This is a genomic window from Hymenobacter sp. GOD-10R (assembly GCF_035609205.1).
In the GTDB taxonomy this organism is placed as follows: Bacteria; Bacteroidota; Bacteroidia; order Cytophagales; family Hymenobacteraceae; genus Hymenobacter.
In genome coordinates, this window is the sequence record NZ_CP141184.1 from 3,777,587 (window position 1) to 3,834,395 (window position 56,809).

Annotated in this window: 53 protein-coding genes (2 of these 53 cut by a window edge); 25 read left to right on the forward strand and 28 right to left on the reverse strand. The window is 55.0% G+C overall.

Annotated elements, in window-relative coordinates:
- From SD425_RS15025 to SD425_RS15045, 5 genes are all read left to right on the forward strand, one after another.
- A protein-coding gene (locus SD425_RS15025; RefSeq protein ID WP_324670759.1) for a T9SS type A sorting domain-containing protein crosses the window boundary here: on the forward strand, positions 1–1,269 show its final stretch. Its footprint begins 2,919 nt before the window's first position; 1,269 of the gene's 4,188 nt are visible here — the last part of the coding sequence; the start codon falls outside the window, past its left edge; it ends in the stop codon at positions 1,267–1,269.
- Positions 1,270–1,531: 262 nt separating this feature from the next.
- Entirely contained in the window at positions 1,532–2,407 is an 876-nt protein-coding gene (locus SD425_RS15030; protein WP_324670760.1) for an aldo/keto reductase, read from the forward strand.
- A gap of 464 nt (positions 2,408–2,871) precedes the next feature.
- The gene (locus tag SD425_RS15035; protein WP_324670761.1) at positions 2,872–3,975 is read left to right on the forward strand and encodes an OmpA family protein; all 1,104 of its coding nucleotides are present in this window, start codon (positions 2,872–2,874) and stop codon (positions 3,973–3,975) included.
- Positions 3,976–4,059: 84 nt separating this feature from the next.
- Entirely contained in the window at positions 4,060–4,512 is a 453-nt protein-coding gene (locus SD425_RS15040) for a DUF1572 family protein (protein ID WP_324670762.1), read from the forward strand.
- A gap of 67 nt (positions 4,513–4,579) precedes the next feature.
- Entirely contained in the window at positions 4,580–5,137 is a 558-nt protein-coding gene (locus tag SD425_RS15045) for an NADAR family protein (RefSeq protein WP_324670763.1), read from the forward strand.
- Positions 5,138–5,161: 24 nt separating this feature from the next.
- On the opposite strand, the gene SD425_RS15050 is transcribed toward SD425_RS15045, so the two are convergent.
- From SD425_RS15050 to SD425_RS15060, 3 genes are all read right to left on the reverse strand, one after another.
- Positions 5,162–6,016, reverse strand: a complete 855-nt coding sequence (locus tag SD425_RS15050; protein ID WP_324670764.1) for an alpha/beta hydrolase — start codon at positions 6,014–6,016, stop codon at positions 5,162–5,164.
- A 116-nt stretch (positions 6,017–6,132) separates the two neighbouring features.
- Positions 6,133–6,939, reverse strand: a complete 807-nt coding sequence (locus tag SD425_RS15055; protein ID WP_324670765.1) for an AraC family transcriptional regulator — start codon at positions 6,937–6,939, stop codon at positions 6,133–6,135.
- A 153-nt stretch (positions 6,940–7,092) separates the two neighbouring features.
- On the reverse strand, positions 7,093–7,971 hold the full coding sequence (locus SD425_RS15060; RefSeq protein ID WP_324670766.1) for an oxidoreductase: 879 nt from the start codon (positions 7,969–7,971) through the stop codon (positions 7,093–7,095).
- A gap of 304 nt (positions 7,972–8,275) precedes the next feature.
- Between SD425_RS15060 and SD425_RS15065 the strand changes: the two genes are divergently transcribed.
- From SD425_RS15065 to SD425_RS15075, 3 genes are all read left to right on the forward strand, one after another.
- Positions 8,276–9,109, forward strand: coding sequence for a rhomboid family intramembrane serine protease (locus SD425_RS15065; RefSeq protein ID WP_324670767.1), 834 nt, complete (start codon positions 8,276–8,278; stop codon positions 9,107–9,109).
- 205 nt (positions 9,110–9,314) lie between these two features.
- Positions 9,315–10,133, forward strand: coding sequence for a polysaccharide deacetylase family protein (locus SD425_RS15070; protein WP_324670768.1), 819 nt, complete (start codon positions 9,315–9,317; stop codon positions 10,131–10,133).
- Positions 10,134–10,314: 181 nt separating this feature from the next.
- Complete coding sequence (locus tag SD425_RS15075; protein ID WP_324670769.1) at positions 10,315–10,800, forward strand: hypothetical protein; 486 nt, start codon at positions 10,315–10,317, stop codon at positions 10,798–10,800.
- A gap of 104 nt (positions 10,801–10,904) precedes the next feature.
- Here SD425_RS15075 and SD425_RS15080 read toward each other — a convergent pair whose 3' ends face one another.
- Both SD425_RS15080 and SD425_RS15085 read right to left on the reverse strand, forming a co-directional pair.
- Positions 10,905–11,168, reverse strand: coding sequence for a hypothetical protein (locus tag SD425_RS15080; protein ID WP_324670770.1), 264 nt, complete (start codon positions 11,166–11,168; stop codon positions 10,905–10,907).
- 14 nt (positions 11,169–11,182) lie between these two features.
- Positions 11,183–11,473, reverse strand: coding sequence for a hypothetical protein (locus SD425_RS15085; protein WP_324670771.1), 291 nt, complete (start codon positions 11,471–11,473; stop codon positions 11,183–11,185).
- Positions 11,474–12,236: 763 nt separating this feature from the next.
- Between SD425_RS15085 and SD425_RS15090 the strand changes: the two genes are divergently transcribed.
- The 3 genes from SD425_RS15090 (at position 12,237) to SD425_RS15100 (ending at position 15,530) form a co-directional block, all read left to right on the forward strand.
- The gene (locus tag SD425_RS15090) at positions 12,237–12,860 is read left to right on the forward strand and encodes an FKBP-type peptidyl-prolyl cis-trans isomerase (RefSeq protein WP_324670772.1); all 624 of its coding nucleotides are present in this window, start codon (positions 12,237–12,239) and stop codon (positions 12,858–12,860) included.
- A gap of 105 nt (positions 12,861–12,965) precedes the next feature.
- Positions 12,966–13,505, forward strand: a complete 540-nt coding sequence (locus tag SD425_RS15095; RefSeq protein ID WP_324670773.1) for a hypothetical protein — start codon at positions 12,966–12,968, stop codon at positions 13,503–13,505.
- Positions 13,506–13,580: 75 nt separating this feature from the next.
- Positions 13,581–15,530 carry a KUP/HAK/KT family potassium transporter gene (locus SD425_RS15100; RefSeq protein ID WP_324670774.1) on the forward strand — a complete coding sequence of 650 codons (1,950 nt, stop codon included), beginning with the start codon at positions 13,581–13,583 and terminating at the stop codon, positions 15,528–15,530.
- A gap of 95 nt (positions 15,531–15,625) precedes the next feature.
- Here SD425_RS15100 and SD425_RS15105 read toward each other — a convergent pair whose 3' ends face one another.
- Positions 15,626–17,464, reverse strand: coding sequence for a PDZ domain-containing protein (locus SD425_RS15105; protein WP_324670775.1), 1,839 nt, complete (start codon positions 17,462–17,464; stop codon positions 15,626–15,628).
- A gap of 222 nt (positions 17,465–17,686) precedes the next feature.
- Between SD425_RS15105 and SD425_RS15110 the strand changes: the two genes are divergently transcribed.
- Positions 17,687–18,499, forward strand: a complete 813-nt coding sequence (locus tag SD425_RS15110) for a C40 family peptidase (protein WP_324670776.1) — start codon at positions 17,687–17,689, stop codon at positions 18,497–18,499.
- 656 nt (positions 18,500–19,155) lie between these two features.
- Positions 19,156–19,596, forward strand: coding sequence for a DUF2147 domain-containing protein (locus SD425_RS15115; protein WP_324670777.1), 441 nt, complete (start codon positions 19,156–19,158; stop codon positions 19,594–19,596).
- 133 nt (positions 19,597–19,729) lie between these two features.
- On the opposite strand, the gene SD425_RS15120 is transcribed toward SD425_RS15115, so the two are convergent.
- Complete coding sequence (locus tag SD425_RS15120; RefSeq protein WP_324670778.1) at positions 19,730–20,197, reverse strand: hypothetical protein; 468 nt, start codon at positions 20,195–20,197, stop codon at positions 19,730–19,732.
- Positions 20,198–20,318: 121 nt separating this feature from the next.
- Between SD425_RS15120 and SD425_RS15125 the strand changes: the two genes are divergently transcribed.
- Positions 20,319–20,954: a hypothetical protein gene (locus SD425_RS15125; protein WP_324670779.1), complete on the forward strand. Its 636-nt coding sequence runs from the start codon at positions 20,319–20,321 to the stop codon at positions 20,952–20,954.
- Positions 20,955–20,979: 25 nt separating this feature from the next.
- Here the strand turns inward: SD425_RS15125 and SD425_RS15130 are convergent, their stop codons facing one another.
- Positions 20,980–22,989, reverse strand: a complete 2,010-nt coding sequence (locus tag SD425_RS15130) for a M1 family aminopeptidase (protein ID WP_324670780.1) — start codon at positions 22,987–22,989, stop codon at positions 20,980–20,982.
- A 145-nt stretch (positions 22,990–23,134) separates the two neighbouring features.
- Here SD425_RS15130 and SD425_RS15135 point away from each other — a divergent pair, with 145 nt between their 5' ends.
- Complete coding sequence (locus SD425_RS15135; RefSeq protein ID WP_324670781.1) at positions 23,135–25,375, forward strand: gliding motility-associated C-terminal domain-containing protein; 2,241 nt, start codon at positions 23,135–23,137, stop codon at positions 25,373–25,375.
- A gap of 97 nt (positions 25,376–25,472) precedes the next feature.
- Here the strand turns inward: SD425_RS15135 and SD425_RS15140 are convergent, their stop codons facing one another.
- From SD425_RS15140 to SD425_RS15150, 3 genes are all read right to left on the reverse strand, one after another.
- Positions 25,473–26,123 carry a cytochrome c oxidase subunit 3 gene (locus tag SD425_RS15140; protein ID WP_324670782.1) on the reverse strand — a complete coding sequence of 217 codons (651 nt, stop codon included), beginning with the start codon at positions 26,121–26,123 and terminating at the stop codon, positions 25,473–25,475.
- Between the two features lie 177 nt (positions 26,124–26,300).
- Positions 26,301–26,642 (reverse strand): hypothetical protein, encoded by a 342-nt coding sequence (locus SD425_RS15145; protein WP_324670783.1) that lies wholly within the window; start codon positions 26,640–26,642, stop codon positions 26,301–26,303.
- Complete coding sequence (locus SD425_RS15150) at positions 26,635–26,898, reverse strand: hypothetical protein (RefSeq protein ID WP_324670784.1); 264 nt, start codon at positions 26,896–26,898, stop codon at positions 26,635–26,637. Before SD425_RS15150 ends, SD425_RS15145 begins: the two co-directional genes overlap by 8 nt.
- A gap of 230 nt (positions 26,899–27,128) precedes the next feature.
- Between SD425_RS15150 and SD425_RS15155 the strand changes: the two genes are divergently transcribed.
- The 3 genes from SD425_RS15155 (at position 27,129) to SD425_RS15165 (ending at position 30,843) form a co-directional block, all read left to right on the forward strand.
- A complete protein-coding gene (locus tag SD425_RS15155) occupies positions 27,129–27,959 on the forward strand; it encodes a hypothetical protein (protein ID WP_324670785.1) in 831 nt (276 codons plus the stop codon).
- Between the two features lie 160 nt (positions 27,960–28,119).
- Positions 28,120–30,186 (forward strand): NAD-dependent DNA ligase LigA, encoded by a 2,067-nt coding sequence (gene ligA / locus SD425_RS15160; protein WP_324670786.1) that lies wholly within the window; start codon positions 28,120–28,122, stop codon positions 30,184–30,186.
- Between the two features lie 276 nt (positions 30,187–30,462).
- Positions 30,463–30,843, forward strand: coding sequence for a rhodanese-like domain-containing protein (locus SD425_RS15165; RefSeq protein WP_324670787.1), 381 nt, complete (start codon positions 30,463–30,465; stop codon positions 30,841–30,843).
- Between the two features lie 117 nt (positions 30,844–30,960).
- Here SD425_RS15165 and SD425_RS15170 read toward each other — a convergent pair whose 3' ends face one another.
- On the reverse strand, positions 30,961–31,857 hold the full coding sequence (locus SD425_RS15170; RefSeq protein WP_324670788.1) for a polysaccharide deacetylase family protein: 897 nt from the start codon (positions 31,855–31,857) through the stop codon (positions 30,961–30,963).
- A 135-nt stretch (positions 31,858–31,992) separates the two neighbouring features.
- On the opposite strand from SD425_RS15170, the gene dapA reads away from it, so the two are divergent.
- Positions 31,993–32,862, forward strand: coding sequence for a 4-hydroxy-tetrahydrodipicolinate synthase (dapA, locus tag SD425_RS15175; protein ID WP_324670789.1), 870 nt, complete (start codon positions 31,993–31,995; stop codon positions 32,860–32,862).
- A 116-nt stretch (positions 32,863–32,978) separates the two neighbouring features.
- Here dapA and SD425_RS15180 read toward each other — a convergent pair whose 3' ends face one another.
- From SD425_RS15180 to SD425_RS15190, 3 genes are all read right to left on the reverse strand, one after another.
- Positions 32,979–33,878 carry a cupin-like domain-containing protein gene (locus SD425_RS15180; RefSeq protein ID WP_324670790.1) on the reverse strand — a complete coding sequence of 300 codons (900 nt, stop codon included), beginning with the start codon at positions 33,876–33,878 and terminating at the stop codon, positions 32,979–32,981.
- Positions 33,879–34,006: 128 nt separating this feature from the next.
- Complete coding sequence (locus SD425_RS15185; protein ID WP_324670791.1) at positions 34,007–34,738, reverse strand: (Fe-S)-binding protein; 732 nt, start codon at positions 34,736–34,738, stop codon at positions 34,007–34,009.
- A gap of 55 nt (positions 34,739–34,793) precedes the next feature.
- Positions 34,794–35,654, reverse strand: coding sequence for a hydroxymethylglutaryl-CoA lyase (locus SD425_RS15190; RefSeq protein ID WP_324670792.1), 861 nt, complete (start codon positions 35,652–35,654; stop codon positions 34,794–34,796).
- 221 nt (positions 35,655–35,875) lie between these two features.
- Here SD425_RS15190 and SD425_RS15195 point away from each other — a divergent pair, with 221 nt between their 5' ends.
- Positions 35,876–37,228, forward strand: a complete 1,353-nt coding sequence (locus SD425_RS15195) for a M23 family metallopeptidase (protein WP_324670793.1) — start codon at positions 35,876–35,878, stop codon at positions 37,226–37,228.
- A gap of 230 nt (positions 37,229–37,458) precedes the next feature.
- Here SD425_RS15195 and SD425_RS15200 read toward each other — a convergent pair whose 3' ends face one another.
- The 3 genes from SD425_RS15200 to SD425_RS15210 form a co-directional block, all read right to left on the reverse strand.
- Entirely contained in the window at positions 37,459–38,049 is a 591-nt protein-coding gene (locus SD425_RS15200; protein ID WP_324670794.1) for a hypothetical protein, read from the reverse strand.
- A 160-nt stretch (positions 38,050–38,209) separates the two neighbouring features.
- Positions 38,210–38,929, reverse strand: coding sequence for a hypothetical protein (locus SD425_RS15205; RefSeq protein WP_324670795.1), 720 nt, complete (start codon positions 38,927–38,929; stop codon positions 38,210–38,212).
- Positions 38,926–40,713 (reverse strand): S8 family serine peptidase, encoded by a 1,788-nt coding sequence (locus SD425_RS15210; RefSeq protein ID WP_324670796.1) that lies wholly within the window; start codon positions 40,711–40,713, stop codon positions 38,926–38,928. Before SD425_RS15210 ends, SD425_RS15205 begins: the two co-directional genes overlap by 4 nt.
- Positions 40,714–41,010: 297 nt before the next feature.
- On the opposite strand from SD425_RS15210, the gene SD425_RS15215 reads away from it, so the two are divergent.
- From SD425_RS15215 to SD425_RS15225, 3 genes are all read left to right on the forward strand, one after another.
- Complete coding sequence (locus SD425_RS15215; protein ID WP_324670797.1) at positions 41,011–41,376, forward strand: BlaI/MecI/CopY family transcriptional regulator; 366 nt, start codon at positions 41,011–41,013, stop codon at positions 41,374–41,376.
- Positions 41,377–41,378: 2 nt separating this feature from the next.
- Positions 41,379–42,779 (forward strand): M56 family metallopeptidase, encoded by a 1,401-nt coding sequence (locus tag SD425_RS15220; protein WP_324670798.1) that lies wholly within the window; start codon positions 41,379–41,381, stop codon positions 42,777–42,779.
- A 221-nt stretch (positions 42,780–43,000) separates the two neighbouring features.
- Positions 43,001–43,810: an OmpA family protein gene (locus SD425_RS15225; protein WP_324670799.1), complete on the forward strand. Its 810-nt coding sequence runs from the start codon at positions 43,001–43,003 to the stop codon at positions 43,808–43,810.
- A 237-nt stretch (positions 43,811–44,047) separates the two neighbouring features.
- Here the strand turns inward: SD425_RS15225 and SD425_RS15230 are convergent, their stop codons facing one another.
- The 6 genes from SD425_RS15230 to SD425_RS15255 form a co-directional block, all read right to left on the reverse strand.
- Complete coding sequence (locus tag SD425_RS15230; protein ID WP_324670800.1) at positions 44,048–44,644, reverse strand: short chain dehydrogenase; 597 nt, start codon at positions 44,642–44,644, stop codon at positions 44,048–44,050.
- A 164-nt stretch (positions 44,645–44,808) separates the two neighbouring features.
- Positions 44,809–45,351, reverse strand: a complete 543-nt coding sequence (locus tag SD425_RS15235; protein ID WP_324670801.1) for a 2'-5' RNA ligase family protein — start codon at positions 45,349–45,351, stop codon at positions 44,809–44,811.
- Positions 45,352–45,444: 93 nt separating this feature from the next.
- Positions 45,445–46,839, reverse strand: coding sequence for a M20/M25/M40 family metallo-hydrolase (locus SD425_RS15240; protein ID WP_324670802.1), 1,395 nt, complete (start codon positions 46,837–46,839; stop codon positions 45,445–45,447).
- Positions 46,840–46,942: 103 nt separating this feature from the next.
- Complete coding sequence (locus SD425_RS15245) at positions 46,943–48,238, reverse strand: serine hydrolase domain-containing protein (RefSeq protein WP_324670803.1); 1,296 nt, start codon at positions 48,236–48,238, stop codon at positions 46,943–46,945.
- 54 nt (positions 48,239–48,292) lie between these two features.
- Positions 48,293–48,835: a histidine phosphatase family protein gene (locus SD425_RS15250; RefSeq protein WP_324670804.1), complete on the reverse strand. Its 543-nt coding sequence runs from the start codon at positions 48,833–48,835 to the stop codon at positions 48,293–48,295.
- 173 nt (positions 48,836–49,008) lie between these two features.
- Positions 49,009–50,019, reverse strand: coding sequence for a DUF1028 domain-containing protein (locus tag SD425_RS15255; protein ID WP_324670805.1), 1,011 nt, complete (start codon positions 50,017–50,019; stop codon positions 49,009–49,011).
- 127 nt (positions 50,020–50,146) lie between these two features.
- Here SD425_RS15255 and SD425_RS15260 point away from each other — a divergent pair, with 127 nt between their 5' ends.
- Complete coding sequence (locus SD425_RS15260) at positions 50,147–51,214, forward strand: ABC transporter ATP-binding protein (RefSeq protein ID WP_324670806.1); 1,068 nt, start codon at positions 50,147–50,149, stop codon at positions 51,212–51,214.
- Positions 51,202–52,764 carry an ABC transporter permease/substrate-binding protein gene (locus tag SD425_RS15265; protein WP_324670807.1) on the forward strand — a complete coding sequence of 521 codons (1,563 nt, stop codon included), beginning with the start codon at positions 51,202–51,204 and terminating at the stop codon, positions 52,762–52,764. Before SD425_RS15260 ends, SD425_RS15265 begins: the two co-directional genes overlap by 13 nt.
- Positions 52,765–52,792: 28 nt before the next feature.
- Here the strand turns inward: SD425_RS15265 and SD425_RS15270 are convergent, their stop codons facing one another.
- The 4 genes from SD425_RS15270 to ubiE form a co-directional block, all read right to left on the reverse strand.
- Complete coding sequence (locus SD425_RS15270; protein WP_324670808.1) at positions 52,793–54,724, reverse strand: acyl-CoA synthetase; 1,932 nt, start codon at positions 54,722–54,724, stop codon at positions 52,793–52,795.
- Positions 54,725–54,812: 88 nt separating this feature from the next.
- The gene (locus SD425_RS15275) at positions 54,813–55,562 is read right to left on the reverse strand and encodes an SDR family NAD(P)-dependent oxidoreductase (RefSeq protein WP_324670809.1); all 750 of its coding nucleotides are present in this window, start codon (positions 55,560–55,562) and stop codon (positions 54,813–54,815) included.
- 97 nt (positions 55,563–55,659) lie between these two features.
- Positions 55,660–56,463 carry a porin family protein gene (locus SD425_RS15280; RefSeq protein WP_324670810.1) on the reverse strand — a complete coding sequence of 268 codons (804 nt, stop codon included), beginning with the start codon at positions 56,461–56,463 and terminating at the stop codon, positions 55,660–55,662.
- On the reverse strand, positions 56,412–56,809 hold the 3' portion of the coding sequence (gene ubiE, locus SD425_RS15285) for a bifunctional demethylmenaquinone methyltransferase/2-methoxy-6-polyprenyl-1,4-benzoquinol methylase UbiE (protein ID WP_324670811.1). It continues 331 nt past the right edge of the window; 398 of the gene's 729 nt are visible here — the last part of the coding sequence; its start codon lies beyond the right edge, outside the window; its stop codon occupies positions 56,412–56,414. Before ubiE ends, SD425_RS15280 begins: the two co-directional genes overlap by 52 nt.

Consider the following 56,809-nt stretch of genomic DNA (forward strand, 5'->3'; position numbering starts at 1 on the left):
GGATTTATTTTCGCTAGCGCAATACTTAATAGCAGTACTGCAACTGCTGGAGCGGGTGGTATTACCCGTTCAGGCACAGGCACTAGCTCTAGTACAACCGACGTCAACTTTGGCGCCGCGGCGGGCAATGACGGTGCAACAACGAATGCTACCACTCAAGCCAACACCAACATCGTTGGCGGCGCGGGTGCCTGTGCTCCGGCCCTCACGGCAGCCCTGAGCACCTCGACGCCAAACGTAACGCGTAGCAGCACGACTGTTAATCCAGCTACGTACACGCTCACCATTTCCAACACGGGTGGAGCGGTGCAAGGCCTAGCCACAACGGTGACCATGCCTGCTGGTTTGTTCTCCTATGACAATATCAACTCTACGACGGTAGTAACGCTAGTAAATGCCGACGGAACAACGTCCACCGTTAGTCCCGGCTCTTACAGCGTTAACGCGTCAACGGCTAATGCCCCCCAGTTTTCGGGACTGAGCCTGCCAGCGGGCGCTTCGTTGCGCATATCTTTCCGGGCGGCTATTGCTTCGGCAGCGGTTACCGGCACGGTCTACCAGGCTGATGCTACTGTTACGTACATCGATCCTACTCGCACGACGTCTAACGCTACCACCACTCCCAAAGGCACGATGGGCGACGGTAGCACGGCTCCCGGCAGCAACTATGCCCAGGCTAGCAGTACAGCCGAGGACGTGACCATTGTACGCCCATTGCCCGTGTCGCTGGTGCGCTTCAGCGCCGCCGCAAAAGAAGTCGATGCAGTCCTCAGCTGGACAACCGCGCAGGAAAAGGATAACGCTCGCTTCGAGGTAGAACGCTCTGCAGATGGCATTGCTTTCCAAGTAATTAGCACTCGCGCCGGACAAGGCACGGTTAGCACCACTACCGTATATCAGTACACCGACCTAGGGGCGGCACGCCTTGGGAATGTAGTGTACTACCGCTTGCGGCAAATAGACCTGGATGGCACCTCCTCCTGGAGCCCCGTGCAGGCCGTACGTTTCCACGGTGCTCAGCCAAGCCGGTCAGACCTAGCTTTGTTCCCGAACCCTACCGAGAGCACCACGACGCTGGATATGACCTTGCTGCCTACCAACACGTATCAGGTAACACTAACCGACTTAGTAGGCCGCAGCTTGCAGCACTACCAGTTAGAGGGCGGCCAGCTGCATACGCTGAACACTCAAACCCTACCCGCAGGCGCTTACCTAGTAGAAGTACGCAATGCCTCGGTGAAGCTGGTGCAGAAGTTGGTAAAACAATAAGTTTGATCCGACTTTCAGGCGCCTAGGTGTCTCATCACGGCGGTGGTTAGCCGTAACTACTGCCACTCATTAGCCAGCCCGTGCCACCATGTGGCACGGGCTGGTTGCGTTTACTTGGATAGATACCGATGCTTACAGGTGGCATATTTCGATTCGACGGGGCTAGATCACCGAGCCTTCTCGCTTCATCAGTAAACAAAGCCAACCAGCAAATGGTAAAGAACCTAGCTTAACAACTCGCCTGGCCAATACCTACCTACTTATGCCCTCAACCATCACCATCGCACAAAACTCCGCTCACCCACTTACCGTCAACCGGCTTGGCTACGGCACCATGCGCCTGACCGGACCCGAAATCTGGGGCGAGCCAACTAATCGCTCTGAAGCGTTGCAAATCTTGCGTACCGCCATCGAGAGCGGGGTGAACTTCATCGACACGGCCGACTATTATGGCGAAGATGTAACCAACCGCCTCATCCGCGAGGCGCTGTATCCCTACTCCGCCGACCTAGTCATCTGTACCAAAGTAGGTGCGACCCGCCGCCCCGACAAAAGCTGGGTACCCTTCAACACGCCCGAAAACCTACGCACCAGTATCGACAACAACCTGCGCACCCTCGGGCAAGAGCAGGTTCAGTTGGTACACCTGCGCCTCATGGGCCACGGCCCGGTACCGCTCGATGAGCAGCTAGGCGCCATGTTTGAAATGCAGCGCGAGGGTAAAATCCTGCACGTTGGCCTCAGCAACGTGACCCACGAGGAGTTGGAAGCTGGCCTCAAGCTAGGTCCTATTGCCACCGTGGAGAACATGTTCAGCTACGCCCAGCGGACCACTCTCTCGCACGCACACGGCCACAACCCTGGCGGCGAAGAAGTGCTGGAACTCTGTGAACAGCACGGCATTCCACTAATTCCTTTTTTCTCACTACTGCACGCGTTGCCCAAGCAACTGGATAAAATTGCGGAAGTGGCCAGCCGGCACAATGCCACACCCGCGCAGGTAAATATCGCCTGGCTCTTGCACCATTCGCCTTGGCTGCTGCCCATTCCCGGCACGTCGTTGCTGGCTCACTTCCGTGAGAACCTTGCGGCTAAGGACATTCAGCTGAGCGCGGAGGATATGTCATACCTAGGCTAAGGGACTCCTTAGCTCTGTCCTGCTGAAAATACCATTCATTAAACAACAACTGAGTACAGGCGAAGTGACTCGCGTGCTGACGATACTACCTGAATAGCCTATAGAAGCATCTGCACGCTTCATTAGGCTATCAGTTCGATGATAGGGGGAATCTCGGGTGCCATGGCAACTCTAACCATCCAGTTTACCATTGCAACGTCAGCACGCGAGATTCCTCCTGCCGTCGAACTGACGGCCTATCTAGGCAGCAAAGATGCTTCGACCAGTTTGGCATGGCTGCTTGCTTGGTAAAGTTGGTTTCTGATGCCCGTTTCATTACTACACAAAACACCCCTAGGCTCGCGCTATTCATGGTTGAGCGGGCTCGTCAGCATGACTTTTCTACGATTTCCTTTTACTTTGGCCAACGGTTTATAGGAGGGCTTACTCCTAATTTCATCTTCTAGAACAGGTTGCGTCGTAAAATGAAACCTAGCATTTGGTTCGGCGTGGCGACCTTGCTGCTGGCGGGGCCGGTAAAGGCTCAGTCGTTGGCGGGCATTTGGCAAGGTGTCGAAACGGATAAGGATCAGCCGGGCGCCTCCTGGCCCTCGGTGATGCGGGTGCAGGAAGGTAAGAGTACCGGCTTATTTGGGGTGCTGTATCAGGAGGCGACGGGCCAGCCAGGCGTCACGGCCACCTTTCAGGTGCAGGCTGCTCGCACATCTGGTGGCATGCGCCTAGAACACGTGCGCAAGCTGAATGAGACTGGCGCTAACCCCTTCAACTACTGGTGCGAAGGCATCATCCTGTTCACCTACGATCCGGCGCTGGAAAAGCTAACCGGCCGCGCCGACTACGACCCTATCGGTCGCTGCGACAAAGGTACTTATACCCTGTACCGTGTCAAGCTGAAGTCGGCTGCCACGGTACGAGCGGGCGCTACAACCACCATTCGCGTATCCGGCCGCGACGTGCGCTGGTACGCCGATGCCGACCTTAAGCAACTAGTAAACAGCGGTAACGAGTACCGCACCAAGCTCAACAAGGCCACTACCTTTTACCTAACGCAAGGTTATTATCCTACCCGTGAAGGTGCCGTAATACCTATTACAGTGAAGGTTAGCGGCACAGTCGAGAAGCCCACTCCCCCGCCGGCACCACCTGTAGCCGCAGCCCCCGCCGATACGAGCCGCCCGGCGCCTGCCTTGGCAGACACTACGCGGCCCATGCGTCCGGCACCCGCCCCAACCCTGTCGGCCAACCCTGTGGTATTACCAACCGTGTTATTCAAGCAGGGCACGCCGGAGCTGTTGCCAGACGCCACACCGGCTCTAGCCCAACTGGCTGAGGAATTGCGTGCCCGCCCCACCCTGCGGCTGCAGGTAACTGGTCACACCGACCGCATTGGCGAAAGCAAGAAAAACCAAGCCTTATCGGAGCAGCGCGCGGAAGCTGTAAAAGCGTATCTGGTGAAAGCAGGCATTGCCGCCGAGCGTATCAGCACCATCGGTTACGGCGACTCGAAACCCCTCTACCCTTCGCCAGACATTCGCAACCGCCGCGTGGAAGTCTCGGAAGTGAAGTAGCGCTGTTTGCGGCGCAACTAATAACCTAGCGCAACCGCCACGGCTGTATACTTGCGTCCGTTATGCCAACTCAATTCCAAAGCGATGCTCATTGAAACGCTCAGAACTCTCTTCAATCGCGACCTGAACAAATTGAAGCAGGAGATTGGTCTTTACATAAGTGAGCCTGTGATCTGGCATTACGAAAAAGGTATCGCCAACTCGGCTGGCAACCTTTGCCTGCACTTGGTAGGGAATCTCAAGACGTACATTGGGGCGGAGCTAGGCCAGCACTCTTACGTCAGAAACAGAGAGTTGGAGTTCTCAGCGAAGGACGTACCGAGGGCGGATCTGCTTCAACGCGTGGAAGAAACAATTGTCGTACTGAACGACTCGCTTGGTAAGCTCACCGAAGACGAGCTGCAGAAAGAGTACCCGATCTTGGTATTCGCAGAAAAAACGTCGACGGAGTACTTCTTGGTCCATCTCGCCGCGCACCTAGCGTACCACCTAGGCCAGATAAATTACCACCGGCGTTTATTGGATGAAGGTATTTAGAAAGTGGCTAAAAGCTAGGTCTCTCAAGACGCAGTTGGTTTGTACTGCGCGAAACTTGTAAACTCTTATGACAACAACCTATACGTTAGACTGGCTCCTATCTAATTACGAAAAGGGAAAACGGCAGAAGTACCTATTTTTCTGGGGACATCAGCCGAGCAAAAGCGGCGAACTCACTGCCTCTTGTTTTAGTCAGTGGTGGAACGCGCCTTTCGTGGTAGACAACGTGCGCTACAACACGGCCGAACATTGGATGATGGCCCAGAAAGCTCTTCTCTTTCACGACACGGCAGTTTTCGAAAAAGTCTTAGTGGCCAAAACACCAGGCGAAGCCAAGACCCTAGGTCGGCAGGTACGGAACTTCGATGAGCCGCTTTGGCTGGAAAAGCGGTTTGAAATTGTGGTAACTGGCTGTTTGCACAAGTTTGGTCAACACCAGGATCTGCGGGACTTTCTCCTGAATACCAAAAACCGAGTACTGGTAGAAGCTAGCCCCGTGGACAGAATTTGGGGCATCGGCCTAGCCGCTGATGACGAAAAAGCAGAAAACCCGAAGCGGTGGAATGGATTGAACCTGCTCGGTTTCGCGCTAATGGAAGCTAGAGATGTTCTGGGCGCAGAATAGCTAACTCCGCCGCTTGCCCAAGCGCTAGAATACCTCGTGTGGACTAGTATATGCCCATCCCAATGCCTTCAGCATCGTGACGGGCTTGCCCGTCATATGCGTTACTTTATCGATGACGACGGTGTGCAGGTCCAAGTTTTGGTAGTGGCGGGCTTGTAGTAGCTGCACCAGTTTTTGGTAGGGTTCTTTTTGGCCCGGCGTTTCTAGTTCGCCCACTTCCACAAAGACGTGCACCGGCAACGCAGTATGGGTGGTATGATAGGCGTTCTCAATGTCGAATATCTTACCGTTGTCGTAGCCTAGGGCCGGGCTACCAATTAGGATGTTCTGGAATAAAGTTGGCTTCTGAAACAGAACGTACGAGCCAAACAGGCCTCCCATTGAGTAACCGTAGAGGGTACGTTGCGCAGGGTCGGCTTTGTAGTTCTTTTCAACGAAGGGCAGTAGCTCCTGCTCGATAAACCCCAGAAAGGCAGGCCCACCTCCGCTGCCTGGCTTGTCGGCGGTAGCAGTGGGCGTGAAGTCGCGGTTACGCTGGTTGGTGGGCGTGCCGATCAGGCCGCCGTCGCCGATGGCTACTACCAGCGGCTCGGGGATGTGGTACTCGGCCATGAGCAACCCTAGGTACTCGAGCGTGGGCGAAAAGTCATTGTCGCCATCGACTACGTACAGCACGGGGTACTTCTTATTGGAGCTAGCGTAGCCCGCCGGAAAGTGCACGTACACGTCGTAGGGGTGTCCGGCGACTTTGGACTGTATCACCCGATGCTCTGAGTTAGGCACCGTCACGAGGGCCGGCTGTTGGGCGTAGGCAGCAACACCGGATAACGACCAAAGGAGCCCTAGGCAGAGGAGCTTGGCAAAATACTTAGCGCGCATTTGAAAGAAGTAGAGTTGTGAACAGCGAAAATCCGAGCACTAGCAAGTTAGAGTTTCTTACCTGACCTGTTACACCTAGCTAGCCTGAATTTCTCCGTTTCTCGCCAGTGCTGACCCTAGATCCTCGACGGTGCTACGCCATACATTTTCTTGAAGGCAAAGGAGAAGTGCGACAGATCCTCAAAGCCCACTTCTAGGTACGCCTCAGAGGGCGCTTTGCCTTTCTCCTTGATTAGATAATGCGCCTCTTGCAACCTGCGCTGCTGAAGCCAGCGACTCGGCGACAGATTAAAAATTTTCTCAAAATCACGCTTAAACGTAGCTAGGCTCCGCCCAGTGAGATAGGCAAACCGCCGCAGTTGCACGTTGAAATGAAAGTTTCGGTTCATGAAAGCTTCCAGGTCGAGCTTGCCGGGTTCTGCAAAATCAAATAGCACATCCTTAAGCTCCGGATTATACTTGAGCAACAGCATAATAGCCTCGCGCACTTTTAGCGACAGCAAGGCCTCGTTGCCGGGTTCGGCTAACTGCTCGTACGGCTGAAGCGAGTCGAGGTAGCTTTTATAAAATTGGTTGGGCTGTAGCGCTACAATGGCGTTGTCGGCGGAATGCTTAGCGGCCTGATAGCCATATTCAATACTGAAGCTGCGCAGCATGTCCTGGTCGAGCGTGACGGATAACGACTTGAACTGGCCATTCGCAGGTATCTCCTTCCTGAACTTCACCAATCGGTAGCGCTTGCTGAGCCACAACGACCCTTCGCTGAAGGTATTGACCTTATTGCCATCGTTGGTGATGAGAGAGCCCGCAAGCTGATAGCTGAGAATGTGCTCGGGCACAAACTGCTCCCCTGTCCGGCTCGTGGTGAAGTAGCAGGAATACAGGATTTTCGGCCGATGATGGATTTCGTGTTGCCGAGGCATCGTAAGGTCACGTTAAGCAGCAATTAGGAGCCACATCACAAAGTACTCAGGGCCATTTTCTGTTTAGCTTCTTGGCACTAAAAAGTAGAAGCTAAGAATCAGCTTAGCCGCTAGCCAGTCTGCGTCGCAGCGAATGCTAGCTAGCGGCCACTCCTATTTTTGTTGCATATAGAATTTTCCTACCTCCGTTTCCAGGAAATTCTCCGCATCATCAGCATCAGTACTCACGCTCACGGGTAACCACTGCTCTAGCTCCGCTTTGCGGTCGGCATCCGCTTGTTGGATCAGGCCCACTGCTTCGCTGCCTAGCACCAAGTGCACGGGCGGAGTGGGGTGCTCAACTAAATCAATCAGCACATTAGCGGCTTTGCTGGGGTCGCCCATTGGCACAAACTTGCCGCTGACAAAGAAGTCGGCGCGCTGGTTGACGGCTTCGTAATCGGCTAGCGTCGGGGCGTAGCTCATGGAAGGACCGGCCCAATCGGTGCGGAAGCCGCCCGGCTCCACAGACGTTACGTGAATACCAAGGGGCGCTACTTCCTTAGCTAGGGCTTCCGTGAAGCCACTCAGACCGAATTTAGCAGCCTGGTAAATAGAGATGCCGGCATTGCCAACCCGCCCTCCCACGGAGCTAATTTGCAGGATATGTCCCGCGCGTTGCTGGCGCAAGTACGGCAGCACAGCACGCGTAACAGCAATAGGTGCGTACAGGTTGGTTTCGAGTTGGCTGCGCACTTGCTCCTCGGTGAAGGCTTCAGCAGCTCCCGTGATACCAAAGCCGGCGTTGTTTACGACCACATCTAGGCGACCAAAATGCGCTACGGCTTCGGCTACCACTTGCTTTATCTGCGCGGCATTGGTGACGTCTAGGGCCAAGGGAAGAATCTTGGCACCGTATTGGTCGGCGAGGGAATCTAAGTTTTCGGGTTGCCGAGCAGTGGCCACGACCCGCCCACCACGCGCGAGTACTGCTTCGGTTAGGGTGCGACCTAAGCCACGCGAGCTACCTGTAATAAACCATATTTTGTCCATGTTTTTAGAGCATTAAGTTCACGACAAAGGTCTGGCCGAAACGCAGCGTCTACTTTGTTGTGCGGCTCAAAGTTGGTTTGCTAAAAAGCTCATTGCCTATCGTTGCAAAGCAACTTCTCTAGCGCTTCAGCATTAGCAGCCACTTATACTTTGCTAAGAACTCAGGACTAAGTAGCAAGCTAGCGCACCCCAGGACATTATGCCCCTCGATTAATATATAATTAATTATATATTTACCTCTCCGTTATTCCCATCCCCATACCACTATCCGCTTTCTATTTTCAACCTTTATTATTAGCTCTCAATGAATGAAATAGGCATCGTCGGCCTAGTGATTCTAGCGGTTACTTTTCTTGTATCCTACAAGGGGTTTAAAGATTCCATCTATTTTGACCAGCACCTTTTCAGAATTGGTGACATTCTCCACCGCAAGGAGTACCAGCGCCTAATTTCGTCGGGGTTCCTGCACGCGGGCTGGACCCACCTGCTTCTTAATGCCGCTACCTTTTACTGCTTCAGTGGCAGCATTGAAGAATACCTAGGTTTCAAGAACTTTCTGACTATCTACTTCTTGAGCTTGGTGGGCGGCAATTTGCTCTCGCTCTTTTTGCATCGCCACGAGTCCGGTTATACTGCGGTGGGCGCTTCAGGAGCTATTGCAGGACTAGTATTCGCCACCATTGCCTTATACCCTGGCGTTGAAATCAGCTTATTGGCGCTGCCTTACCATATTCCTGGTTGGCTGTTTGGCCTGCTCTACGTCATCATCTCGGCTTATGGCATCAGTGTCAAGCGCGACTATATTGGGCACGATGCGCACTTGGGCGGAGGCTTGGTCGGGCTCGTGACAACAGTAGCATTACAGCCAGAGCTTTTGCGCACCAACTACCTAGCCATCGGGGCTATCTTACTGCCTGCTTGTGCCTTTCTCTACTTACTACTGAAAGAGCCTGTGACCGATTCTGCTAGCACACGCTTCTCTCCTCTCCCGCTTTATCAGTCCGTTGATGATCGTTATACGTCCGAGCGGAGGAAACGAGAAGAGGAGTTGGATGAGCTACTCGATAAGATTAGCCACAAAGGGTTGGAGGGGCTAAGTACCCGCGAGAAAAAAGAGCTGGAAGAGCTTTCCCGCTGATTATAAAGTATGCAGCTATAGCCGCGGGCTAAGTTGGGATAGAGGAGTACTGGGCGTCAGACGAGGACGGAAGCAAATTCATTTTGCAAAGCTTGGTGTCTGGAGCTAACCTACGTTCTCGACTACGCGCTACCTTGTGCGTAAACTTGTGGTAGGAACGCACCGCAGGTACTTTTATCAGCCATCTACTCTACTAGCCCACCTCGTGAACACAACCAAGCTACTCACCCTGGCCGCTGCGCTACTGCTCGCCAGCCACTCCGCGAGCCTTGCTCAAACCTCTAGCGTCTGGAACAACAAGCAATGCGCCGTGGTACTCACCTACGACGATGCCATCGACGTCGACCTAGACAATGCTATACCTGCGCTCGACTCCGTAAAATTTCGGGGTACCTTTTATTTGATTGGTTCCTCACCCGTAGTGACTAAGCGGCTGGAGGAATGGCGACAAGCCGCCAAGCGGGGGCACGAGCTAGGCAACCATGCCCTGATGCATCCCTGCGACGGCTCTTTGCCCGGCCGCGGCTTTGTGACGCCCGACAACGACTTGAGCAAGTACACAGTTAGCCGAGCGGTGACCGAGGCGCGGGTAAATAACACCCTGCTGAAGGCCATTGATGGCAAGACGGCCCGCACGTTCGCCTACCCGTGCGGTGACCTGACTATTGGCGGCGTCAAGTTCTACGACCAGCTCCGAAATGATTTCGTCGCGGCGCGGGGCGTAACCGGAGGCTTGCAAACACCCGCCGAAGTCGACCTGACGAACATCGACAGCTACATGATCAACGAGAAGTCGGGCGAGTACCTGATCGATCTTGTGAAGAAGGCTCAGCAGTCGCACACACTACTGGTGTTCTTGTTTCACGGTGTGGGTGGCGGTCATTCCCTGAACGTCAGTTTGCAGGCGCACTGGCAGTTGCTACGCTACTTGAAGGCGCATGAGAAAGATATTTGGGTGGCGCCGATGGTAGAAGTGGCCGAGAAGATCAAGACCTACCAGCAGAGTCCTACCTCGAAAAAATAAGGAACTGGAATTGGATCAGTAGCCGGGACTTTAGCGCCCGTCTCTGGCGTGAATTTCGCGTTGTTCAGCTTATGCTAGCTGCGGGCACAAATCGTCTTTTTGGTCGGACAGGCGTGTAGCTAGCTACATAGCCGTATTCAGGTAAAAGCTAGCCCATTTACAACCGTATTTATCGAGTCCAATGAAATGTTATCTATCTACCCTAGGTCCTAAAAGCCTTATCTGGGTTCTCTCCCTCGCCTTACCCTTACAAGGCTGCAATGCTTTGTTCGGCAAAGAAGTATCGCGCCTACCCGTAAATGTTGTGAGCACCAAAGGACACGAAGTAGTCAAAGAAGCAACGATACGGCTGCAAAAGGACGAGGAAGTTTCCGTGTGGTCGGAGATGGACATGGCCTACGATGGCGATGCTCCTTTACGCTTTCAGGTGCTGATCCTGAAGAATGGCGCAGCCTTTCAGGAGCTAGAAATCAACCCCACGGAGAAGCACATTACGGTAGGCGAACTCAAAACCTCTATCAACGGCAGAACCAACTGGAGCTTCTCGGGCAAAAACGGCGAAGTAACAGCTCCCGAAAATGGTACCTATACCTTTAAAGCACGCTTGGTAGCGGCCAACAATCCAACGCTGCAAATCAAAAAAGCAGAGTTGGTACTCAAGAAATAGCTAGCTTATTGTCATCTACAAACGCAAAAGGCCTTCCTGGTTCCGGATCAAAGATCCGGAACCAGGAAGGCCTTTTGCGTTTGTCTGACCAGCAGAAAAGAAAGCTAGCCTTCTTTGCCGTTTGTCTGGTCGCTGTTGCCGTATTCGCCGCGGATGCCGCTGCCGTCACCCATGTTTTCCTGGGTGCTCACCGTACCAGCTTCGGGGCTGTTCTTGGCGCGCTCCGAAGAGTCTGCGTACTGCTGGCCACCGTCGCCAGTACCATCGGCGATGGTTGCGTCAGCGTTCTTGGCACTATCGTTATCGTTAGCAGGCTCGATGCGGCCTTGTTGCTCGTCTTGTTCCGAAGGGGTGGAGGGCGTGTTCATAAAGGAAAAGTGCGTTAGCTGTTATTTGCGTCGTCAATTTTGCCGCCGTCGTTGGCGGGGCTAGAAGCGGCATTGCCGGTCCCATAGTCAGAGTTATACTCAGTGGTGTTCTGCGTCTGATTCGCTTTTTCGGCGTCGGAGCCACCACCTTGGTTGCGTTGGTCGGCACTGGTGTGGCCGCCCTGGCGGCTGCTTCCCTTGGCGCCATCAGTGTTAGCGTGCTGGTCGCCGCCGCGGTTCCCACCGTGGGTACCATCGTTGGTGGGCTGTGTCTCCGAAGATTTGTTGCTCTGGGTGTCACTCATGGCTGTGGGTGGAAAGAGGTGATACAGATGCTCCTGCTTTGTCTATACGGGTCCGCACGCCGGGTGGTTAAGCAACGCAGTGGTTTCCTACTTGCCCGCCGCATTCCTGGGGACATTCCCTCCCTGACAAAGGCTGTCTTTGGCTTCACCGATCTGCACCCTGCTGTGAGCCGACAATACGCACTGGGTTAAAGGACAATTCCTACGCTGAAAACGGCCACAGCAGACGACCTAGGTATTACGATCCTTCAGGTGAAAAACTGCTAGCAAAGGGTGCTACCAAAGCCAGAATGAGTATGATCTTTATGTTACAAAACCTGTGTAGGACAGCGAATTATAGCGAGATACTACTTCTTTAATTTCTCACGAGTATCTTTGTGCCAACGCATTATCTTACTTACTCGACTCACTTGGCTATGAAAAAGAGTACCGCCGTTCTTTCTTCACTCCTGCTCGTTGGGAGTTTGGTCTACTTGACCGCGAAGGTGCTGGATCTCAGTCTGCATTTCGACTTGAGCGATGAGGACGACGAAGTTCATTATGGCTAGCCAAGAGCTGCATCTAGCTGTTTTTCTTTTGATTATAGCAATGGGCTTTGCCGAAAGGCGAAGCTCAATTTGTTTTTACGAGGTAAGAAAATAGGGTTTTGAAAATCGGGTGTTACTATTGCGGGCCGAAAAATGCATATCCATTCCGGCGTTTTTTCGGTATTGCCTGGTAGTAGCCGCCAACGGAGCGGTTCTTATCCCTTTTTCTTTCCCTTATGAACCTGACCAGCCACCAAGAGCAAATCAGCTACATCATTGGGCGTGACCTCGCCCGTAACTTCTCGCAGCAAGGCCTAGACCTCGATATCGACGTGCTAGCCGCGAGCCTAAAAGAGGCATTAGCCGGTCAGCCGAGCCGCCTCACCCAGGAGCAAATGGAAACAGCCATGCGCAAGCTCCAAGAACAATTTGAAGAAAACGAACCTCAACAAGACGACAACGTGAGCAGCAACAGCAAAGCCGAAGGCGAAGCCTTCCTAGCCGAAAACAAAAACAAGCCGGGCGTAACCACGCTGCCCAGCGGCCTCCAGTACGAAGTCCTGACCGAAGGCACAGGCAAGAAGCCGACCCCTCGCTCGTCGGTGACGACGCACTACCACGGCACGCTGATCGACGGAAAAGTGTTCGACAGCAGCTACCAGCGCGGCCAACCTGCTACGTTTGGTGTAAACCAAGTAATTGCCGGCTGGACAGAAGCCCTCCAGCTGATGCCCGAAGGCTCGAAGTGGCGCCTCTACATCCCCTCCGACCTAGCTTATGGTAAGCGTGGCGCAGGCCGTGACATTGGCCCCGACTCAGCGCTCATCTTCGACGTGGAGCTGCTGAAAGTGAACAACTGAATCGCCGATTCTGCCGCCTCGACCACCACGGTAACGAACCCACCTAGCTGGGTTCGTACTACCACGGCCGAGGCGGCCCCTTCGGTCGCTAGCCCCGCCACATCGGTGCCCGCTCCGCCTGAGATCGTGCCTACCGAAGCAGAAGCACCGCCCCTACCTAACCCTGTTAAGCCAGCGCCCCTGCCTACCTTGCGCAGCGACGATGGCCGGGTAGTACTCACGGCCACTAGCCTAGCTATCAACGGCACTTCCTTCAGCTTCCTGGAGCTGGAAGCGGTCGAGCTAACCCCGGTACGCTGGCTGCTGTGGTACCTGCTGGGCGGGCTGACGCTAGCGGGATTCGCTATAGCTTTTTTACAAAACTGGCTGCGGACGCTACCCGCCATGATAGGCCTTGCTACCGGGGCCTTATTGCTAGCGTATGGCCGGCGCGGCACGAACCGGTTGCGGGTGCACCGCCTAGGTCGGGAAGCCACGCACTTTGCTTTACCTGGCGAGCTAGAGCAGTGGCAGAAGCTAACCGCCGAGGCAAACCGACGTATTCGCCGGGCTCACGACGAAGCAGCGGCAGCTGCTGCTATGTTACTCGATGCACCGTCCCTTACGCCCCCTGATTCTGGCACTTTTCCATCCTCAAATGTGTAAGACTGCGGAGTGTTCTGTTTAGGTTGATTGCTCTACCTTTAGCCACTTCTCCCCTCTTTTACTTCTACTTATTTCATGGACGCCAAACACAAGCACACCGCTGTTTCAACCGCTGGTCTGCTCATTGCCCTCGGCATCATCTATGGCGATATTGGTACCTCGCCTCTGTATGTAATGTCGGCTATTTTGAAGGGCGCCAAGGTGCCCGACGTAATCGACCGTGACCTTGTGCTAGGAGCCATCTCTTGCGTGCTTTGGACGCTGACACTGCAAACGACGATCAAGTACGTGTTGCTTACGCTTAATGCTGACAACAACGGTGAGGGTGGTATTTTTTCGCTTTATACCCTCGTGCGGCGGCGCGGTGCCTGGCTTTCAGCCGTGGCAATCATTGGCGGCTCGGCCCTGCTAGCCGACGGCGTGATTACACCGCCCATCTCGGTGTCGTCAGCCATCGAAGGGCTACGGGCCATTTATCCGAATATCCCGACTGTTCCTATCGTCATTGGTATCATTGCCGGCTTATTTTTGGTACAAAGCTTTGGTACCCAGATCATCGGTAAGGCTTTCGGGCCTATCATGTTCATCTGGTTTTCGATGCTCGGCACGCTGGGAGTACTCTGGATAGCGCAGAATCCAGTTATTCTTAAAGCTGCCAACCCCTACTACGCCTACGAGTTGCTGACGCAGTATCCGAGAGGTTTCTGGCTGCTGGGCTCGGTATTCTTGTGCACCACAGGGGCCGAAGCCCTGTATTCTGACCTAGGTCACTGCGGTAAGGGCAACATCCGCATTAGTTGGATGTTCGTTAAGACCACGCTCATTCTCAATTACTTTGGGCAGGGCGCTTGGTTGCTGAGCCACGTAAATCAGCCGCTAGCTGGTCGCAACCCATTCTATGCGCTCATGCCGTCCTGGTTCTTGCTTATCGGCATCATCATCGCAACGGTAGCAGCCATCATTGCCTCGCAAGCCCTCATCACGGGTTCCTTTACGCTCGTGGCTGAGGCTATCCGCCTCAATATGTGGCCGAAGGTGAAGCTCAACTACCCCACCGATGTGAAGGGCCAGCTCTACGTACCGAGCATGAACCGCCTGCTACTTCTGGGCTGCATTGGCATCGTGCTCTACTTCCGCGAGTCGGCCAACATGGATGCGGCATATGGTCTGGCCATCACCCTCACGATGCTCATGACCACGATTCTGCTCACGGTGTGGCTACGTGCTCGGCGCGTGCCGCTCCCGATCGTCGTGTTGTTTGCTCTTACCTATGCCATCATTGAGGGATCTTTCCTGATAGCGAACCTGGTTAAGTTCCCGCACGGCGGCTGGGTGTCGCTAGCTATTGGTACGGTGCTGGTTGGGGTGATGTATACGTGGCTGCGGGCTTACTTCATCAAGAAGCGTCTGACGGAATTCGTCAAGATTGAGCCTTATATGGAAGCACTTAAGCAGCTCAGCGACGACGACTCCATCCCTAAGTACTCCACGCACCTGGTGTTCATGACCTCGGCGGAACGCGCTTCTGAGATTGAGTCGAAGATCATCTACTCTATCTTCCAGAAGCGTCCGAAGCGAGCTGACATCTACTGGTTTGTGCACGTTGATACCACCGACGAGCCGTACACGATGGAGTACAAAGTAGTGGAGCTAGCTCCCGACGATGCCTTCCGTATCACATTCCGCCTAGGTTTCCGCGTAGAGCAGCGCATCAACCTGTACTTCCGCAAGGTGGTAGAAGACCTTGTGCGCAACAAAGAAGTGGACATCACCTCGCGCTACGAATCCTTGAGTCGTCAGCACGTTACCGGCGACTTCCGCTTTGTAGTACTGGAGAAGTTCTTGTCCGTCGAAAACGAATTCCCCGTTGTCGAGAAGCTTGTGATGCAAGCGTACTTCTACATCAAGCAGTTCATTGCTTCCGAAGACAAATACTTCGGCTTGGACACCAGCTCAGTGAAAGTAGAAAAGGTACCGCTAGTGATTACGCCCGTGCGCGACGTAGCGCTGAAGCGGGTCTCTTAGTACCATGTATTATGCTAGCTAGCCTAGCAACCACCAACAAAAAAGCCTCTCCCAAATTGGATGAGGCTTTTTTGTTGTGGGCTTACTCGAGAAAACTATTGTTGAAACTTAAGCCACTTGCGAAGGATGTTAAGCTGCGCTTCCGTTGGGTTGGCCGACTGCTCAATGCGGTAACGCTTGGCGGGGTTGGCTAGCAGCGGAAACCGTACCTCGATGGGCTGGCCTTCGCGGTTTACCAACAAGCTCACTTCGCTGCCCACAGGGCGGTCGGCGAGTAGCTTATTCAGGTCTTCTGTGATGCGAACACCATCGAGCGTTAGCAGTTCGTCATTCACGCTCAAGCCACCTTTCCAGGCGCTACCGTCGCGCACTACTCCGGTCACCACGTAGCGGCCGCCGTTAGGCGTACCAGCAGCACTCAGGTTTACGCCGGTGGCGGTAATGCTAGCGCCGAGCGACGCGCCCGTCGCTTGCGCCGTAGTCAGGGTTAGGCCCGCGTAGCCTAGCACGGTGTTGTAGTCCAGCATTTGGGCGCCGTACACGCGGGTACGGAAGAACTCGTCGAAGCGCTGGCCTGCAATTTTAGCCACGGCATCCTGGAATTCTTCATCCGTGAAGCCACGCTTGCGCTTCTGGTAATACTCCGCGTAGAGGTAGCGCATCACGTCATCAAAGCGCTTCTCGCCCTTCGTTGCGTTCAGGACCATCAGATCGAGTTGTCCGACAAGAAGCTGGCCTTTGTCGTAGTAGCTCACGCCTGTGTTATCCGAGTTTTCGTTAGGGCGGTATTGCTTGATCCACGCATCGAAGCTCGATTCGGCAGCCGATTGCAGCTTGTTGCCCGGCAGGTTCTCTACCCGCGTGATGGTATTGCTGAGGGCTGCTAGGTAGTTCTCTGGCGTCGTGAAGCCAGCGCGCTGCACAATCTGGTCGCCGTAGTAGCTGGTTCCGCCTTCGCTTAGCCACAGCATGTGGGTGTAGTTTTCGGCGTCGTAGTTGAACGGACCTAGGACGATCGGGCGAATGCGCTTTACGTTCCAGAGGTGAAAGTACTCGTGCCCTACCAGCCCGAGGAAGCGCTTCATACCCGCCTCGGAGCTATAGGAGTTGCGCGATACCGACAGCGTAGTGGAGTACAAATGCTCTAGACCGCCCGTGCCCCGCTCCAGGTTGTGCACGATGAACACGTAGCGGTCGAGGGGGTTCTGCCCTACCACTTTGTGCGCTTCTTCGCACACCCGTTTCATGTTGTCGAGCAGTTTGGCCTCATCATACACAGCATCCCCGTACATGGCCACCGTGTGCGGCGTGCCATTGGCCACGAACGACAGCACTTTATGGGTCCCAATTTCAATGGGCGAGTCGGCTAGCTCGTCGTAACTGGTGGAGGCAAACGTGAAGGCAGCACCGCCAGCCACGGGCTTGAGGCTCGTTGATACCTGCGTCCAGCCGGTAGCAGGCTGCACCGTAAGGGTACTCGACAGCATCTTCTCTTCGGCCGGATACATAAACACGCTCGTGCCGTTCAGGTAGCCGTGCGAGGCATCGATGAAGCTGGTGCGCACGCTTAGTTCAAACGCATATACCTTATAGCGTACCGTAAATTCCTTGGCTTTGGGGTGGTACACGCGCCAGGTATTCTTGTCGACTTTATCGGCGCGCAGGACCTGGCTGCCGGCTTGAGCCGTGAAGCCTTCCACATTCTTGGCAAACTCACGCACGAGGTAAGAACCCGGTGCCCACACAGGCATTTTCACATCGGTGTACTGCTTGCCAAAGCCACCGAGAGCCATTTCAACTTCAAAATAGTGCGTTTGAGGCGCCGGCATTGATAAGGTGTAGCGCAACGTAGGTGCTGCTAGCGCTGCACCAACTTGGCTTAGTACCAACACCAGGGCCACAGACAGCGACAGGCGTAAACGAGAAAGGGGCATGAAAAAGTGAATTGGTGATTTACTGTTGATGGCTGAAGGCTAGCTTCCTCTTTTCGACCCAAAAAAATGGGAGAGGTTGCAAAGTACGGCTTCATTTCTCCCGCTTCCACTACCTGAGCTACACCAAAACCGCTGTTTTACCACTTCCCGTGTAGAACCCCACTCCTAGCTCCACCGTTAAGGCGTGCACTACGGCAGCGTACCGGCCGTTATAAAGAACCTATGCGCTACGTCTGGATTTCGTTTATTGGCTTGGCTCTGCTCCTGCTCGGGCTCATTGGCTGGCAACACCGGCAAGCGGCTCGTGCTCCGTTAGCGGCCCAATCGGCGCCTCCGCTTCCCGTTCAAGCAACAGCCTTTGTGGTACCTCGCCCTACTCAGCAAGCCGACAGTATCGTGGCATTTGCTCTGAAGCAGCTAGGTTCGCCCTACACCTATGCAGGCGTTAGCCCACGCAGTGGCTTCGATTGCTCTGGGTTTGTGATGTACGTGTACGGGCACTTTGCCATCGACATGCCCCACTCCACGGCCCAACTAATTGACGTGGGGCGGGAGGTGCCGCGCCTGCAAGCCCGCAAAGGCGACATTGTGGTTTTCACCGGCACCGCAGCTACGTCTACTACCCCAGGACACGCTGGCATTGTCATTTCCGATCCAGGTGAGCCCATACGGTTTGTGCACGCTTCTTCCGCCCGCCGCGAATCGGGAGTGAAGATCAGCGAAGTAGCCGGCACCGACTACGAACGCCGCTTCATGAGCGTACGACGGGTACTGGCTGGGGAGCGCACCGCGACTCCTAAACCTAGCTATTTCGTTAAAGAGCTGGAACCTGTAGCCGTTGCGCCGGCCACGGCAGCGCTGGCACCTGCCCTGGCAACGGTCAAGAAGGTAAGCGTCCGCAGCACGACTCGGAAGCGTGTGTACAAGAAAGCCGATCCTAAGAAACCCGTAACGAAGCGCACTACTGTTTCTTCTCGGCGGCGCACATCATCCGCTAAGTCAGTGCATCATAAAGCTAGCTCCGCGAAGAAATAAAAAAGCCCATCTGAATTCGAGCGAATCCAGATGGGCTTAAAAAGCGATACCCGGTCTGCCTATGCAAAACCTCAAAGAGAGGCTGCTGGGCGGACCGGGTATCTAATCCTTCAAATCTTACCAAGCGACGAGTCTGGGGTTCAGCCCCGTCATCCTTGGAGGTAAGACCTTGCCAGAATGCGGGAACACGCCCTGAGGGGCTAACAAATGTTCCGCGCGAAAGCTGTTGTTAAGCGCGTCCGGCGGTGAAGCGGACTACATTCGACAGGCTTGGCAGGATTTGGTTGGGACTACTAGACATTTTGTACCTCCTTTCTTTACGTTCGACATCTCCCCACCCGCGCTACCCAGCACCTTAGGGCTGCTTGGGGGGGCCGTAGCACTCACTACTGGTTGGTAAAGTTAAAAGCCGGGCGGATGGTTCAAAATAAAAAACCTGTTTTTTAGCTGCGCTCAGCCATTTATCCGGCAGCGCCTTGACTATCAGCTAGTTTTTCTTTCTAAAAATTTTGTCTTTTTTCAGAAAGGCCGCTTTTAAGTCCTGCGACCTAGGGTATGGCCTCATTTGCTTCACCCGTCAATTCGCTACTACCGCACTGATTTAGAAGTTTTGGAGTATCTTTTTCCCACAAAACCCACTCACTACGCACGCTATTATGAAAAAAACCTTGTTCCTCTGCTTGGCACTGCTGCTGGGCTTTACGGGAATAGCTACCGCTCAGACGCTCTCTCCGGTTGGCATGTGGACCAACGCCGACAAGAAAGCTACCTTCGAGATTTATAAGTGCGGTGACAAGCTCTGCGGCAAAATTGTAACAGTTGCCGTCCCAAACGACCCAGCTACTGGCAAGCCAAAAGTTGATAAGAACAACCCCGAACCCAAACTTCGCTCACAACCATTGCTGGGGTTGGTATTCATGCGGGACTTTGCCTACGATAGCGAGAACAAGTGGGATGACGGCAAGATCTACGATCCGGAAAACGGCAAAACGTATTCTTGCTACATGAAGGTACTGAATGCTACTAGCATGGAAGTAAAAGGTTACATCGGCTTCTCGATGATTGGCCGCTCCCAGACCTGGACGCGGGTAAAATAAGCTAGGTTTACAGCCCCTAAAAAGAAGCGCCGCTCTCATGAGAGCGGCGCTTCTTTTTAGGGGCTGTCGAGGCAGTTTTAATTAGCCATATTGATTACACAAGGCTTTTTACCTCAGAGCTTCCCCTTATGAACTAATAAATAGCTTCGATCCGATAGGGCTTGCCACGGAACGTATACGTTTGTCCTACGCGACTTTTGGCCATAGCCTGATACATGGGCGAGAAGGCAGAAATAGCAAAATATTTTTCCCCTTCTACAGCTATTTCCCCGAGGCTCACGGCAATATAGAAGCGTTGGGTATCCGTCACGACGATGGTACCTAGGGTAGGCTCGTCGTGCGCGGCACGGGTTTCGGGCAACCGCTGTAGTACTTGCAAGCTGCTGAGTGCCTCATCAAGCTGCTGGGCATATAAGTCGCGCTGAATCTGGCAGGCTTCCCGGAACGACTCAAATTTGTCTTCAATAGCGCCTTGGCTTTCATTGGCGCTTTCCTGCACATCCAGCATGGCCTGCCGGGCAGTGTCGGCCTTTTGCTGTTGAACTCGACGGCATTCTGCTAGTAGCCGTTGTTTAAGCGTCGTGCGTTCGATGGTGGTCATAGTATGGCATGAGTGGGATTAGAGCGGAAAACAAAGACGAAATCAAGGCGCGAGAAGATGCTGTGACATAGAAAACTATTTCGAGCAGCTAGTGTTTGTCCTTCAAGTAGTAGCCTCAACATTGTTCAAGTTTTTCGACCATCTTTTCTCACATCGCTCCTCCCCATCCAAGAGCGAATGGCAGCCACTGGTACGCACAGCGGCTGAACAACGCGCCCATACACAATGGTTGGCTGAGCAGGTGTATCTCAACTGGGCAGGCCCCTATTTTAAGGCCTACCATTTCTGCAAAGCCCACATTACCAATGGGCAAGGCTTGCGCGTGCAGATGCTTCAGGAAACTGGCCGGCAGGGCGCAGTATTCTTTTACGACCCGAGTATTGGTCCCGGTAACTTCCGGCACTTCTTCGACTTTTTGCGCGACCGGGTGCTAGCCCTCGGCTATAACCTTTCTACCTCTGATCAGCGCGTTCACCGTCAACCGCGCTATACGGAGACTATTTACAAGCACTTTTTAAAGCCGAAGCCGAACGATTGCACCGAAACAGGGCGTTGCAATCAACTCTTTGGCACTATCACGATTGACCTGGTCACGATCAATAAGCAACCCGGCTTCATTCGCTTCTTCAGCAATCCGTACCAAGACGCCATCTTCACGCCCGCGCACTCTTTTAATGAACTGATGGAGCAGGTGCTGAACTTGCCACCGGCGCCCGCCGAGGTTCAAGCCAGAATCAAGCAGTACGCGAAGAGCTAGGTCTGTTCTTTGTTTCAGAGCCCAGCTATTCCCGCACAAAGCGCCCACGTAGCACCTCGCCTCCCGCCGTGGTGAACCGTAGCAGGTACAGCCCCGAAGCTAGGTTGCGGGTGTTGAGCGGCTGGCCTGCACGCAAGTGTTGGCGCAGCACCACTCGGCCAGCGGCATCCAACACCTCTGCGGTTGCCGCAGTACCGTTCTGACCTAGGTCGGGTAGTTGCAGAACGTCTCGACAAGGGTTGGGGTACACGTGCAACTGGGCGGCGCTTACGGCATTTTTAGTAGCCAATACCAGCCCATTGTCTCGCTGAATGGTGCCGTTACCGTTGAGTATCCATTGGTCAGGATCTAGTTCAATGGAGCTTACCGTGCCCAATGCTGGCACGCTAAAAGAGGCCACCGGCTGCCCCTGGCGCAAACGTATAATTTGACTTGTGCCACCTACGTAATTGACTTTGTAGTCGAGGTCGGTATCGAAGAACGGCGTGACCGTAGGTGCGGAAGCCGTTTCGGTGGTTTGCAGGTACAAGCTAGCGCCTACCTGATTCCACCGCACGTTGAAAGTTGGATATCCCTGCCCAACAAACCATTGTTGAAAAAAGTAGGCGAGTGAACGGCCCGCTTCTCCTTCAAATACCCGCTGCAAGTCACTTGTGCGGGCAGTGCGGCCGGCGTACGTGGCTTGGTAGGTGCGCAGGGCGCGGAAAAACTTGGTGTCGTCATTGAGCAGGTAACGTAGCATGTGGACCACGGCTGCCCCTTTCTTGTAGCTCAGCGCCGAGTTGAAGATGCGGTTGGTGCTCGTGGTATCCGTCACGCGCACGCTGCCGGTAGCCCCCATCGCGCTGCTGTGTGCCTGATCCATCCACGGGCGTGCGTTGGCAGGGATAAAGCGCTGATAAGAAAGATATTCCCCGTAGGAGGCAAAGCCTTCATTAAGCCAGACATCCTGCCACGACGCACACGTCACGTTGTCGCCGAACCACTGGTGAAATAGCTCGTGAGCCGTGAGGGTGAAGTTGAAACCATCCTGCGTCGTCATGGTCTGGTGCTCCATGCCTCCACCTAGCGGGGCCATGCTATGCCCGTACTTTTCATTGGCAAAGGGGTACAAACCGACCAAGGCTGAGTAGTTCTCGATGAAGCCTGGGGTGCGGTCTATCTCCGTTTTGAAGTCCGCTAGTGCGGCTTGGTTGTAGAGGTAGTTGACAATCGAGATGCTAGGTGCGCCTGCCGGATTAGCATAGTTCACGTACTCTACGTAGGGCGCCACTGCCACTGAAATCAGGTAGTAATCAATAGGGTGCCGTGACGTCCACTCGTAGCGGCTCTGGTTATTGGGTAACGCAGTAACGCGCTTTAACACCCCATTGGAGCCTACCCGGTTAGGGTTAGTGGTCGTTACCCACACGTCAGACGAGTCGGCTTTGTCGGTGAGCACCTGCTTGCAGGGCCACCACTCGTACGCACCAAATGGCTCGCTCAAGCTCCAGGTCACGTTCACATTATACGGAGCGCGGCGCCCCGTATTTAGCGCGTCGCCGATAGCCGAACCACCCGTGTTGCTATTAGGCGCAACGCCCCGGTAGTAGAAGAGAGCGTTGAATACAGTATTGGCAGGTACTGCGGTAGCTAGCTTTGCGGTTACATCGCCGGTCTGCCGGAGCCAGCCTGGGGAGCGCCGCCCGTTCACCACAATCGAGTCAATGGTATAAGTAGGGTACAGCTCAAAAGCTAGGGAATCGAGCGACTGGCTAGCGCGGGCTTGCATCCGCACCACCCCTCCTACTGCGCGCGAATTATTCTCTAGCGCAATATCGAGCTTGTAGTAGCTCACGTCGTAGCGTTCCATCTTTTGCCGGTGCCGTACGGTGGCAGCTGGCGCAAGCTGCGTAGCGGCCAGCTGCGCCGAAGCGCAACGTTGCGCGGCATCTACGCAGTCGTCGGGAACGAAGGCAGTGCTGGGTACCTGTCCCCAACTCGTGGAAGCTAGCAAGAACAGATTGGATAGAAGCAGATAGTAGAACTGACGCATGCGTTGGAGTAAAGCGTGGAATAGCGAAGAAATATAAAGAAATCGCAGCTACTTACCATTTTATCATTACGTCACCCAGCACTTGCCGTTTCGCCTTATTTCTTATCTTTCGAAACAAGCTATTCCTCTGTTAACCTGTCACCTAATGCATAAACGCTACTCTTCTTTCTTTTTCCACCGCTTGCTGCTGATGCTTCCGTTGCTGGTGCTGGCGCGCCTCAGCCACGCGACGCACATTGTGGGAGGTGAGCTAGATCTGCAATACAAATCGGGCAGCACCTACACGCTCACGCTCAACCTGTATTTTGATGCGGTGAACGGCAGCGTCGGTGCTCTGGATAACGACCTCACCGCGAGCATTTTTGAGAAGACGACTAACAAACGCATGCTCAACGTGTCGCTGCCCCTCGTCAACAATTCGTTTGTGTCGTACACCAATCCGGCTTGTACCCGCTCCGACCTAAGCACGCGGCGGCTGGTGTACACCCGCGACGTGCAGCTACCAGCGGCCACGTTCATCAATCTGACGGGGTACTACGTGGCCGTGGAGCGCTGCTGCCGCAACAACGTGATTGGCAACATTGTAAACCCAGGCGGGGCCGGCCAGACGTTCTACCTAGAGTTTCCGGCCGTCGTGCGCAACGGCAAGGCCTTCCTAAATTCAACGCCACGTATCTTCCCCCCACTGAGCGACTACGCTTGCCGGGGTGAGCTATTCTACTACAATTTCGGGGGACAGGATGTCGACGGCGATTCGCTGGTGTATGAACTCGTAACGCCCCTGAACGGCCACTCTAGTAGCGGCAATTCCAAGCCTGGCCAAGCCGAGCCCGTGCCTTATGACCCAATTACGTGGTTAACGGGGCGCAGTGAACAGAACCAGATTCCGGGTACTCCTACCCTTTCTATTGGTCGTACCACAGGGCGGCTCGAAGTGCGCCCCACCCAGCTTGGTTTGTTTGTATTCGGAATTAAGTGCAGCGAATACCGCAACAAGGAGAAGATTGGCGAGGTGCGCCGCGACTTCCAGCTGAAGGTTATTACCTGCTCCTCCAACACCGACCCCACAGTCCAGGTCATGTTGCCGGATACGCGCGTGTACCAACCCAACCGGGACACGCTAAACCTGCGGCCGGGCAGCAACCGTTGCATCAACCTGCGCTTCACCGACCCGGACCCCGCCTCGAACCTCACGATGTCATTGAGCCCCGTGAACTTTACGGGGGTACTTCCCACCTTCACCACAACCAAGGGGATGGTGCACGCACCTGGCGCACCCGATACGCTGGTTTCGCAACTTTGCTTTCCTACCTGCCTCGACACCAAGGGCAAAGTGTACCTGCTCGATGTGATTGTGGCTGACGATGGCTGTAGCTTGCCGAAGCGCGACACGGTACGGGTGGCTTTCACCTCCAAGCCTGACCCCAACTCGGCCCCTACCTTAACCACTACCGCCGATCCGACTACCCCCCTGCGCGTGCGCCTAGGTGACCTGGTCACGTTCGACGTAATCGGCAACGACCCCGACAATGACGCGGTAACGCTAGAAATGGCGGGTCGCAACTTCGTCCCAGCGAGCATAGGCGCGCAGTTTACCGTAGCGGCAGGCACCAACCCAAGTCGTGCGCGCTTCTCCTGGCGCGTCGATTGCGCGGCCGTTGCGGCGGGCAAAACGCTTTACGAGTTTGTGTTTACGGCTACGGCTAACCCTTGCACTGAGCGCCAAGTAAGTACCATCGTCATTCCTATGCAGATCGAGTACATCAATGGGCCGCCGGTGCTTACCTCTACCCTGCCGCCAGCTGATCCGGCGACAACCGCGGTTTCGGTCGTGCGCCGTACCCTAGGTAGCTCCTATGAAGCCACCTTCACCGGCCTCGACAGCGACCAGGATGCGTTGGTACTTTCAGCTACCGGCAATGGCTTCGACCTCGCGGAGGCAGGCATGCGCTTCGTGCCGGTTAATGGCAAAGGACAAGCCACGGCCACTTTTCACTGGGACCCTTCCTGTGAGATCGTGACCCGGGGCGGAGTGGAAGTCACCTTCAAGCTCCAAGAAGCTAGCTGCGCGGCCAGAACCATCCCCCGTACTGTGCGCTTCGAAGTGTTTAGCGCCGATACGCTCACGTTCCTGCCAGCAAACATTTTTACCCCAAACGGCGACAACAAAAACGACTTTTTCGAGCTACCCACTTTGCCGCCAGATTACTGTGGCTCTCTGCTCAGTAGTATCAAGATTTTCAGCCGCTGGGGCAACGAAGTATACCGCACAGTCAACCGTGACCTGCACTGGGACGGAGGCGGCTTGCCGGCAGGTGTTTACTATTACCTCATCGAATACACTGATAAAAAACGGTTCCGCGGCACGGTCACCATTGCTCCCTAGCCGTAGCACCTAGGTTCGTCTTCTCGTTGGAAGGAACACAAAAAGCCCTGCTGTGTATCAGCAGGGCTTTTTGTGTAGCAACTGTAGCATGCTTTCGTTAATACAGAAATAGAAACACGACGAACAATCCTAGCCATAGCACATCGATGAAGTGCCAGTATACCGTGAGCATGCGTAGTTGCAGGCGCCGGTAAGGATTGCGGATGTAGACCAAGGTGCGTACCGCGTCGCGAGAGGCGTGCAACGTGCGCAACAAGAGCACGAACAAAAAGATAATGCCGCCCAAGACGTGCACAATGTGCAACCCCGAAATCAAGTAGATGTAGGTATAGCTTGCGTCGCCATCCTCTCCGGAGAAGAGCGCTCCTTGCGCATCCAGCTCGCGCCAACCCGCTATTTGTAGGCCCATGAAAATAGCGCCAAGCATCATAGTAGCACCTAGACAACGGGCTAGGTTGTTCATGTCGTCTTGCTGGTAAATGCGGCGGGCTTGGTTGACGGTATAGCTGCTCACCAGCAACACAATGGTGCTTATGGAAAAATAGCGGGGGAACGAATGTAGCCCCGAGGGAAGCGCGCTGAAATAACGGGTATGCGAATAGGCGCCTACCAGAATCACGAAGAGCACCGTGATTCCCACCATGCTCAAGTACAATAGCATTAGCAGGGGCGACATACGCTCCATGCGGGCAAAAGCGGAGGGCGTTCGACGGGCCCCGACCTTATTACGTTCTTTATCAGAATTCATCAGTGGGAGTGACAGCAGTGTGTTTTGGCAAACCATTCTAACGCCCTTTAGTTCCGTGCTTTCCTTTTGCCTAGATAAAGTATGCCGTAGCCCAAGGTACACAAAAAACCCAGCGCTGCGCCCCTCGTTTTCTAGTGGAAAATACTATTATCCACCGGGTTGGGGTAGACATAGTACCTAGCTCCCGCGGAAGAACGAGCCAATCTTACCTAGCACGGCGTGAAACGTAATTTTGGGAGAGCGGCCCGCCCCAAACGTTACGTGCGTTTTACCAGCCACGCGCAGTTCGAGCACCAACTCTAGCTGCCGGGCTAGGTCGTTGAGCTGCTGCAAAGGATCGAACCCTTTGGGCGGCTTGGGTTTCTCAGGACCACCGCCCGGCGGGCCGCTTGTAAGCGTATCGAACACGCGCTGGTTGGGGAAATTGATAATCAGATAGCCGCCTGAGCCAGCTATCTGAATGTCTTCGTTGTTGAAAGAAAGAACCAGGCGCGCATCTATCTCCAGGCCGCTAGCCAAGGCGCGAGCCGGCAGCTGCCGCAGAAGTCGCCCCAGATGATGCACTTATGGCGGGGCTCTCGCCACGCGTTTTGATGCGGAGTGAACCATTCAGGCGCCATGTAGCAGGCGCAGCGGCAGGGTTTTGTGCATTAGGCACTTGCAGTTCCATTTGGTCGAAGGCGCAGGTAAGCTCCACGCCGCCCGAGAGCTTAGAAAGCAACGAAGCAGCCGTGTCGGCCCAAGAAGAAGCAGATTGAGAAGTAGCGTCAGCCATAGGGGTAAAATGTAAAGAAGGGTACCAAGTACAGAAGAAACGTGTCTGCCAGGCGCAAGTTGCGCCGCTCTGTCAACCCTAGCTTTTCAGCCGGGCGTTGTCGCCAACAAGGTTAAGGTAGAAAACAGCCGGAATCAACTACCGTTCAGCTAGCAAAAACAGGATCTTTATAGAATCCAATCTGCGGGCCATGCGTAGTAGAAAAATAACCTATCGTTTTCTTCTCGAACATGATCTGCTCCGCCCTTTTCCGCCCCCTACTTCTTGGAACCTTTGCTTGTCTGCCCCTAGCTTCTGTCCTCGCGCAAACCACCGATACTACGCAGCCCACATCGGCCGCGGCACCGGGTGGCTGCGTTCATCCCTTCGGCTTGGATGATAACACGGAATACGTGTATCAGCTCTTCGATCGGGACGGTAAGAGTCAGGGCGTAATTCGCAACCGCGTAGTCAGCCTAGGTACCGAAACAAACAAGAAACAAACGATTACAACGAATACCGTCCTGATTAAGAGCGGCATCTACGACACCAAAAGCCGGCTGGTGCACTCGCAGGATCTCACCTACCGCTGCCGCCAAGACACCAGCTTCACAGACGGTTTGGGGGAGCTCAGCTTCGAGAGCTTGCGCCGTTTCCGCGACCGGCGTCTCGCCTTTGCCCCAGTACCTTTGGCTTGGCCCAACCAACCGACGGTGGGTAGCGAGTTGCCGGGCGGGGGCGTGACGGTAGACGTAAGCAGTTCCGTTGTGGATATCGCTAAAGTTTTCTCCAAAGTGCAAAAGCGGCGCGTGGTCAGCGACCTTAGCCCTATCACTACCCCAGCCGGAACGTTTGCGTGTTATAAGATCGAATCGGAGCGAGAATCGGGCACCTTGGCCCACGTGGATATGCTGCTACGTACCGTCAGCAAAGTAGTCGACTACTATTCGCCCAACGTAGGCCTTGTCAGAACGGAAGTTTACGGCAAGAATGGTAAACTGGAGCAAACCCGTGTGCTGACTGAGCGCAACCTAGGAGGCAAGGCCAACCAGAGCGCCGTGCAGAAAAAAGTTAAAATGTAACTAAATACCTAGCCTAGGCAGTGAGCTAGCTCCTGCTGTTTAACTGCTTATGCTATAACCTCGAAACGGCTGCCTAACCTGGGCGGCCGTTTTTCGTTGGAACAAATACGGGTAACTGGCTCCCTAACTATCTCGCCGGCCCCGAATACCTTTGCGCTCTATGCCAACTACCGAAGCCATTCAGCAGCAGATACAGGCCCTCACCGAGCACCTGCATCACTTAAACTATCAGTACTACCAGCGCGATATTTCCGAGGTACCCGACCAGGAGTTTGACCGCATGCTAGCCGAGTTGCAAGCCCTGGAAAAGCAGTATCCAGAACTTGCTCTCCCCAACTCTCCTACCCAGCGCGTGGGTGGCACCATCACCAAGCAGTTCCCCACGGCCTTGCACCGCTACCCCATGCTTTCGTTGGGTAATACCTACTCCGAGGCTGACCTGCGCGAGTTTGACGACCGGGTACGGCGCACCCTCGGCGACGATTACACCTATGTGTGCGAGTTGAAGTTCGACGGGGTGGCCATGAGCCTTACTTACGAAAACCGCCAGCTCACGCAAGGCGTCACGCGCGGCGATGGCACCCGCGGCGACGTCGTTACGAACAACGTACGCACTATCAAGAACTTGCCCTTGCACCTGCGCGCTGATGCTAATCAGCCCCAGGAATTTGAGGTACGCGGTGAGATATTTATGCCCCTACCCGTGTTTGCAGAGCTAAATGCCGAGCGAGAGGAAAACGGTGAAGCCCTGCTCGCTAACCCGCGCAACGCCGCCAGCGGCGCCCTCAAGCTGCAAGACTCGGCCTTGGTGGCAGCCCGACGCTTGCGTTTTTTCGCCTATAGCTTCCTGAGCAATACTCGCGGCGCCTTTGCAGCCCACAGCGATTCGCTGAAGGCCTTGCACGCATGGGGCTTGCCCGTGTCCGACACTTGGCGCATGTGTCAGTCGCTCGACGAGGTGCTAGCTTTCGTGCACGAGTGGGACAAGAAGCGCTTTACCTTGCCCGTTGCTACCGACGGCATTGTGATCAAGGTTGATAACTTCCGGCAACAGGAAGTACTCGGGTACACTGCTAAAAGCCCTCGTTGGGCTATTGCCTATAAATATCCGGCGGAGAAGGCACGCACTCGCCTCAACGCTGTCGAATACAACGTAGGCCGCACCGGTGCTGTCACGCCTGTGGCGCAGCTCGATCCGGTGCCGCTAGCTGGTACCGTAGTAAAACGCGCTTCCGTACACAATGCCAACCAAATTGCTGCCCTTGATTTGCGCCTCAATGATATGGTGTACGTGGAAAAAGGTGGCGAAATTATTCCCAAGATCACGGGCGTTGATCTATCAGCCCGCCCAGCCGATAGCCAGCCTATTCAGTATCCGACGGCATGCCCTAGCTGCGGCACGCCCCTCATTCGGCCGGAGGGCGAAGCGCACTTCCGCTGCCCTAATGAACGTGGCTGTCCGCCTCAGCTAAAGGCAAAGCTAGAGCACTACGTATCGCGTAAAGCCTTGAATATTGATGGATTGGGCGCTGAAACTATTGGCCGCTTCTTCGACCTAGGGCTGGTGCAAACCCCCGCCGACATCTACGACTTGTCCCAACGCCGTTATGAGTTAGTAAAGCTCGAGCGCTTAGGTGAGAAGTCGATTAAGAACATGCTCAGCGGCATCGAAGCCAGCAAACAAGTGCCCTTCGATCGGGTGCTATTTGGCCTAGGTATCCGCTATGTGGGCGAAACGGTAGCCGAGAAGCTGGTGAATCACTACCGTACTATCGAGGCAATGATGGCGGCCTCCATGACCGAGCTAGCTGCCGTGCCAGAAGTAGGTGGCGTTATTGCGGAATCCGTAGCTGCGTGGTTTGAGGACGAAGCTAACCGTCAGCTCATTGAGAGGCTACGCAGCGCTGGCGTGCAGCTAGTTCTCACAGGTGAGCCACCAAAACCGGTAAGCGACCGACTTGCTGGCTTAACGTTTGTTCTTTCCGGCGTGTTTGAGCAGCATAGCCGCGACGAGCTACAACAGCTTATTCAGCAGAATGGCGGCAAGGTCACGGGGTCGATCAGCAAAAAGCTCAGCTACTTGGTAGCGGGCGACAAAATGGGCCCCGCCAAACGCGAAAAAGCCACAGAACTGAAGGTGCCTATCATCAACGAAACCGACTTGCTGGCTATGATTCCGGCTCTGGAAGACACAACTAGTGAGATGGTTGACGATATTTTGCATTAACTGCAGCTGAACATTGGTCACGTAAGCGCGTAGAGCACACGGTTTGTATGAAAAAACCGCAACCGTTTGCATAAAATTACTGCAACCGTTTGCATAGTAAAAAAATGCCCTTACCTTAGTGCTCACTAACCAGCCGCCCATGGGCGCGGCGCTCCAACCGTGAGTCAGACCGGCTTCCACCCGGGCCCGTCTACTAACCTCCCACCCAACTTCCCACCCATTGGCTCACGGTTGCAGCGCTGCGCTCAGGCGCAGCGTTTTGCGTAGTTTTACCCCATGAAACTTCTGCACCTTCTCTCCTCAACGGCTATTGCACTTTCCCTTGCTGGTTGTGCACAATCCCAAACTACCCCCGTTGCTGCTCCAGCAACCACGGCTCAGCTCATGCAGCAGCCCAACGTGGTAGTGCTCGATGTACGTACCCCAGACGAGTACGCCAGCGGCCACTTACAGAATGCTCGTAATCTTGACTTCAAGGCGGCCGATTTTTCCACTCAGATTGCTCACCTAGACACGGCCAAAACTTATGTACTCTACTGTGCTTCCGGCAACCGGAGCGGCAAAGCTGGAGTGCTTATGCAGCAGCAAGGATTCCGTAAGGTCTTAAATGCGGGCGGGTTTAAGACGCTAAAAGAGAGCGGCTTGAAGACCGAATAAAGTATACTGCTACCTAGCCTAAACTTCAAAGCCCCTGTAAGTACCAGAATCACTTGTTCTGGTACTTACAGGGGCTTTGAAGTTTAGGCTAGGTCTTACTTATCCTATCTGTGTAGTCTAAAAGCTGTTCACCATGCTGTTGTGCAATGTTCTGGGCGACCAGTACCCACTCGCAATAAGGCGGCGCACGGTATACAGCGGATCCTGTTGGTCACGCTTCTCCGACAACACAAAGGCCGACACAAAGCCGCGTTTCTTCAGCTCGGGAATGGCTTCGGGGTTCCAGAGGCCGAAAGGATAGGCGAAGTATTTTATGGGTTTGCCGGTAATTTCTTCGAGTTGCTTTGTGGGCTTATCAATTTGCGTTGCCCAATCTTCGCCCTTGTACTTTTTCACATTGTGGTGGTCCCACGTGTGTGAGCCAATCACGTTGCCCGCATCGGCGAGTTCTTTTACTTGCGCCCGGCTCATGTAATGCGGCCGTCCGAGTGACACAGTCATCACAAAGTAGACGGCCTTGAAGCCATACTTATCTAGCTCAGGCTTGGCAACGGTAAACTGATCGAGGTCTGTGTCGTCAAAGGTCAACATGACGGGCTTGCTCGGGAGTGGCGCCCCGGTAGCGAGGTAAGCGTATAGCTGATCAGGCAAAACGCTGTGATATCCACTATCTGCCAGCATTTTAATTTGCTGACGAAAGGTCTCAACCGGCACAATGTAATCCTTAGCCCGGCGTGAATCACGCGGCCGCCAGTCACGAATCTGATGGTAGCACAAGATGGGCACTTGCTCGCGAGCGTAAATAGTAGCAGGCGGAGCAATTTTATTGGCCGGAATGCTCGATGGATCAAGCGGTTTCGCCGCAGCCTCAGTATTAGTAGCCTCAGGGCTAGCTAGGGTGCCTTTGTCAACAACCTCAGTTGCTGCGGCAGACTTGGTTTCGCACGAGGAGAGCGAGAGGGCAGCTACCAGGGAGGTGGCGACTGTAAGCGAAGCAGTACGGAACAAATACATAGGGAGTTAGTGCCGGTCTCAAGGATAAAAACCGGATATTTTGCGGAAAGCAAAGCCTAGGCCAAGCAACCACACCAATGGAGTTTGTACCTTCGCATCCGCCTTTCCAGGCTCAAAGCAACAGCTTTTTCTTACATGGACCAACTCCGCGGTACGGGCATCGCACTCGTAACACCTTTTACTCCCACCCCTGATCATGCAGTAGACTACGTAGCCTTGCGGCGTCTACTCGACTTCACTATTGACGGTGGCATCGAATATCTTGTCATCAACGGCACCACAGCCGAGTCGCCTACGGTGACGGCTGACGAGAAAACGGAGATTCTGCGCGTTGTGAAAGAACACGTAGCAGGTCGCGTACCACTCGTGTACGGAATGGGTGGTAACGACACGATGGGCGTAGAAGCCCAACTACAGGCCACCGACCTGACGGGCATTGCCGCCATTCTTTCTGTTAGCCCTGCCTACAACAAACCGTCGCAGCAAGGCATTATCCAGCATTATCTGCGCGTAGCGGACGCTTCGCCAGTGCCAGTCATTCTTTATAACGTGCCGGGCCGGACCAGTTCCAACATGACTGCCGACACAACGCTGCGCCTCGCCCAGCACGATAATATTATTGGCACCAAGGAAGCAAGCGGCAACTTAGAGCAATGCATGGTCATTGCCGCACGCAAGCCTAATAACTTCCTCCTTATCAGCGGCGACGACTTACTCACCGTTCCCATGATTTCTTTCGGAGCAGTAGGCGTCATTAGCGTACTCGGCAATGCATTCCCCGAACGTATGGCTCAAATGACGCGCCATGCCTTATCTGGCAACTTTGCTGAAGCCAGTAAGCTCCTCTATGAGTTCTTGCCTCTTAACCCTTTGATGTATGAGGAAAGCAACCCTGTGGGCGTGAAAGCGATACTCGAAGCCCTAGGTTTGTGCTCGGCAGCAGCTCGCCTTCCGTTAATGGAAGCCTCTGGAGGCTTAAAGGAAAGGATTCAGAAACTGCTGTAGTTCACTTAAAGTACGCTGCTAGCTTGTAACAGAAAAAAGCCCAAAACAAGAAAGGGAGCATGCCGAGTAGCACGCTCCCTTTCTTGTTTTGGGCTTCTAGTTAATTCTTTTTGAGACTAAGCAGGCATGCTCATTCTCTCTTGCATATCGATTATGCGACCTAGAATTTTGCCGTAAGCTAGTGTAGCTAGGGCTACAGCAGGGTGGTTCTTTTTACGTAAGTCGTAGTTGTCCTGCGTGAAATCCGCCCAATTCAAGGTGTTCAAGTGCACCCGGCCTACTGATACGCTAGGTTCGTGAATTTGGGTCGTATGCCACCACTTCGTTGGAAACAGAATCGTTTCGCCTTCCTCCACGGTAACCCGTATTGGCTTTGCTTTTTTGAAAAGCGGAAACTTTTCGTAGTCAGGATTAAAGATGTCTATCTGGGACACCTTTTTGTTTTCTTCCTTTGGGTACATGTACTCTACTTGATCCGGTGAGTACAGGATAAAATCTTTGGCGCCGTAGAGCTGGGTTATTTGCGTGTGCAGAAATAGCGCATCTACGTGCAAATACGGAAAGCTAGCTCCGTTGCCGCCCAAGAAGATTTCATACACTTCAGTGCCACGTAGCATGAGCTTCGGCAGCAGCGGATGTTTGATCCGGTCTGACTTTCCAAAGACAATCTCGGGCTTTAGCTCCTCCATCAACTCCGGAAAATACCGCTCGATATTCAAGTTACAGGGGTAGGGCGCTGGGCTGGAAGGGCTAGAAACCAGGATGCGGTCTACGACCTCTGCTATTGTGTACGACTTGCCTTTTATCTCTTTTGTGAGGTGGCCGTAGTTCTTTTTGAAAAACGATGGAGTGAATTTCCCCATGGCACCCCATTTCCGGGCAACATCGGTTAGCACCACCGGAATGCCGGGCTCAATATATTCCGCCATCAGCTCCCGGTGCGAGAGATTGCTGCGCTTGTCAATAGAAGTCAAGTGGGAATAAGCAGACTGTTTCTGCGCCGTTAGGGTAGACATGATGGATCAATAAAGAATGATTAGCAGAGGAAGTAGTAACCGAGGAGCTACCACGACATAAATATATAGTAATTTTTATATTTATAAAAGCCTATTCATTTTCTTTTCGGCAAATACCCGCTGGCGCACTACCAACCGCTCGCTAGCACGTCGGCAACGTGCAGCGTGCGGATAGGTTTATCATAGCGGCGGATGTAGGCATCGAGGTGCATAAGGCAACTTGTGTCGGTGCTCACGAGGTATTCGGCACCGGTAGCTAGCGCATGCTCGACCTTTTGCTCGGCCATGGCGACGGAAATAGCCTCGAATTTCACGGCGAAAGTGCCACCAAAGCCGCAGCACGTTTCATTCTCTTGCATTTCCAGGCGCTCTAGTCCTTGCACACTATCGAGCAAGGTACGAGGCGCTTCCTTGATGCCACACTCGCGCAGCGCAGCACACGAGTCATGATAGGTGTACTTGCCCGTCAGCTGTGCCCCTTCAATCCGCTTCACTCCTAATACATCTACTAGGAATTCCGTCATTTCGAAAATGCGCCGCTGCACGCCGAAGTAGCGGCTTTGGTCTTTGGTGCCTTCAAACAGCTCGGCATACGCTCCACGCACCATGCCTACGCACGAGGCCGATGGGCTCACAATGTAACGGCCGGGCTCGTTCGGAAAGTCGTTGAGAAACTTGGTGGCTACCTGGCAGCTTTCCGCTTTGTAGCCGGCGTTGTAGGCGGGCTGTCCACAGCACGTTTGGTTGCCGTTGTAGTACACTTCGCAGCCTACTGCCTCCAGCACTTTCACCATATTCATGGCTGTTTGCGGAAAGAGCTGGTCTACAAAGCAAGGAATAAAGAGGTCAACGGCAGGCATTTTTCGATTCGTAATTAACAATGAGCATTGAGCTGAGCACAACTGGCTTACTTGGTCAGGGCGTTTGTGCCAGATGAAACACTTTGCTAGCCGCGTTGCGCGCTTCGGCAAAAGCTGCTTCATCTATCCCCAAAGCTACGCCTTGCTCCGCAAAGTAGGCCACCAACTGCTCCGTTGGCATGTTGCCGGTTAGCGTATCCGTGGCCATTGGGCAGCCCCCGATGCCGCCGATAGCGCCGTCGAAGCGCCGGCAACCCGCCTCATAGGCCGCTTCCACCTTTTCGCGCCACGTAGCAGGTGTAGTATGCAAGTGCGCGCCAAACTCCACTTGTGGAAAAGCAGGAATGAGTTGGCGGAACAAGGGGGTAATCAACTCGGGCGAGGAAACGCCAACTGTATCTGATAAGGCCACGATGCGCACCTCCATGGCGGCTAGGGCGTGGGTGAACTCAGCCACTACCTCCGGGCTCCAGGGGTCACCGTAAGGGTTACCAAATCCCATTGACAAGTACGTAATCAGCGTTTTGCCGCGTTGTACACACACATTCTGGATCTCGCCTAGCTCTGCCATAGCCTCTGCCATCGTCTTGTTGGTATTACGAAGCTGGAAAGTCTCGGAGACGGACAACGGAAAACCTAGGTAACGAATGTCAGGGAATTCAGCCGCCGTTTGGGCGCCTCGCAGGTTCGCGACGATGGCCAGTAGCTGCGTGCGCGTGGCGCTCAAATCGAGGCCGGCTAGCACTTCCGCCGTGTCGCGCAATTGGGGTATGGCTTTGGGCGACACAAAGCTCCCAAAGTCGAGCGTATCGAAACCGACGCGCAGCAAGGCATTGAGGTACGCCGTTTTTTTGGCTGTCGGGATGAACTCCGGCAAGCCCTGCATGGCATCGCGGGGGCATTCGATGAGCTTCATAAGGATCATTACTTTAGACAGAAACAAACTGACTCAAACCCCAACTTACGACATTGTCGGCAGCTGGACTGTTGGCATGCTATAACCTGTTAGCGCAGTGCCTTTATTACGAGCATATGGGCTAGTAGGGCAAGGTCACTCCCACGGTCTGTCTAACACGAAGAACGAACTAGTAACGGCAGCGCAGGGTTTATAAAGTATCGCTTTCCTGTTACTTCTCTATGCTAATTAAGCCGCTGCGCGCTTTTCTCTCTTCTCTTTTCCTGCTTCTTCTGCTTTCAGCCTGTGGCAAACAGCAAACGCTGCAGGCCATTTTTCAAAAGGCTACGCCCCACGATACGTATGCCCGCCGGCTTCGGCAAGCAGGCCTTGATCAAACGGCCCTAGGTCGCGACTGGTTGGCGGCTGCGGAGCGAGCCCTACACGACTCGCTGGTAGTGACGCTTCCCTTCAAGGAAACTGGCCTCTTTCGGGCCGATAAAGCTACGGCAGCCGCTTACCGCTACGGCGTTCGGGCCGGCGAAACGGTGCGCATCAGCTTGCAGCTCACAGCCGGGACTGACGCGCACGTTTTCCTCGACGCTTTCGAACTGAGCCCCGACCGTGGCACCCCACGCTTGCTAGCTTCCGCGGATACGGCGGACCTAGCTTTTAGCTACGTAGCCGAAGACGACCAGCAGCACATGCTCAGGGTGCAGCCCGAACTGCTGCGCAACGGCCGCTATACGCTGAGCATTCGCCGCGAGCCGTCGCTGGGATTCCCAGTGCAGGGCAAAACGGATACAGCCGTCGGTAGCTTCTGGGGGATGGCGCGCGACGGCGGTGCGCGCCGCCACGAAGGCATTGATATCTTCGCCAAGCGCGGCACTCCGGTGGTTGCCGCTGCACCAGGCCTGATTACACGCACGGGCGTGACTAACCTAGGTGGTAATGTGGTGTGGCTCGCCGACGCGGAGCATGGGCAGCACCTTTACTACGCCCACCTCGATAAGCAGCTGGTGCAGCCTGGCCAAACCGTACGCCGCGGCGATACGCTCGGGTTAGTCGGCAACACGGGCAATGCTCGCACCACCTCGCCCCACCTGCATTTTGGCATTTACCGCGCCGGCGGCGCAGTAGACCCCCTCCCCTTCGTACGGCACGCCGACGCTTCGCCGGCTACCCCGCGTACAACCTCCGAGAGCCTAGGTCAGTGGGTGCGGGTGCGCGAGAAGCGCACTGATCTTCGGCGGAGCCCCACGGCCCGCGGCAGCGTCATGGTTGCACTCGCACACGACACGCCTCTATTGGTCGTAGGTTCGCAAGCCGATTGGTACCGTGTCGAGCGGCCCGATGGTCGTGTGGGCTACGTGCTGGCGCGCTCTGTTGTACCAGCTAGCACTACGCCGCTGCGTCGTGAGGCTCTTGCCATCGCCACTGATTTATATGCACAGCCCGCTACCGATGCCGTCCCACTTGACACATTGCCGGCCCGCACAAACGTAGCGGTGCTAGGTGAGTTTGCTGGCTTTCGGCTGGTGCGCAGCGCCGACGGGGTTGTGGGCTGGCTTATTCCGCAAATGCTAAAATCTTAGTACCCTACTTCACCCGATATTCATACGCAACTTCGTATCTTTTCCGTGGTGATTGGTATTAGTAAGCGCGGCGTAGCATTGTTCCTGACATGCTACGCCGCGTTCTTTTTAGCTCCCTACCGTATTGCGGCCGTTCATCTTCACTTTTCGGATTAGTGCTGCTCACAGGAGCAACGAAAAAAGCCCGCTTACGCGGGCTTTTTTCGTTACAATCTATCGCTGTTTGAGCTTTAATCAGCAATAATGACGGCCTTTTGCAATGTTTTGGCATACGCAATACGGCGCTCTTTGCCGCCAGCAGCTATGTAGTCAAACCCTACGGCTTTGGTATCGGCATGCACGGCTGACCAGGCTTTTGCATCTACATTAGCCGGAGGAACAGCCGAGCGCGGAATCGCAGGCTGGGTGAAATGATCCTCGTGAAAGAAGCTGTTCATCGTTTTCAGGATGGCAATTTCTTTGTCGCGCACGGTGGCGGCTTGCGGGTCATCTAGGTCGCTGGCTTTGAGCAGAGCTGCTGCCGGAATTACCTCCTTGCGAATCGTATCGCCGGCGCTGGTAAGAATAACTAAGCTAGCTTGACCACTCACAATTTTGCTGCCTCGCAATACCAACACAAACTGATCCTTGGCTTTGGCACTTGTAAAGTAGTGCTGCGCATTCACCTTACTCAGCACACTTCGGCTGGTGATACGATTACCAGGCGTTGGGTTGTAGGCCTTCTGGGATGTTTTGCCAGTCCCTACTTCCCGCTCGGTCGTAATACAGGAGGTCATTTGCAGCAAAGCAACAAACGCCATAGGGAGAATCAGTTTTTTCATAATAGAGTAATCCACATTCATCAGTATGAATCCAGCAAGGAACAGCAGCGCTCCGCTGGCCGGCTAAGATGATACAGAACAGCAGCCAATTTTGTACCAAATTGTGCAGTTGGATCTTTATATATGTAAATATTTGACCTAAATAGGCCCTGCCAGCCTATCAAAACCAGCCTAGCTCCAGCCCTATCGTCCAGCGCGGGAGCTCCGGGTAATGGCTCTGTGCGGCTCCCGCGAAAGTGGATGACAGCCGGTAGCGGCCGGTGATGGCATAGCGCCCCGCGCCTAGGCGCACGCCCGTTCCATAGGGCCAGCGTTGCACGTAGTTGAGTCCACGCTCAGTTACTTGCCGTTTTTTAGCGGTTGCCGTAGCCGATTCTAGGTAGTAATGCGACGAGCCCATGACCCAACCGCCCCAGCCAAGCAAATCGACGTAGCGGCCGATGGCATTGCCGCGTCGTCCGGCGCTTAGGCGAACTAATGCTTCGCCCTGCAACTGGGACAAAGACAGGTGTTCGCGCTCATAGCGAGCAGGCGTTGGCACCGTCTTCCGGTCGTTTTGCCTTAGGTAGTAGCCAAGCCGAGCATAGCGCACGTCGAGACCTAGGGCTAGGGCTTGATTAACTCGAACCTTATTACGCAACCCAACCTGCATCTCCCCCGACCGGCCAAATAGTAAGTCGGCGCCCGGCCCCGATGCTTGTCCGACCACGACGGCGTACCCTAGGTAGAGGTGGCTGAAATAGGTCCGGTTTGGGCCAGAGCGAGTGGACAAGGTATCCTGTGCCACATCAGCGCGCAGCAGCACGCGCTGGGCATAGGCCGCAGGAGCACTTTGCAAGTGCGCTAGTGCTATACTAAAGAGCAACAGCCATTTTCTCATGGCTGTAAGTAGCTTTGGGTATACCCACGATAATGCACCCGGACAAGGTCGCCGGGCTGGAGCAGGCGCAACGGAATGCGCAACACTGCGCGCTGTGTCACGTCGCGTACTTCGTAGCTACGTAGTACGCCTTGCTTATTGGCTAGGTGCCAGTACAAATAGTTGGGTGGAGTTAGAGGCACGGTAGATGAGTCATCAGTGGGTGTCTTCGCGTCAGGCGTACCGATGGGTTCCTCGCGTCCCACGGCGGGCACGTTGCCAGACAGATTATCTGGTGTGACGGCCACTACCGAATCAGCATAAAGCGGCAGTGTATGGGCCGGCACGAAGGCGGCCGTCGGTCGGATGATAACGACGAGCAGGCTATCCTGCCGTACCAAGTCGAAAGAAGGAGCCGCTGCGGGGACCGAACTACCGGGCTTGGCCACAAAGAATGACGCCTGTGGAGTGCCGTAGCCATGGGCGTAATCATAGTAAGGATACAGCGTAGCCGATTCCTGAACCTTGGCAAATAGCTCCATAACGGGCAGCTGACGATTTTGCTGCCAGACGCACGCCGCAAAGCCAGCTACCAACGGGCTCGAAAACGAGGTGCCCTGCGTGCGCACGTACCCACCGCCCGGCGCAACAGCTAGCACCGTTCCGAAGGCCGAAACGTTTGGCTTTAGCCGTCGGCCAGCCGCCGGACCATAGCTACTAAAGTCGATATGCAAGTACGTATCGGGGTCGAGACCACCGACGGCTAGCACGGAGTCGCCATCGGCGGGCGTACCGATGGTATGCCAATCATCATCGCCATCGTTGCCGGCAGCGTTGACGACAAGGATGCCTTTGCGAGCAGCTAGCTCGGCGGCCCGTGCGACTAAGCTCGTACGGCCGTTCATCTGCTCAGGGAAATAGCGCCGGTTGGTGTAGCCCAGCGAAGAGTTGATGATGTCGGCACCGTTACGGTCGGCCCACTCGACGGCGGCTAGCCAGGCTTCTTCCTCCACGTACAGTTCGCGGTAGAGGCGTTCGGTACGGGCCAGCAGAAACTCTGCTTGGGGCGCTAGCCCCAAAGGTGTACCATCGGGCAGAAGGCCGGCAATGCAAGACAGCACCTCGGTGCCGTGTCGCCCGCTGGCATACACTGACGTGTGCTCCCGCACGAAATTGTGCGTAGCAACAACGCGTTTATCGCGCATCAGGTGCTGAAAAGCTAGATGCCGGTCGACGCCCAAGAAGCCTACGTCGAAGATGGCGATGCGTAGCCCGCGGCCCGCGAGTCCGGCCTGCTTGAACGCGGCCGCACCTAGGCTCGCCGTTTGGCGGCGGGCAAGCTGCCGATCGGCGGTGGTTAGCTCCTTTTCAGTTGAGGCGACCGTTTCGGCGTGGCTGGCGGGCGCTAGGTCGATGGTGGTGCGCGGTACTACCGCTTGCACGCCGGATAGTTGGCGCAGCGCGGCAGCTTGGGCGGGCGTAGCTTGGCAGGCCACAGCATTGAACCAGCGACTTACGTAGGTCACTGTATCGGCTAGGTTTTGCACGCGGCGCACGTAATCGGGGCGCACGGGGAAGTCGGTGCTATCGGCAGCCGGCAGGTGCTGGCGTTGGCGGCGCGCTTGCGCCTGCGGTGCAAAGTAGGTAGCCGGCTGCAAGCGCATACCTGCTTTATCGCGCAGAAAAACCCAGTAATGCACGGTTGGCTTAGCCGCCTGCGCGTGGGCTGCTCCTGCGCTCAGAAGCAGTAAACTAGCGGCTAGGCTGCGCGATAAATCAGCAAAAAAGCGAAGCAGAATACGCAAATGACGAATATAGAAGGATAAGCTACGGAGAAGCAGGCTGCAAGTAGGGCAGCTTTCTTCGAATAACAAGCAATGCTACCGCTCAGCGGTTACGCTTCCTTCCTAGGATAGTTATCCCGCCGCTCTTGACCTAACTAATCGTGACAGTAGAACGCAATTTCTGCCCGTGACAACCCTGTCAGCCTCTTTTGCTGTGCTGTATCTGAGCAGCCGAGCACCTAGCTCACAAAATAAATAGTCGAAGTATTAGTCGTTATTACGAAAAATTCGTAGTATTACGAAAAAATCGTAATAACTATGGAGAGATTAACGCAACCTGAAGAAGAAGCCATGCAGGTGCTGTGGCAGCTCGACGGCGGCTTTGTAAAAGATGTACTCGAACGCCTTCCCGTTCCTACGCCGCCTTACACAACCCTCGCTTCTACCATCCGCAATCTGGAGCGCAAAGGCTACGTGCAGGGCGCCAAGCTCGGTAACTCCTACCGCTACACGCCGCTCGTGCGGGCCGAGGAGTACCGCCGCAAGTTTATGAGCAGCTTCGTGAGCGACTATTTCCGCAACTCCTACAAAGAGCTGGTTTCCTTTTTTGCTAAGGAGCAGAAGATCAGCGCCGATGAGTTGCAAGAAATTATTCGCATGATCGAGCAAAAAAAGCCGGAATAGCGATGCCAGCCTTACTCGTATACTTGCTACAGGTAAATGGGGCCTTGCTGCTGTTTTGCGCAGCGTACTACCTAGTGCTCCGTCGGCTCACCTTCTACGGGCTCAACCGCTGGTTTATGCTGTTTGCGTTTGGGTTTGCCACTATGTATCCCTTCGCAGAAGCGGATGCCTTGTTGCGCTGGTTTCGGCAGCCCATCCCAGCCCCACTCCTACCCATGGCTTGGTCGCCTTTGGTACTGGCTGGCCCGGCTGCGCAGCCTTTCCCTTACTGGCACATGCTGGTTCTTCTTTATTGGACTGGCACTGGGCTACTACTGACGAGGTTCTTGCTTCAGCTAGCCTCCCTTTACCGGGTGCGGCTGCATTCTCGCTTGGTGCGCTGGCAGGGGCTAGCTTTTCGGCAAGTGGCGGCGCCTGTCAATCCGTTTTCGTTCTGGCAAACTATCTACCTGAATCCCGACCAGCACACCGCGGCCGAACTTCCGGCGATTCTTCGCCACGAACAGGTGCACGTGCAACAGTGGCACACGCTGGATGTGCTGCTAGCGCAGCTACTACAGGCTTTCTGCTGGTTCAATCCGGCCGCGTGGTGGCTACGTCGCGCCGTGCAGGACAACCTGGAATTTATCACCGACCGCGCCGTGCTGCGCACGGGTCTGCTCGACGCCAAAGTCTACCAGTACAATCTTGTTAAGCTCAGTAAGCTAGCTCCGACTGCGGCGCTGGCCAATCATTTCACATTTCGCACCCTTAAAAGCCGTATCCTCATGATGAACAAACAACGCTCCTCGTCGGTGACCCTGTTCGCCTACGCTCTTCTGGTACCTAGCTTAATCGTGGCAACCATCAGCTGCTCGAAGCCGCAAATAGAACCGAGCACAGCCGCTGCCCAACCAACAACGGTGGACATCAGCGCCGAAGCCAAGGAAAAGCGCGACGTCAAACTGCCCGATAATATGATCTATTTCATTGACGGCCGTGAAAGCGATAAATCCGTGCTAGCCGCCATGGATCCCGCTACTATCGAAAGCATGAGCATATTCAAGGGCGAACAAGCGCAGAAGCTCTTCAGCGTTAAGACAGCCGGCGTTATCAGCATCATCACAAAGGCGAATAAGAACTCGGAAGCAGTTCAGCGCTTCAAGCAGCGCTACTCCCTTTCGGCCACCGGCCAAGACCCGAACTCGGCAAACATTAAGGTAACAACTACTGGTAATCAAGAAAAAGCCAACTTCCCCGCCAACGTCTTGATAGTGGTAAACGGCCAGGAATCTACCACCCAAGCGGCCGAAGCCTTGGACGTGAAGAGCATTGATAGAATGGAAGTATTAAAAGGACAGAAAGCCATTGACCAGTATGGCGAGAAGGGCAAGAATGGGGTTATTCTTGTCACGACCAAGTAGAACAGCCTTCATTGTAGAGAGTAGATGAAAGAGCGGAAACATGATGTTTCCGCTCTTTTGCTTTCTAGGTACTTACAATCCTTTTCGCTTTCCCGATTCGTGAAGCAGGCAAGCACTGGCGAATCCTATTACTTTTGCCCAGCCCTAGCTCGACAACGCTTTCAAAAGGCGCGTCGTTTGAGGGTGCAACAGATGTCTTACCTTCTTACCTGTTCTTTTCTATGAACCTACCCTTCTCCCGCGCCGCGCTGACAGCTATGCTGGGTGTGGGCCTCTTGAGCGCGGGTACTTCGTGCGTTCCATCGAAGAAGTACAAAGCACTACAAGCACAGTATTCGGACCTGACGAGCGCCCGCGACCAGCTACAAGCCCAAAAAACGGCACTGGAACAGCAAAGTGCCCAAACCGAAGAAGCCTTGAAAGCTAGCTTGCAGAGCAAGAACCAGCAGGTTAGTCAGCTCAACTCCAGCCTAGGAGCCACGCAGGAAGACCTGAAAGCCAAGGAAGCGCGCATTGCTGAGATGCAGCGCATTCTCGACCAGAAAGACGCGGCGGTGAAGGCCCTGCGCCAAAAAGTAGGCGACGCGCTGCTAGGTTTCAACGCCAACGATCTGACCGTAAACGTAAAAAACGGCAAGGTGTACGTGTCGCTCTCCGAGCAGCTGTTGTTCAAATCGGGCTCCACGAAGGTTGACCCCAAAGGTGTGGATGCGCTGCGCAAGCTAGCTGAAGCCCTGAAAGGCAACCAGGACGTGAACGTGCTGGTGGAAGGCCACACCGACAACGTACCGATTGCTCGCATTGCGGGGATGAAAGACAACTGGGATTTGAGCGTATTGCGGGCCACGGAAATCACGCGTATTCTGACGGAGGCGGGCTTGCCGTCTGGGCAAGTAACACCCTCGGGCCGCTCGCAATACTCGCCGGTAGCAGCTAACGACAACGCGGCCAACAAAGCCCTCAACCGTCGAACGGAAATCATCCTGACGCCCAAGCTAGACGAACTCTTCCAGATTTTGGAAGCCAACTAAGCAGGCTGGCCTTTCCGAGCAGCACGCGAAATCTGAACTACGCACTTGTGCTAGGCTTGCTAAGAGGTTAGGAAATTTCCTTGCTCAGAAATTGTTCTACCGCTGCATACCATGCAAGCCTCTAGGCCGCAGCGCTGCGTTAGCAACGTAGCGACCCGGAACTGCAAAAGCCCAACTACCTAGGCAGTTGGGCTTTTTTGTTGAGCATACAGCCTTGACTAGCGAAGGTCAGCAGCGCTAAACTGCCGGATATACTTGCCCGGTTTGGGCGCCGAGCACGCTCTTCAAGTAGGCTCTTACCACCACATCCATCTTCGCCAGCGCGTGACCGGGGAAACCGGGCAACATAGCCGCCGAGTCTTCTACCAAGCCAGGGCTTACGGCGTTGATGCGGACGCCATTCTCCAACTCAATGGCGGCGGCGCGCGCAAAGGCATTTATCGCCGCATTGACAGTTGTTAAGTTGGCCCCGTTGCGAACAGGATCATCCGATAAGATGCCCGACGATAGCGTGAACGAGCCTTTCGGGTTGATGTATTGCTGACCGATGAGCACCAGATTGATCTGTCCTAGCAGTTTGTTATTAAGCCCTTTCTGAAAATCGGCAGCCGTCATGCTAGCTAGCGGGCCGAAGTGCGCGCCACCTGCAGTACTGATCAGCGCGTCGAACGCGCCGACTTGCTTGTACATGGCTTCGATAGATTCCGACGACGTGATATCAGCCTGCACATCGCCGCTTTTCGATCCGACTTTCACAAGCTCATGGTCATTCTCCAGCGCGGCTGTTACCTTTTTGCCAATGGTGCCCGTAGCACCGACGATGATGATTTTCATGCTATAAGGATAACGAATAAAGAGAATACTTCACGAGTTATCATGCCCGCCGCCGGTACGTACTATCGCCGCTTATCTGCTGATCATCAGCACACTTACAGTTCTACAGCTTAGGCTTTGCGAACAGCCACAGCAAGCAGGCACCGCGGCGTGCGCATCCTACGTTAGCTACCACCTAGCTCAAACGTTGCTTTTGGCTGCCACTGCTGTCCATTGTGGCGAAACAAGGTAAAGTTTTGCACGGCAAAGGTGGCCTCATACGAACGAGCACCAAAGAGCTGACGCAACTCTGGCACCTGCGCCGCCGGCAAATCACGCGTAGCCAGAGTGAGATGCGGCGTGAATGGCCGACTTTCGCGGGGCACCTCGGGCAAGTGCGTGGCGCACCAGTCAGTAAGCTCTGCGTGAAAGGCTTTCAACGCCACTGCTTCGCGCACGTGCACAAACAACGTCCGGTTGCCGAACCAGGCAAAATTGTGTAAACCAACCGTCAGGGGCTGCTGCGCGGTGGCAAACGCGGTTAGCGCGGCCGTGCACCTAGCTTCGAACTCATCCGGTTGGCGCGTGGGCGGAATGAGGGTGATGTGCGGCGGCAAGCGCACCGCATTACGACTACCCGTGAGTCGGTTCACCTCCTGCTTCATCGCCCACGTTTCCGAAAATACGGGCTCCGGCGGCAGCAAGGCAACTAAATAGAGCGTGTTCACTGGCTTTAGCTTAAGTAGAGTACATAAAAAACCGCCTGGCAGCTCGCTATACGTGGTATAGGAGCCAACAGGCGGGTTTTGGGCACTAAGCTGCTACAGTCCGTACTTACTGATCAGGTAGATCAGCGCGGCCATGCTGGCGCCACCTAGCTCCAGCTCGCGACGGTTTACTTTGTCGAACGTGTCGGCGGCGGTGTGGTGAATGTCGAAGTAGCGTTGATCGTCGCACTCGTAGCCGATGAGGGCTTTCACTTGTTCCTTGAGCGGCCCGATATCGGTGCCGCCGTGGCCGGGTCCGATTTCTTCGCTCTTGTAGGGCGTGAACAAGGGGCTCCATTGCTGTACTTTGGTCACGACCTCAGGCGAGCCTTCGATGCCAAAACCGCGGGGCGTGAAGCCGCCGCCGTCCGACTCCATGGCAGCTACGTGCTTTTCATTGGCCGCCTTGGCTAGCTCAGCGTACTTGTTGCCCCCGCGTGTGCCGTTCTCTTCGTTCATAAACAACACCGCGCGCACCGTGCGCTCGGGGCGCAAGCCAGTGGCTTTCAGCAGCCGCAGCACTTCCATGCTTTGCACGCAACCCGTACCATCGTCGTGGGCGCCTTGCGCTAGGTCCCAAGAGTCGAGGTGGCCGCCGACGGAAATGATTTCATTAGGGTACTTCGAGCCTTTGATTTCGCCGATTACGTTGTACGATTTCTCCTCTGGCAGTTGCTGGCAGCCCATTTCTAGTTCTACCGTCAGGCCGGGGTCGGCTTTGAGAAGCTGGCTGAGTTTGTCGGCGTCGTTGGTGCTGAGCGCGGCGGCGGGCACTTTCTTCACCTGCTCATCGTAGCTCATGGTGCCGGTGTGCGGAAAATCGTCGTGGGCCAGCGACAACGATCGAACCAGCGCGCCAATGGCGCCGCGCTTGGCCGCTTCGATAGCTCCGCGCCGGCGCTGGTCGCCAGCGTCGCCGTAGGCCCGGCCCGTTTCGATGAACGTTGGGTTCATCGGCCGGTTATAGAAGATAAATTTCCCTTTGACTTTGTCGTCGGGCATAGCCGCTAGCTCCTGCCAGCTATCTACTTCCACAACACCCGCCTGCATTTTACCATTGGTGCCCACTGAGCCGCCCAGTGCACAAAGATTCAGCGGTAAGCCTTTGCCTTTCGCTGGCTTTATCTGGCCTTTCTCCTTGGGGCCGCGCACCCAGTGCGGCACCATTACTTCCTGCAAATACACGCGGTCGACACCTAGCTTTTCCATCGTCACCTTGCCCCACTGCACGGCCTGGGCGGCTTGCGGCGAACCACTCAGGCGCCCGCCGATAGTGCCCGTGAGCTGACGCAGGTTTTCGTAGCTCTGGCCGCGCAGCAACGCTTCGTCGTAGATCTTACGGATGTTCGTCGAATCGATTTTGGTACCCGTTTGGGCCGATACGGAGGTGACGGTTGTAACAAAAGCTAGCCCAGCCAGAGCAAGCCAACGCGGAGCAAAATGCATCATTCAGGTAAGATTGAGGAAAGAAAACAGCCACGCAGCAGCCGGCGTGACTCGGCTAATTACAAGGAAAGCGAACCTAGGTTGCACGCCTAGCGCTCAATACAAGCTAGCGTACCACCCGCGAAGAGGTCAAGGCTTGGTAGACTAGCGTCCGGAATTTGTCCTGGATGTTGGCAGAACTATTGCGGTACTTCTGGGTGTAGAGCAGCGCCACAATGCCCTCTTTTGGATCAACCCAGTAGGTAGTGCCAAATATGCCGCCCCACTCAAACGAGCCTTCCGACTCGCCCAAGCGCCCAGTGGTTTTGGCGGTCGTCAGGCTGAACCCTAGGCCAAACTTGTTACCGCCCCCCTGCTCTACCTCGCCTATTTGGTTGATGGTCATCATATGCACGGTGGTCGGACTCAGCAAGCGCCGACCGTTGTACTCGCCACCGTTCAGCATCATTTGCAGGAAAATAGCGTAGTCCTGAATGGTCGACGACAACCCCGCTCCGCCCGAAAAATAGCTTCCCTTAACTTTGGGGTGATCGGGCATCATGACATCACGCATACCCATCTTGATAGTTTGACGCGTAGCATCTTCGGTGTACAGGGTGGCTAGGCGGGCCTGCTTGGCAGCGGGCAAGTAGAAATAGGTGTCCTTCATACCCAGCGGCTCGAAGATGCGCTGGCGAAAGTATTCGTCAAGCGACTGGCCCGACAGCACCTCAATGAGGTAGCCAAGCACGTCGACGCTTAACCCGTAGGTAAACTGCTCGCCTGGCTGATGCACAAGCGGCAACGGACCTAGGGCATTCATAGCCGTAGCCAGCGAACCTTCTGATGTCCCGATTCCACTGGGAACGTGCGCTTTGGCGTAAATGGCTTTAATTTCTTTGCTGCCAATAACGGCGTAGCCGATACCTGACGTGTGCGTGAGCAGCTGGCGGATCGTCACTTCTCGCTTGGCTGGCACGGTGGTGTAGCTAGAGTCTTTCTCGTTGAAGGTAGCGAGCACCTTCGGGTTAGCGAAGGCTGGGATGTACTTCGAGATGGGGTCGTCGAGCAGAAAGCGGCCTTCTTCGTAGAGCATCATCACTCCGACACTCGTTATAGCTTTGGTTTGGGAAGCAATGCGCATGATAGCGTCGCGCTGTAGCGCCGTCTTCGCGGCCACATCGTCTACTCCGAAGGCTTTGTTGTACACCACTTTGCCGTCGCGCACGATGTAGGCAATGGCACCAGGCGCCAAGTTTTTGGACGTATAGTCTTGCAGTATTCGGTCGAGACGTTGCAGGCGGTCGGTGCTCATGCCAACGGTCTCGGCTTTGGCCTCCTTCAGCACAGGTGAGGTGCCCTGCTGAGCAAACGTGAGTTGGCAGCTGAGTGCTAGTAGGAAAGCGGTAGCGGTTGCTTTCATTCAGGGTAGGTTTTGAGGGGATTACTGGAGAGAACAGTTAGTGATCTTAGTGGCTTATCGCCTAGCTCCGTAGCGCGTCACCCCTATCGTTCCGGTGCCCTCAGTGGGCAGACGCACTTCAAATAGGTAATCGTAGCGCTCGTCGGCAATCTCGCGCATGGGTCGGGTCACACCTAACGCTTCAATGAGCGGCAGCAACGTGTTGGAATGCCCCACCACAACTACCTTCTTGCCAGCGTATTCGCGACGAATGAGCGCCGCGAGCCTAGCCGGGTCTTTGGCGTCGTAGCTCATGGGCGTGAGCTGCAAGGCGGCTTCCAGGGGAACCAGCGTGTCGCGGGTGCGACGCGTGTCGGTGGTAAAAAGAGCAACCGGATTACGCGACGCCAACGAGTCGCGGAGGGCAAGAGCGCGCTGCCGCCCAGCCGGCGTGAGGGGCGGATCAGTGAGGCTCCGCGTCGTGTCTTTCTCAGCATGACGCACCAAATAAACAGTGGTGGTCGTAGCGGATACTGCTGCTTTCTCAGGCTGCCGGACGAGGTTGCAGGCCGTGAGTACCCAGAGCAATGAAAGAGTAGAAAGTAAGGAGAAGCGCATAGCAAATGGGATGGAATTAGGGCGGTTTAGGTGAGAAGCCGTCTGTTAGTTTGAGGCTGTTGTCGGTCGACTAGTAGCGCCAACCGAATCGTGAGAATGATGCTAAGTACCTAGCTTTTGCAGGTGCTTGCCAGCTACTAGTCGTGCCCCTATGGCGCGGACCGGTGGAGAAATTACTTCAAACTTAAGATTTGCTTCAGTTCGGCGGCACTTACCGTGAGCAAGCCAACTTTAGGCAATCGTTCGGTGAGGGTGCGCCAGTTAGGCTCCTGCTTAAAAATAGGGCGCAGCAACGCCATAGCGGCGGGCACTTGTTGCTTGTTAGCTAGTGAAATGGCATGCCAGTACTTCATTTCCAAGTTGTTCGGGAACATCTTTTCTGCCGCTTGGTATTCGCGGATGGCACCGGGTACGTCGTTCTTCTCCACAGCTAGGTCGCCGGCGTTCATGTGCTCGTAGGCGCGATGCAGGCTGAGCAGGCGGCGTAGTTCCTTCAAAGGCACCTCGTTATCGTCCACGCGTAGATCGATCAGGCGGTCGGCCCAGGCGCCTTCGGTGGCTTTGCCGCGCACGACCAGCAGCGCCGCCGACTGCCGCCCCCGAATATCGCCGCCGGCCGCTTGGGCAGCATCGAGGGCGGCTAGTACCCGCTCGGCCAAAGGCAGGCTGGCGCTCTGTTCGTAAGCTTTGGCCATGGCAGCGGGCACGGTGTTGTTCAGCATCATGTTGGCCTGAACCGAAAACTGAGTGCCTTTCACGTGCCCAGCCGCGTCGATGCATTTCTGGCCGGTGTGCGTCGCCACGTTGCCTTGTGCATCGAGAATGGCAACTTGGCGCACGTCGCGCCCTTCGTCGTTGGCCAGCAGCTGATCGAGAGCTTGTTGGGCTGTTTTGCCGCTCTTCAGCAACGCTAGGCCACGCAGCCCGAAGGACTTATTAGTGAAAGACTGGGTGGCAACCACGCCCACGCCTGCCTCGCCCCAGCTAACTGACGTACCGACTGAAAACCAGTGACTTTGTACTGCCACCGCCATGTCGCCGGTGGCAGGGTCACGCGCCACGATGGAGAAGGTATGCGCAAGCGGATTGGTAGTAGAGTAAACCGTAGGAGCTTGAGCAAAAACGAGCTGCGTGAAACCTAGCAGCAAGCCAGCGAGCAGAACAGATAAGCGTTTTGGCAACATAAAAGGAAGAACTTGGAATGAATCGGGCCCTCAAGATAAAGCCAAACCGACATCTGCCGTGCCTACCTGCGTTGTTTCGGCGTATCCGGCTTACCTTACTGGCTCTAATTGTCCGGCTTTGCTACCTGTGTCTCTCCCTTCTCCTCCTGCTATCCGCGTTCAACATCTTAGCAAACGCTACGGCAACCTAGCTGTGGTGCAAGACGTCAGCTTTGAGCTAGCGGCGGGCGAAACGTTGGTCTTGCTTGGCCCTAGCGGCTGCGGCAAAACGACGTTGCTCAAAATGCTCAACCGCCTGATCGAACCTTCAGACGGCAGCGTGGAGGTAAACGGCCAAGATGTTCGCGCCCAGAAACCCGAGGAGCTCCGGCGCGGCATGGGCTATGTTATTCAGCAAGTTGGCTTACTGCCGCATTACACTGTGGCCGAAAACGTGGGTATTGTGCCGCGCCTACTCGGGCAAGATCCGGCTACCATTACCCAGCGCACCACTGCCCTGCTGACGCGGCTGCACTTGCCACCTGAACGCTTCGCTAATCAATATCCTCAACAGCTATCGGGCGGCCAGCAACAGCGCGTAGGTCTAGCACGAGCCCTAGCCGCTGATCCGCCGATCATTCTCTTAGATGAGCCTTTCGGTGCCCTCGACCCCATCACGCGAGCCAGCATCCGCCGGGAGTTTCGGGAGTTGGATGAGCTACGTCGTAAAACGGTGGTGCTGGTTACCCACGACGTTATCGAGGCCTTCGAACTAGCTGACCGCATTGCGCTGCTCGATGCTGGCAAGATTCAGCAGCTCGGTACATCGCGGGAGTTGCTTTTTCAGCCAGCTAATGCGTTCGTGCGCCGGTTCTTCGCGGCTGAGCGGCTAAGCCTACAACTGCGCACACTGCGGTTAGCCGATGTCCTGCCGTTTGTGCCTGAGTCGAGGAACCACAGTAACACAGCTAGCTCACCGATTATGCTGCAACCTTCTGCTACAATTCAAGAGGCCTTGGAGCATCTGACGAACGAAAACACCACTGGGAGCAACGCACCCAATAGCATAGAGGTACTAGAAAACGGTGTTGACAATCAGACGCTTTCTGTCAATATCAATGCTTCACCCACCAATAAGTATCAGCTTGATTTACCGCGGCTTATGTCTGCTTTTGGCGAAGCTTTACAACGAGAGGAGGCTGCTTGCAAACGCTAACCGAACTCCTCACTTTCTGGCAAGCGCAAGCGGGTAAGCTAGGTCAGCAAACGCTCCAACACATCGGCCTGACGGCTGCTTCGTTGTTGCTAGCGGTGTTGGTCGGTGTACCCCTAGGGTTGCTGCTCACGCGCCGTCCGCGGCTGGCTCCGGCGGTGCTAGGTTTCACCGGCATCCTCCAAACCATACCGAGCATTGCACTGCTCGGCTTCCTGATTCCAGTTCTCGGCATTGGTCCCGAGCCCGCCATCTTTGCGCTGTTCCTCTACTCATTACTCCCCATCATCCGCAACACACTGGCAGGTGTACAAGGCGTGAGCCCCGCCGTGGTGGAAGCCGCTCGGGGCCTAGGTCTCACCGATGGACAGATACTACGCCGCGTAGAATTGCCATTGGCCTTGCCTGTCTTATTCGCGGGCATTCGTACCGCGACAGTCATCAACGTAGGGGTAGCTACGCTGGCGGCCTACATTGCGGCCGGCGGTCTGGGGGAGTTTATCTTCGGTGGCATTGCGCTGAATAATCCGGCTATGATTCTGGCGGGCGCTATTCCGGCGGCGGGATTAGCACTAGTTTTTGATGCGGCGCTGGCGGGTTTGCAGCACCTGAGTGCGCGTAAGTTGGTGCGCGTTGGTGGTGCGTTGCTGGTGGTGTTGCCCTTGCTAGCAGCACTCTACTTATTGCCTCGGGCCACGGGCAAGTTACTGGCTGGCTTTAGTCCGGAGTTTGTGGGCCGGGCTGATGGTTTACCAGGCGTGCGCAGCACATATCAGCTTGATGTACCCAACGTCGTTATTGCGCCCGCGCTGGTGTATGAAGCTGCTCACCACAAGGACGTCGATGTAATCGACGGCTACTCCACAGACGGCCGTATCAAGGCCTATGACCTGCGCGTACTCCGCGACGACCGTCGGGCGTTTCCGCCCTATTTCGCTGCGCCCGTCGTGCGCCAACGCGTACTTACGGAGCATCCCGAGTTGCGGCCCGTGCTGGAAAAGCTAGCCGGCCAAATCAACGACTCCGTGATGACGGAGCTAAACTACCGCGTTGATTATCTACACGAAGCACCCCGTGCTGTTGCTCTCGACTTTCTGCGCAAGCGTGGCTTATGGCGTACGCCACAGCCTGTGCGCGGAGCGACTATTGTGCTGGGCTCCAAGATCTTTTCGGAGCAATACATCCTAGCCGAGATGTACGCGTCACTTATTCGCGGCTACACCAACCTCGACGTGGCTACCAAAACGGGCCTAGGTGGCACCAGCATCTGCTTCGAAGCGCTTCGCAATGGCGCCATCGACTTATATCCGGAATATACCGGCACCGGTCTGTTGGTGCTGCTCCAGCCCTCTCCCGCCACCATCGATTCGCTACACGGTGACCCGAAAGCGGTGTATCAGTACGTGCAGCATGGCTTCCGGCGTCGCTATGGCTTGGAGTGGCTGGCGCCCATTGGCTTCAATAACACCTACGCTTTGCTCATGCGGCAGCAACAAGCGACACAGCTAGGTATTGCGTCGGTATCCGATTTGAGTAGGTATTTGCGGAAATAACGCGAAGCTCCCACTTCGTACTCCCGTTTTAGCCAGCCGTCACCTCGCACGGCACGGCATAACCACCTAGCGCCTGCTTAACCGAATTGGTTACATCAGTACCACCGGTAGCTTTCACCTCGGCTACCAAGCCCTGCTTTTTATCTTCACGCACGGAAATACTGCTGACCGTTATGTCTGGGAGCTTCGCTAGCTCCTGTCCGTATACGCGACAGATTTCCTGCTTCACCAGCACCGGCTTCAGAATCTTACCAATGGCCGTTAGGGGAAACTCTGTGGCGATATAAATGTGCTTAGGCACGGCTGCCCGCTCAGGAATGTTGGCTTCAGCAAACCCTAGCAGCTCAGCTTCCGTTGCCTGCTGCCCAGTTTTCAGCATTACGTAAGCCACGGGTAGTTCACCCGCATCTTTATCGGGGCTGCCAATAGCGGCTGCCAGCGCTACAGCTGGGTGTTGCGCCAGGGCTTCCTCAATTACTTTGGGGTCGATATTGTGCCCACCGCGGATGATGAGCTCTTTTTTGCGCCCCGTGATGAAGAAGTAGCCACGCTCATCCTGCCGACCTAGGTCGCCGGTGTTGTAGAAGTCACCACGGCCGTCGCCAGTGTCTACCCAGATGCCTTTGTTGTGCTCGGGTTGCAGGTAACCTTGGAAGATGTTGGCACCGCGCACCACTAGCACGCCGCTCTCGTTCACGGCTGCGTCACGTTGGTACTTACCCGTTTGCTCATCCAGCACGACCACTTTCACCTCCTGATATGGTACGCGCAGCCCGATTGAACCCGGCACTGGCTCTCCACCTAAGGGCGTAACGCTGCTGATGCAAGAGCCTTCCGTGAAGCCGTAGCCCTCTGACACACGCAACCCTGTGCGGCGCTCAAACTCCCGAATCACCTCCACTGGCATGGGCGCGGCCCCGCAAATAGCATAGCGCAACGAGCTTACATCTCGGCTACCAATCGGCAACTCCAATAACCGGGTGAATATGGTTGGAACGCCGCTAAACAGCGATAACCGATAGTGCTCCACGAGTTGCCAGAAGTTGGTCAGAATGCCCGGTCCCCGATACCCCGCCGGACTCCCAAGCACCAGCGTATGCCCCAACGACCACGGAATACTGCCCGTCACAACTACCCCGTTGACGTGGAACAACGGCAACCCGCAGAAAAACACCAACTTTTCGCTGCTGTCGCCGAGAAGCTGCGCGGCACTGTACGTAATGCTGGTCAGGTTGTGGTGCGTTAGCGGAGCTAGCTTTGGCGTGCCGGTGGTACCGCCTGTGTGGAAGTAACAAGCCGTATCTGTTGGCGCAATTTGTCGCCCCGACAGAAGCCGGTCATGGGGCTGTTGGTCGAGCAGTTGGCTGAAGTCTACCACACGCTTGCCCGGCAACGACGGTCGACCTTTGCCCAGACGCATCGCTCCTACCGCCAGCCGTTGCACCAACGACAAATACGGCAGCATATCCACGGTCACGATTGTTTCGAGGCTAGGTACCAAAGCGGCCACTGCTTCCACCTTTTGCCAAATATCAGTCTTCGGAAACGAGCGAAGTGTGACGAGTACCTTCGTGCCCGCTGCATTCAAAATCTCAACAATCTGGTTGGGCTCCAACAGCGGATTGATCGGATTGACGATACCTGCTGCCTGTCCGCCCCAGAGCGTGAAGGTTGTTTCGGGCAAATTAGGCAACACGTACGACACTACGTCGGTCGCGCCAACTCCCAACGTGTGAAATACATTAGCCGCTTGGTAAAAGCGTTTCAGCAGTTCGGCGTAACTAAAATCAACTGACTGCGTCGGCTTTTCGCCATTGAATACAAAGCGCAAGGCAACCGCTGCTGGGTTCAGCGTGGCGCCACGCCGCAGCATTTCGAACGTATCAGAAGCAATAGGGCGCGCGCTAAGCGGCGTTTGTTCGATAGCAGCAATGTCGGCGAGCGACTGATAACCAGGCATACAGTAGAAGCAAAAGAATCCGGAGTAGAACGAAATAAGTCATTCTGCTCCGGATTCTCTATTTCGGCTGTAAAAAGCTAGGGTACAGCTACTCTTTGTTGATCAGCGTAGCCGATCCTTGCGCCGTCGGCAGCAGCAGCACCTCGGCCACGTTCACGTGGGGCGGCCGGGTTACCATAAACTGAATAACGTCTGCTACATCCTCGGGTCGTAGCGGTTCATAGCCCTGGTATACTTTCGCGGCCCGCTCGTTGTCACCTTTAAAACGCACCTCCGAAAACTCAGTTTCTACCGCTCCGGGATTTACTTCTGCCACCCTGATATGATGCGGGACCAAATCAATGCGCATGCCCTTGGTAAGAGCAGCCACCGCCGCTTTCGACGCGCAGTACACGTTGCCATTCGCATAGGCCTCTTGCCCCGCAATTGAGCCGATATTGACGATGTGGCCTTGCTTGCGCTGGGTCATGCCTGGGAGCAACGCGCGGCTCACGTATAGCAAGCCTTTCACGTTGCCATCTAACATCATGTCCCAGTCATTAGGGTCTCCCTCCTGAATGGGAGCTAGCCCATGCGCATTACCCGCATTATTGATCAGTACGTCAATTGCTTGAAATTCAGTAGGCAAGCTAGCTACGGCACCTTCTACAGCGGCGCGGTCGCGCACATCAAAGGTTAGAATATGGATGGGTGTAGGAGCTAGCTCTTGTGCCAGCTCTTGGAGCCGCTCAGCCCGGCGACCGGTTACCACTAGCTGGAATCCAGCTTTCGCCAAAGCAACGGCCGTAGCGCGGCCTATTCCGGACGAGGCGCCCGTAATGAAAGCAGTTTTAGTCATGATTTGGAGTAGTGAATGGCTAAATGCTAAAATGGTTGAGCGTTCCGTATATCAGCAGAACACTCAACCATTTTAGCATTTAGCCATTTAGAATTAGTTATTCGAACGTGAGATACAGCGTTACGGTGTTGCTGGTCAGGCGTTGCAAGCTATTGCTGTAAACATCGGTACCGGGCAACAGCAAGTTTCTTAAACCACTCGAGAAGCGAAGCTCTGGTGCAAACTTAAACAAGGGGTAGAACAGGTCTAGCCCTACACCATATTCCAGGGTCAGGTCCGTATCGTCGGCGCGCAACTTGAAAAGCTCGGGGTTCTTGCGGCGGTTACCCACGTTGAAGCTAGGTCGAATGCCACCTACCACGTACACGCGCGTGTTGCGCCGCCGTTGTGAGTGCAGCTTGAACAGCACCGGCAAATCGATCTGCGTAGAGCCAATCTCCTGGGTTACAATGGTATCTTGTCCCGAGTAGCCTTGGTTAGTAAACTCAATACGGCGCGACAAGAAACTAACCCCTGGCGTGAAACGCAAGGTCAGGTATTCCGCCAAGCGCACGTCACCGACAAAGCCCACCGAGAAGCCCGGACTAACCAGCGCATTCGCCGAAATGCCTTGTCCGCTGTTAATAGCTTGGATGTAGCTAGGCGACTGCTGAATCTGGTAGCGGGAAAAGTTTGGGGCTATATAAAAGCCAGGGTGAAACCACTTGTCATCATAGCCCGGCAGGTTATCCGTCGTAATGGATTTTACATGACCACTTTTGGTGCGGCTAGACTTGGTGCGGCTTTTATTTTGAGCATGACCAGGAAATGTAATAACTGCCGCCGCTAGGGCTCCTAGCGCGAAGCGCGTTACTTTTGAGCTGTGTAGATGGAGCTGATGCCGAACGTAAGAGGTTGCCATGCGGGGTTTTTAAAGCCAACTTGCGCCAAGATGGAAAGGAAAGCGGGCCCATCCGGGAAAGCCTGCACCGATTCGGGCAGGTAGGTATAGGCGGCGCGGTCTTTGGAAATTAGTTTACCAAACACCGGCAGAATGTGCCGGAAATAGAAATTGTACGCTTGCTTCAGCGGAAAAGCGGTGGGTTTGGAGAACTCCAGAATAACCACTTTCCCACCAGGTCGTAGCACTCGCTGCATCTCAGCGAGACCTTTTTTGAGATTTTCAAAATTACGCACTCCAAACGAAGCTGTCACTGCATCGAAGTGATTATCGGGGAACGGCAGGTTCTCCGAATCACCTAGCTCTA

Excerpts from the sequence above, each read along its gene's own strand:
- SD425_RS15280 (WP_324670810.1), bottom strand. The coding sequence starts at position 56,463 with ATGGCAACCTCTTACGTTCGGCATCAGCTCCATCTACACAGCTCAAAA.
- SD425_RS15130 (WP_324670780.1), bottom strand. The coding sequence starts at position 22,989 with ATGCGTCAGTTCTACTATCTGCTTCTATCCAATCTGTTCTTGCTAGCT.
- SD425_RS15195 (WP_324670793.1), top strand. The coding sequence starts at position 35,876 with ATGCTAATTAAGCCGCTGCGCGCTTTTCTCTCTTCTCTTTTCCTGCTT.
- SD425_RS15245 (WP_324670803.1), bottom strand. The coding sequence starts at position 48,238 with ATGAAAGCAACCGCTACCGCTTTCCTACTAGCACTCAGCTGCCAACTC.
- SD425_RS15275 (WP_324670809.1), bottom strand. The coding sequence starts at position 55,562 with ATGACTAAAACTGCTTTCATTACGGGCGCCTCGTCCGGAATAGGCCGC.
- SD425_RS15165 (WP_324670787.1), top strand. The coding sequence starts at position 30,463 with ATGAAACTTCTGCACCTTCTCTCCTCAACGGCTATTGCACTTTCCCTT.
- ligA (WP_324670786.1), top strand. The coding sequence starts at position 28,120 with ATGCCAACTACCGAAGCCATTCAGCAGCAGATACAGGCCCTCACCGAG.
- SD425_RS15115 (WP_324670777.1), top strand. The coding sequence starts at position 19,156 with ATGAAAAAAACCTTGTTCCTCTGCTTGGCACTGCTGCTGGGCTTTACG.
- SD425_RS15270 (WP_324670808.1), bottom strand. The coding sequence starts at position 54,724 with ATGCCTGGTTATCAGTCGCTCGCCGACATTGCTGCTATCGAACAAACG.
- SD425_RS15100 (WP_324670774.1), top strand. The coding sequence starts at position 13,581 with ATGGACGCCAAACACAAGCACACCGCTGTTTCAACCGCTGGTCTGCTC.
- SD425_RS15035 (WP_324670761.1), top strand. The coding sequence starts at position 2,872 with ATGAAACCTAGCATTTGGTTCGGCGTGGCGACCTTGCTGCTGGCGGGG.
- SD425_RS15250 (WP_324670804.1), bottom strand. The coding sequence starts at position 48,835 with ATGCGCTTCTCCTTACTTTCTACTCTTTCATTGCTCTGGGTACTCACG.
- SD425_RS15155 (WP_324670785.1), top strand. The coding sequence starts at position 27,129 with ATGATCTGCTCCGCCCTTTTCCGCCCCCTACTTCTTGGAACCTTTGCT.
- SD425_RS15220 (WP_324670798.1), top strand. The coding sequence starts at position 41,379 with ATGCCAGCCTTACTCGTATACTTGCTACAGGTAAATGGGGCCTTGCTG.
- SD425_RS15230 (WP_324670800.1), bottom strand. The coding sequence starts at position 44,644 with ATGAAAATCATCATCGTCGGTGCTACGGGCACCATTGGCAAAAAGGTA.
- SD425_RS15205 (WP_324670795.1), bottom strand. The coding sequence starts at position 38,929 with ATGAGAAAATGGCTGTTGCTCTTTAGTATAGCACTAGCGCACTTGCAA.
- SD425_RS15105 (WP_324670775.1), bottom strand. The coding sequence starts at position 17,464 with ATGCCCCTTTCTCGTTTACGCCTGTCGCTGTCTGTGGCCCTGGTGTTG.
- SD425_RS15065 (WP_324670767.1), top strand. The coding sequence starts at position 8,276 with ATGAATGAAATAGGCATCGTCGGCCTAGTGATTCTAGCGGTTACTTTT.
- SD425_RS15045 (WP_324670763.1), top strand. The coding sequence starts at position 4,580 with ATGACAACAACCTATACGTTAGACTGGCTCCTATCTAATTACGAAAAG.
- SD425_RS15225 (WP_324670799.1), top strand. The coding sequence starts at position 43,001 with ATGAACCTACCCTTCTCCCGCGCCGCGCTGACAGCTATGCTGGGTGTG.
- SD425_RS15185 (WP_324670791.1), bottom strand. The coding sequence starts at position 34,738 with ATGCCTGCCGTTGACCTCTTTATTCCTTGCTTTGTAGACCAGCTCTTT.
- SD425_RS15135 (WP_324670781.1), top strand. The coding sequence starts at position 23,135 with ATGCATAAACGCTACTCTTCTTTCTTTTTCCACCGCTTGCTGCTGATG.
- SD425_RS15050 (WP_324670764.1), bottom strand. The coding sequence starts at position 6,016 with ATGCGCGCTAAGTATTTTGCCAAGCTCCTCTGCCTAGGGCTCCTTTGG.
- SD425_RS15255 (WP_324670805.1), bottom strand. The coding sequence starts at position 50,019 with ATGTTGCCAAAACGCTTATCTGTTCTGCTCGCTGGCTTGCTGCTAGGT.
- SD425_RS15180 (WP_324670790.1), bottom strand. The coding sequence starts at position 33,878 with ATGTCTACCCTAACGGCGCAGAAACAGTCTGCTTATTCCCACTTGACT.
- SD425_RS15140 (WP_324670782.1), bottom strand. The coding sequence starts at position 26,123 with ATGAATTCTGATAAAGAACGTAATAAGGTCGGGGCCCGTCGAACGCCC.
- SD425_RS15090 (WP_324670772.1), top strand. The coding sequence starts at position 12,237 with ATGAACCTGACCAGCCACCAAGAGCAAATCAGCTACATCATTGGGCGT.
- SD425_RS15200 (WP_324670794.1), bottom strand. The coding sequence starts at position 38,049 with ATGAAAAAACTGATTCTCCCTATGGCGTTTGTTGCTTTGCTGCAAATG.
- SD425_RS15080 (WP_324670770.1), bottom strand. The coding sequence starts at position 11,168 with ATGAACACGCCCTCCACCCCTTCGGAACAAGACGAGCAACAAGGCCGC.
- SD425_RS15060 (WP_324670766.1), bottom strand. The coding sequence starts at position 7,971 with ATGGACAAAATATGGTTTATTACAGGTAGCTCGCGTGGCTTAGGTCGC.
- SD425_RS15190 (WP_324670792.1), bottom strand. The coding sequence starts at position 35,654 with ATGAAGCTCATCGAATGCCCCCGCGATGCCATGCAGGGCTTGCCGGAG.
- SD425_RS15120 (WP_324670778.1), bottom strand. The coding sequence starts at position 20,197 with ATGACCACCATCGAACGCACGACGCTTAAACAACGGCTACTAGCAGAA.
- dapA (WP_324670789.1), top strand. The coding sequence starts at position 31,993 with ATGGACCAACTCCGCGGTACGGGCATCGCACTCGTAACACCTTTTACT.
- SD425_RS15085 (WP_324670771.1), bottom strand. The coding sequence starts at position 11,473 with ATGAGTGACACCCAGAGCAACAAATCTTCGGAGACACAGCCCACCAAC.
- SD425_RS15055 (WP_324670765.1), bottom strand. The coding sequence starts at position 6,939 with ATGCCTCGGCAACACGAAATCCATCATCGGCCGAAAATCCTGTATTCC.
- SD425_RS15075 (WP_324670769.1), top strand. The coding sequence starts at position 10,315 with ATGAAATGTTATCTATCTACCCTAGGTCCTAAAAGCCTTATCTGGGTT.
- SD425_RS15030 (WP_324670760.1), top strand. The coding sequence starts at position 1,532 with ATGCCCTCAACCATCACCATCGCACAAAACTCCGCTCACCCACTTACC.
- SD425_RS15040 (WP_324670762.1), top strand. The coding sequence starts at position 4,060 with ATGCTCATTGAAACGCTCAGAACTCTCTTCAATCGCGACCTGAACAAA.
- SD425_RS15215 (WP_324670797.1), top strand. The coding sequence starts at position 41,011 with ATGGAGAGATTAACGCAACCTGAAGAAGAAGCCATGCAGGTGCTGTGG.
- SD425_RS15170 (WP_324670788.1), bottom strand. The coding sequence starts at position 31,857 with ATGTATTTGTTCCGTACTGCTTCGCTTACAGTCGCCACCTCCCTGGTA.
- SD425_RS15110 (WP_324670776.1), top strand. The coding sequence starts at position 17,687 with ATGCGCTACGTCTGGATTTCGTTTATTGGCTTGGCTCTGCTCCTGCTC.
- SD425_RS15150 (WP_324670784.1), bottom strand. The coding sequence starts at position 26,898 with ATGGCTGACGCTACTTCTCAATCTGCTTCTTCTTGGGCCGACACGGCT.
- SD425_RS15240 (WP_324670802.1), bottom strand. The coding sequence starts at position 46,839 with ATGATGCATTTTGCTCCGCGTTGGCTTGCTCTGGCTGGGCTAGCTTTT.